The organism is Enterobacter sp. 200527-13, assembly GCF_027924865.1.
Lineage (GTDB): Bacteria > Pseudomonadota > Gammaproteobacteria > Enterobacterales > Enterobacteriaceae > Enterobacter > Enterobacter ludwigii.
Genome location: NZ_BSCM01000005.1, coordinates 115,344 through 173,014 on the forward strand (window position 1 = coordinate 115,344; position 57,671 = coordinate 173,014).

51 protein-coding genes, 1 tRNA gene and 1 pseudogene (1 of these 53 only partly in view) are annotated in these 57,671 nt (G+C 53.5%); 31 read left to right on the forward strand and 22 right to left on the reverse strand.

Annotation, left to right across the window (positions count from 1 at the left end; genetic code table 11):
* The first annotated feature begins 219 nt into the window (after positions 1-219).
* The gene (locus QMG44_RS17075) at positions 220-423 is read left to right on the forward strand and encodes an AlpA family transcriptional regulator (RefSeq protein ID WP_086533085.1); all 204 of its coding nucleotides are present in this window, start codon (positions 220-222) and stop codon (positions 421-423) included.
* Positions 424-571: 148 nt separating this feature from the next.
* On the forward strand, positions 572-1,390 hold the full coding sequence (locus QMG44_RS17080) for a hypothetical protein (protein WP_281853210.1): 819 nt from the start codon (positions 572-574) through the stop codon (positions 1,388-1,390).
* 738 nt (positions 1,391-2,128) lie between these two features.
* On the opposite strand, the gene QMG44_RS17085 is transcribed toward QMG44_RS17080, so the two are convergent.
* From QMG44_RS17085 to QMG44_RS17100, 4 genes are all read right to left on the reverse strand, one after another.
* Complete coding sequence (locus QMG44_RS17085) at positions 2,129-3,001, reverse strand: hypothetical protein (RefSeq protein WP_228176223.1); 873 nt, start codon at positions 2,999-3,001, stop codon at positions 2,129-2,131.
* A gap of 75 nt (positions 3,002-3,076) precedes the next feature.
* Positions 3,077-4,777 carry an ADP-ribosylglycohydrolase family protein gene (locus QMG44_RS17090; RefSeq protein WP_086533082.1) on the reverse strand — a complete coding sequence of 567 codons (1,701 nt, stop codon included), beginning with the start codon at positions 4,775-4,777 and terminating at the stop codon, positions 3,077-3,079.
* On the reverse strand, positions 4,777-5,448 hold the full coding sequence (locus tag QMG44_RS17095) for a DarT ssDNA thymidine ADP-ribosyltransferase family protein (protein WP_086533081.1): 672 nt from the start codon (positions 5,446-5,448) through the stop codon (positions 4,777-4,779). Before QMG44_RS17095 ends, QMG44_RS17090 begins: the two co-directional genes overlap by 1 nt.
* Complete coding sequence (locus tag QMG44_RS17100; RefSeq protein WP_086533080.1) at positions 5,448-6,848, reverse strand: UvrD-helicase domain-containing protein; 1,401 nt, start codon at positions 6,846-6,848, stop codon at positions 5,448-5,450. The genes QMG44_RS17095 and QMG44_RS17100 overlap by 1 nt, the downstream gene beginning before the upstream one ends.
* Before the next feature lie 578 nt (positions 6,849-7,426).
* Here QMG44_RS17100 and QMG44_RS17105 point away from each other — a divergent pair.
* On the forward strand, positions 7,427-8,044 hold the full coding sequence (locus tag QMG44_RS17105; RefSeq protein ID WP_020882694.1) for a trimeric intracellular cation channel family protein: 618 nt from the start codon (positions 7,427-7,429) through the stop codon (positions 8,042-8,044).
* Positions 8,045-8,112: 68 nt separating this feature from the next.
* On the opposite strand, the gene ligB is transcribed toward QMG44_RS17105, so the two are convergent.
* Positions 8,113-9,783: an NAD-dependent DNA ligase LigB gene (gene ligB, locus QMG44_RS17110; protein ID WP_086533079.1), complete on the reverse strand. Its 1,671-nt coding sequence runs from the start codon at positions 9,781-9,783 to the stop codon at positions 8,113-8,115.
* A gap of 251 nt (positions 9,784-10,034) precedes the next feature.
* On the opposite strand from ligB, the gene gmk reads away from it, so the two are divergent.
* From gmk to recG, 5 genes are read left to right on the forward strand one after another with little or no spacing between them, the layout of a single operon-like run.
* Entirely contained in the window at positions 10,035-10,658 is a 624-nt protein-coding gene (gmk, locus tag QMG44_RS17115; protein ID WP_014168044.1) for a guanylate kinase, read from the forward strand.
* A 54-nt stretch (positions 10,659-10,712) separates the two neighbouring features.
* On the forward strand, positions 10,713-10,988 hold the full coding sequence (rpoZ, locus tag QMG44_RS17120) for a DNA-directed RNA polymerase subunit omega (RefSeq protein ID WP_000135058.1): 276 nt from the start codon (positions 10,713-10,715) through the stop codon (positions 10,986-10,988).
* Between the two features lie 19 nt (positions 10,989-11,007).
* Positions 11,008-13,122, forward strand: coding sequence for a bifunctional GTP diphosphokinase/guanosine-3',5'-bis pyrophosphate 3'-pyrophosphohydrolase (gene spoT / locus QMG44_RS17125; RefSeq protein WP_014168043.1), 2,115 nt, complete (start codon positions 11,008-11,010; stop codon positions 13,120-13,122).
* Positions 13,123-13,126: 4 nt separating this feature from the next.
* Positions 13,127-13,816, forward strand: a complete 690-nt coding sequence (gene trmH, locus QMG44_RS17130; protein WP_014168042.1) for a tRNA (guanosine(18)-2'-O)-methyltransferase TrmH — start codon at positions 13,127-13,129, stop codon at positions 13,814-13,816.
* 3 nt (positions 13,817-13,819) lie between these two features.
* Entirely contained in the window at positions 13,820-15,901 is a 2,082-nt protein-coding gene (recG, locus tag QMG44_RS17135) for an ATP-dependent DNA helicase RecG (protein WP_086533078.1), read from the forward strand.
* A gap of 2 nt (positions 15,902-15,903) precedes the next feature.
* Here recG and gltS read toward each other — a convergent pair whose 3' ends face one another.
* Positions 15,904-17,106 (reverse strand): sodium/glutamate symporter, encoded by a 1,203-nt coding sequence (gltS, locus tag QMG44_RS17140; protein ID WP_086533077.1) that lies wholly within the window; start codon positions 17,104-17,106, stop codon positions 15,904-15,906.
* Positions 17,107-17,331: 225 nt separating this feature from the next.
* On the opposite strand from gltS, the gene xanP reads away from it, so the two are divergent.
* Positions 17,332-18,723: a xanthine/proton symporter XanP gene (gene xanP / locus QMG44_RS17145; RefSeq protein WP_032679316.1), complete on the forward strand. Its 1,392-nt coding sequence runs from the start codon at positions 17,332-17,334 to the stop codon at positions 18,721-18,723.
* 119 nt (positions 18,724-18,842) lie between these two features.
* Positions 18,843-20,546 carry an AsmA family protein gene (locus tag QMG44_RS17150; RefSeq protein ID WP_086533076.1) on the forward strand — a complete coding sequence of 568 codons (1,704 nt, stop codon included), beginning with the start codon at positions 18,843-18,845 and terminating at the stop codon, positions 20,544-20,546.
* Between the two features lie 60 nt (positions 20,547-20,606).
* Here the strand turns inward: QMG44_RS17150 and yicI are convergent, their stop codons facing one another.
* A complete protein-coding gene (yicI, locus tag QMG44_RS17155; RefSeq protein WP_086533075.1) occupies positions 20,607-22,925 on the reverse strand; it encodes an alpha-xylosidase in 2,319 nt (772 codons plus the stop codon).
* A gap of 12 nt (positions 22,926-22,937) precedes the next feature.
* Positions 22,938-24,329, reverse strand: coding sequence for a glycoside-pentoside-hexuronide family transporter (locus QMG44_RS17160; protein ID WP_020882700.1), 1,392 nt, complete (start codon positions 24,327-24,329; stop codon positions 22,938-22,940).
* A 287-nt stretch (positions 24,330-24,616) separates the two neighbouring features.
* On the opposite strand from QMG44_RS17160, the gene QMG44_RS17165 reads away from it, so the two are divergent.
* Positions 24,617-24,711, forward strand: a tRNA-Sec gene (locus QMG44_RS17165).
* A 321-nt stretch (positions 24,712-25,032) separates the two neighbouring features.
* Here QMG44_RS17165 and QMG44_RS17170 read toward each other — a convergent pair.
* A complete protein-coding gene (locus tag QMG44_RS17170) occupies positions 25,033-25,470 on the reverse strand; it encodes a GNAT family N-acetyltransferase (protein WP_047355965.1) in 438 nt (145 codons plus the stop codon).
* Between the two features lie 62 nt (positions 25,471-25,532).
* Here QMG44_RS17170 and QMG44_RS17175 point away from each other — a divergent pair, with 62 nt between their 5' ends.
* On the forward strand, positions 25,533-25,688 hold the full coding sequence (locus QMG44_RS17175) for a hypothetical protein (RefSeq protein ID WP_153852750.1): 156 nt from the start codon (positions 25,533-25,535) through the stop codon (positions 25,686-25,688).
* Positions 25,689-25,764: 76 nt separating this feature from the next.
* On the opposite strand, the gene QMG44_RS17180 is transcribed toward QMG44_RS17175, so the two are convergent.
* Complete coding sequence (locus QMG44_RS17180) at positions 25,765-26,817, reverse strand: class I SAM-dependent methyltransferase (protein WP_086533074.1); 1,053 nt, start codon at positions 26,815-26,817, stop codon at positions 25,765-25,767.
* A 77-nt stretch (positions 26,818-26,894) separates the two neighbouring features.
* Positions 26,895-27,419, reverse strand: a complete 525-nt coding sequence (locus QMG44_RS17185) for a lipocalin family protein (protein WP_020882704.1) — start codon at positions 27,417-27,419, stop codon at positions 26,895-26,897.
* A gap of 117 nt (positions 27,420-27,536) precedes the next feature.
* Here QMG44_RS17185 and QMG44_RS17190 point away from each other — a divergent pair, with 117 nt between their 5' ends.
* The 4 genes from QMG44_RS17190 (at position 27,537) to QMG44_RS17205 (ending at position 31,071) form a co-directional block, all read left to right on the forward strand.
* Positions 27,537-28,262: a MerR family transcriptional regulator gene (locus QMG44_RS17190; RefSeq protein ID WP_014168030.1), complete on the forward strand. Its 726-nt coding sequence runs from the start codon at positions 27,537-27,539 to the stop codon at positions 28,260-28,262.
* A 99-nt stretch (positions 28,263-28,361) separates the two neighbouring features.
* Positions 28,362-28,772: a hydroxyisourate hydrolase gene (gene uraH, locus QMG44_RS17195; RefSeq protein WP_014168029.1), complete on the forward strand. Its 411-nt coding sequence runs from the start codon at positions 28,362-28,364 to the stop codon at positions 28,770-28,772.
* Between the two features lie 102 nt (positions 28,773-28,874).
* Positions 28,875-29,834 (forward strand): DUF523 and DUF1722 domain-containing protein, encoded by a 960-nt coding sequence (locus QMG44_RS17200; protein WP_086533073.1) that lies wholly within the window; start codon positions 28,875-28,877, stop codon positions 29,832-29,834.
* A 148-nt stretch (positions 29,835-29,982) separates the two neighbouring features.
* Positions 29,983-31,071 carry an AAA family ATPase gene (locus QMG44_RS17205; protein ID WP_086533072.1) on the forward strand — a complete coding sequence of 363 codons (1,089 nt, stop codon included), beginning with the start codon at positions 29,983-29,985 and terminating at the stop codon, positions 31,069-31,071.
* A 106-nt stretch (positions 31,072-31,177) separates the two neighbouring features.
* Here the strand turns inward: QMG44_RS17205 and QMG44_RS17210 are convergent, their stop codons facing one another.
* The 3 genes from QMG44_RS17210 to QMG44_RS17220 form a co-directional block, all read right to left on the reverse strand.
* Positions 31,178-32,131 carry a GlxA family transcriptional regulator gene (locus tag QMG44_RS17210; RefSeq protein ID WP_086533071.1) on the reverse strand — a complete coding sequence of 318 codons (954 nt, stop codon included), beginning with the start codon at positions 32,129-32,131 and terminating at the stop codon, positions 31,178-31,180.
* Positions 32,132-32,157: 26 nt separating this feature from the next.
* Positions 32,158-32,937, reverse strand: coding sequence for an MBL fold metallo-hydrolase (locus QMG44_RS17215; protein WP_086533070.1), 780 nt, complete (start codon positions 32,935-32,937; stop codon positions 32,158-32,160).
* Between the two features lie 94 nt (positions 32,938-33,031).
* Positions 33,032-33,919, reverse strand: a complete 888-nt coding sequence (locus tag QMG44_RS17220) for a LysR family transcriptional regulator (protein ID WP_020882709.1) — start codon at positions 33,917-33,919, stop codon at positions 33,032-33,034.
* A 198-nt stretch (positions 33,920-34,117) separates the two neighbouring features.
* Between QMG44_RS17220 and QMG44_RS17225 the strand changes: the two genes are divergently transcribed.
* Positions 34,118-35,314 (forward strand): MFS transporter, encoded by a 1,197-nt coding sequence (locus QMG44_RS17225; protein ID WP_032679307.1) that lies wholly within the window; start codon positions 34,118-34,120, stop codon positions 35,312-35,314.
* 2 nt (positions 35,315-35,316) lie between these two features.
* On the forward strand, positions 35,317-36,345 hold the full coding sequence (locus QMG44_RS17230; RefSeq protein WP_086533069.1) for an alpha/beta hydrolase: 1,029 nt from the start codon (positions 35,317-35,319) through the stop codon (positions 36,343-36,345).
* 41 nt (positions 36,346-36,386) lie between these two features.
* Here the strand turns inward: QMG44_RS17230 and nlpA are convergent, their stop codons facing one another.
* Both nlpA and QMG44_RS17240 read right to left on the reverse strand, forming a co-directional pair.
* A complete protein-coding gene (nlpA, locus tag QMG44_RS17235) occupies positions 36,387-37,187 on the reverse strand; it encodes a lipoprotein NlpA (RefSeq protein WP_020882712.1) in 801 nt (266 codons plus the stop codon).
* Positions 37,188-37,315: 128 nt separating this feature from the next.
* Entirely contained in the window at positions 37,316-38,833 is a 1,518-nt protein-coding gene (locus QMG44_RS17240) for an MDR family MFS transporter (protein WP_086533068.1), read from the reverse strand.
* A 78-nt stretch (positions 38,834-38,911) separates the two neighbouring features.
* Between QMG44_RS17240 and QMG44_RS17245 the strand changes: the two genes are divergently transcribed.
* Positions 38,912-39,559: a TetR/AcrR family transcriptional regulator gene (locus QMG44_RS17245; protein WP_078775087.1), complete on the forward strand. Its 648-nt coding sequence runs from the start codon at positions 38,912-38,914 to the stop codon at positions 39,557-39,559.
* Here the strand turns inward: QMG44_RS17245 and QMG44_RS17250 are convergent.
* Positions 39,556-39,975 carry a GNAT family N-acetyltransferase gene (locus QMG44_RS17250; RefSeq protein WP_014168016.1) on the reverse strand — a complete coding sequence of 140 codons (420 nt, stop codon included), beginning with the start codon at positions 39,973-39,975 and terminating at the stop codon, positions 39,556-39,558. The genes QMG44_RS17245 and QMG44_RS17250 overlap by 4 nt on opposite strands.
* A 186-nt stretch (positions 39,976-40,161) precedes the next feature.
* Here QMG44_RS17250 and QMG44_RS17255 point away from each other — a divergent pair, with 186 nt between their 5' ends.
* From QMG44_RS17255 to QMG44_RS17275, 5 genes are all read left to right on the forward strand, one after another.
* A complete protein-coding gene (locus tag QMG44_RS17255) occupies positions 40,162-40,731 on the forward strand; it encodes a TetR/AcrR family transcriptional regulator (RefSeq protein ID WP_014168015.1) in 570 nt (189 codons plus the stop codon).
* Positions 40,732-40,877: 146 nt separating this feature from the next.
* Positions 40,878-41,999 (forward strand): efflux RND transporter periplasmic adaptor subunit, encoded by a 1,122-nt coding sequence (locus QMG44_RS17260; protein WP_032679304.1) that lies wholly within the window; start codon positions 40,878-40,880, stop codon positions 41,997-41,999.
* Complete coding sequence (locus QMG44_RS17265; RefSeq protein WP_047954863.1) at positions 41,999-45,109, forward strand: efflux RND transporter permease subunit; 3,111 nt, start codon at positions 41,999-42,001, stop codon at positions 45,107-45,109. The genes QMG44_RS17260 and QMG44_RS17265 overlap by 1 nt, the downstream gene beginning before the upstream one ends.
* Positions 45,109-46,473 (forward strand): efflux transporter outer membrane subunit, encoded by a 1,365-nt coding sequence (locus QMG44_RS17270; RefSeq protein ID WP_086533067.1) that lies wholly within the window; start codon positions 45,109-45,111, stop codon positions 46,471-46,473. The genes QMG44_RS17265 and QMG44_RS17270 overlap by 1 nt, the downstream gene beginning before the upstream one ends.
* A 125-nt stretch (positions 46,474-46,598) precedes the next feature.
* On the forward strand, positions 46,599-46,895 hold the full coding sequence (locus tag QMG44_RS17275) for a YicS family protein (protein ID WP_020882719.1): 297 nt from the start codon (positions 46,599-46,601) through the stop codon (positions 46,893-46,895).
* A 27-nt stretch (positions 46,896-46,922) separates the two neighbouring features.
* On the opposite strand, the gene QMG44_RS17280 is transcribed toward QMG44_RS17275, so the two are convergent.
* Complete coding sequence (locus QMG44_RS17280; RefSeq protein ID WP_014168010.1) at positions 46,923-47,873, reverse strand: LacI family DNA-binding transcriptional regulator; 951 nt, start codon at positions 47,871-47,873, stop codon at positions 46,923-46,925.
* 293 nt (positions 47,874-48,166) lie between these two features.
* Here QMG44_RS17280 and QMG44_RS17285 point away from each other — a divergent pair, with 293 nt between their 5' ends.
* The 6 genes from QMG44_RS17285 (at position 48,167) to QMG44_RS17310 (ending at position 54,096) form a co-directional block, all read left to right on the forward strand.
* Positions 48,167-48,481, forward strand: a complete 315-nt coding sequence (locus QMG44_RS17285; protein WP_078775090.1) for a PTS sugar transporter subunit IIB — start codon at positions 48,167-48,169, stop codon at positions 48,479-48,481.
* Between the two features lie 11 nt (positions 48,482-48,492).
* Positions 48,493-49,818, forward strand: a complete 1,326-nt coding sequence (locus tag QMG44_RS17290; RefSeq protein ID WP_086533066.1) for a PTS sugar transporter subunit IIC — start codon at positions 48,493-48,495, stop codon at positions 49,816-49,818.
* 17 nt (positions 49,819-49,835) lie between these two features.
* On the forward strand, positions 49,836-51,218 hold the full coding sequence (locus tag QMG44_RS17295; RefSeq protein WP_020882721.1) for a glycoside hydrolase family 1 protein: 1,383 nt from the start codon (positions 49,836-49,838) through the stop codon (positions 51,216-51,218).
* Entirely contained in the window at positions 51,218-51,520 is a 303-nt protein-coding gene (locus QMG44_RS17300) for a PTS lactose/cellobiose transporter subunit IIA (protein WP_014168006.1), read from the forward strand. The genes QMG44_RS17295 and QMG44_RS17300 overlap by 1 nt, the downstream gene beginning before the upstream one ends.
* A gap of 138 nt (positions 51,521-51,658) precedes the next feature.
* Positions 51,659-53,038, forward strand: coding sequence for a carbohydrate porin (locus QMG44_RS17305; RefSeq protein ID WP_086533065.1), 1,380 nt, complete (start codon positions 51,659-51,661; stop codon positions 53,036-53,038).
* A 152-nt stretch (positions 53,039-53,190) separates the two neighbouring features.
* On the forward strand, positions 53,191-54,096 hold the full coding sequence (locus tag QMG44_RS17310) for a DMT family transporter (RefSeq protein WP_032679300.1): 906 nt from the start codon (positions 53,191-53,193) through the stop codon (positions 54,094-54,096).
* 48 nt (positions 54,097-54,144) lie between these two features.
* On the opposite strand, the gene nepI is transcribed toward QMG44_RS17310, so the two are convergent.
* Positions 54,145-55,335, reverse strand: a complete 1,191-nt coding sequence (gene nepI / locus QMG44_RS17315) for a purine ribonucleoside efflux pump NepI (RefSeq protein WP_044865934.1) — start codon at positions 55,333-55,335, stop codon at positions 54,145-54,147.
* A gap of 207 nt (positions 55,336-55,542) precedes the next feature.
* Between nepI and QMG44_RS17320 the strand changes: the two genes are divergently transcribed.
* On the forward strand, positions 55,543-56,541 hold the full coding sequence (locus tag QMG44_RS17320) for an aldo/keto reductase (protein ID WP_020882725.1): 999 nt from the start codon (positions 55,543-55,545) through the stop codon (positions 56,539-56,541).
* A gap of 160 nt (positions 56,542-56,701) precedes the next feature.
* On the opposite strand, the pseudogene QMG44_RS17325 reads toward QMG44_RS17320, so the two are convergent.
* From QMG44_RS17325 to QMG44_RS17335, 3 genes and pseudogenes are all read right to left on the reverse strand, one after another.
* Positions 56,702-56,881 (reverse strand): annotated as a pseudogene (locus QMG44_RS17325) (acetyl-CoA acetyltransferase); the annotation flags it as partial.
* The gene (locus QMG44_RS17330) at positions 56,878-57,291 is read right to left on the reverse strand and encodes a carboxymuconolactone decarboxylase family protein (RefSeq protein WP_014167999.1); all 414 of its coding nucleotides are present in this window, start codon (positions 57,289-57,291) and stop codon (positions 56,878-56,880) included. The pseudogene QMG44_RS17325 and the gene QMG44_RS17330, both read right to left, overlap by 4 nt.
* A protein-coding gene (locus QMG44_RS17335) for an MFS transporter (RefSeq protein ID WP_025206519.1) crosses the window boundary here: on the reverse strand, positions 57,278-57,671 show its 3' end. It continues 827 nt past the right edge of the window; 394 of the gene's 1,221 nt are visible here — the last part of the coding sequence; the start codon falls outside the window, past its right edge — the gene reads right to left on this strand; its stop codon occupies positions 57,278-57,280. The genes QMG44_RS17330 and QMG44_RS17335 overlap by 14 nt, the downstream gene beginning before the upstream one ends.

Sequence of the window (57,671 nt, forward strand, 5' to 3'; positions counted from 1 at the left end):
TCACATGGAAATCTGAAATTTTCCGCCGCTGAACTTTTGTTTTGAAACCCAGAAATTCCGAAACTTTTCGGTGTTTGAAACTTTCGAAAGTTTCAAACACCTCAAAAATACATAAAAAAACATGAAATTCAATATGTTACAAGTTTTTCACTCATTCAATCTACAAAACTGTAAATCGTAGAGGTATCAATCCGATGCGCTTTCTTGTGGATTCAAACGATGCCGAATCAACGTCTAATCAAGGTGAAAACTGTTCTGGAACTATGCGCAATTTCTCGTGCAACGCTCTACCGACTAATCGAAGCAAATGCATTTCCTCGGCAAGTCAGCCTAACCGGAGCACGCGCAGTTGCATGGCGAGAAGAGGAGGTTTTGGAGTGGATAGCAGAACGTCTCAAAGTACCAGCAAGGTATTCAAATTAAAAACCCCCTCTAATAGCCCGTTATAGACACACATAATACGATCATAAATACTGTATCCATCCAATGTATTTTAGATTATATGTTCTTTGAACATAAGTATCTAAAAACACCATTACCTAATTATTCAAGACTACCTAAAGGATTAATAATGATCATCAATAAACACAATATAGATACATGCTCATCATTACCAATTGGGAGTGATGTTAATGGTAATTTATTAAAAATAAGGATAGATAAACTTACAATCGTAAGTTCATTTATTGAAAAAGAAGAAAAGAGTGAAACTTATAAAAAACTTAAAAAAATGAGAAAAAGGAATCATAGTAAGTATTATATAACCCATATTCAAAATAAAGAAGACATGCCATACAGGACCGCATTATTAATAAAAGAAAAAAATCATTTCTCTCCATTGCTACTGCGAATTGACTATTCACCAATTAACAGAAACACTGGCGGAATAAGGTTAGATTTCTATCCGCAATACCTTTCAGCTAAAAAAAATGATCAACTATTATCTTGGCTTAATATGCAACTAGGAGAAATATTTTATCATTTGCTGACAAGAGCATGGGTTACTCGGATTGATATTGCCTTAGATCTTTACGACCGATATTTAGATAACTACATATGGGAGTTGCAACGGTCGGGAAAACCTAGATATTTTAATGAGGGAAATGGATTACCAGGCATTCAATTAGGTAGTAATCGCTCTGTATTACATGTTCTTTGCTATGAAAAAATAGATGCATTTAGGAATAAAAATGTTAGCCATAAGAATAAAAATAAATTTCTCAAAATTAAGCGTAATGAGCATAAGAACTTCTTACGTATTGAGGCGCGATATAGACCCAACTCTAAGCCAACAAGCAAACATGGTAGCCCGCTAATGCTTCGAAATATACTTGAGATGGAAAATCCATTTAAGCGTTTACAATTTTATTCCAATGAATTAAAAAGTTAATTGTTAATAAAAAAACACATTATTTCAATCCCCTCAGAACCAAGTGTATTCGCATTGAAATGCCGGGTTAAGAAGGAAAATAGCTGTTCTCGTATTCCTGGAAATGTTCAAAGAATCATCAATGAACATAAAATTTCAATTTTTAACAAAAATATAATTTGGGATAATTGGCCAATTTATACTAAACAACTGGGTGGAATATTTACAATAGCCTATTCATATAAAGACAGAGATGAAAATCTCTGTTAACATAATAATACTTGAAGCTGTTATTCTTTTACTCTTTGCATGACAGCTTTTAATATTTATTTTTTATATCTATAGAAAAGGATATTAGATGCTAAGCTATCCTTAAAAAATAAGAAGACAGATATAGAAAACAGTATTATTTGAAAACAACCAAGATAAATATGTGGTTTGAAAACCATTGCGGCATACATGAATAGTGAAAAGAATATTAGAAGAATTCTGATTGCGAGATAAAGAGTAAATCTTCGACCATCAACATTTATACCACATATAGGAATAACTCTAGACATCTTGTAAGCGCATTGCCCGAACACTACAGCAGACATTAGAGACCAATCTGTAGTTAACAGAAGTGAAGATATAATTGATGTTAGCGATGTAGAATTCTTTATTATCGTGATGAATATCAAAGCAAAGAAAGGGATTACTAAGAAAATAGCTTCACCGTATATCTCTGCAAGCATAGATCTCTTTTCTGCAGGATTAACTTTAGAAAAAGTCATCTTGCTTTCCTTTGCTTCTTGCTATATTTATAATCTCGATCACTTTCGCATTCTTTATTTTTGGAATATTCTTTTTTCTGCGATCTTTGTATATAACTTCATCATATTCTATAACTGCTTCCATAAGATCTTTCGGTCCAATCGGATCTATAAGCCCAGATTGATAATTATCTAACCAATCACTATTCACAACTTTTGCTGTAAATCTATTTTCAGTAGTTAATTCTTCTAAACGCCAAACCATATGTCCTTTGTTAACTGGGACATGAACATAAAATTTTGATTTTCTTTTATGATGTTTTACTTCGCTGGTGAACATATCTATTACATTGTCATTAAAAGTAAAATTTTTATTAAGAGTTTTAAAATTTTCTAATTTCACTTCTCCAGGTTGACCTTTTCCTATAGAGGCGCTTTCATCAGAATATAGTTTTAGACTTAGCTCTGAGTATTCAGAAAGAACTTTTCCAAGTTGTTCAATGTCAAGACATGGCTCTATTTTAATTTTTTGATCAGAATTTTTGACAATAGATTCGGATAAAACACTTGAGACAGCATCTAAATCCTCCATTGTTGTGACCTCAGAATTCCGATCTAAATAGTTAGCAAGTACTTCTGCTGAACTAAAGATAAAATCATTCCATTCAGAAAACCTACATCTAATCCATGCTATAGCAGAACCGTCTTGTAGGCTGACTAAATCAAATAAAGCGCAATCCTTTTCATTTATAGAATCTAGCGCTATGAATCCAATATCTCTATAAAACTTTACATACTTACTGAGGATAACGAGTACATCCTCAGGGTTCTTCCGATGCTCGCTATAATCAAACCTAATTGCTATAGAAATATTATCCATCAAAAATTTCCGCAGAATTATACTTAAAAGAGTGGCTCACAGCCACTCTTTTAAGAGATAGTGATGATTAGTACGTTATTCTTTATTTTTACGCTGTCTGACAATTTTTGCCTTTGCTACTATTGCGGAAAAACTAACAGCCATCTGAACTGATTGTGTCTTGTTAATGCATTCATTCAACATTCGACCAAGTACTGCATCATCAAAGTTTGAATTTATTACAACATCTGTAATTTTATCAAGCCAATCTCTTGGATCATCTTCTTTTTCAAAAAGATCCCTCTGCATTGCTATAACGTCGGTTTTAGAAAGAGAGTCATTATTAACATCATTTTCTTTTCTGACTTCACTATTAATAGTTTTAGTCGTAAATGCAAAATCTGGCAACTGACTTTTATGTATTTCTCTAATTCTATCAGACTTTCGCTTTGCAAGAATCGTTTGACCAAAAGGTAATGCAAACCACTGCCAACAAGCATTATTTGCTTCATAATAACGCTCATCAATAGTAGTCAACATACCTAACCCCACAAGGGCAAAATCATTATCAACTCTTACTACGGCGTCGTTCTGCTTATATGGAGGAATCCAACTCTGAATTTTAGGATATTCAAAACTATTTTGATTACTAGCTCTACCAATATTAGCAAGTCGTGTAGATTCAGATATTAAATAATCTCGATCCTGTAAGGGCCATGTAAGCTCATGCTCTGAATAAGCTCCCAGTAAAGCTCCACACATGCTAGCAATAGTATCAGTGTCACTATCAATTTCATTGGCAGCACATATTAAAGCGTCCTCTATATTATCGGACTGATAAATATAAGCTAAGGCTGCTGATACTAAGGCTGTCTTTACTCCTGAACCACGATATCTATCTGTTAGACAACCAGTGAGCTCCAGAATATTTTTATAGGTCTTCTCTTTATTTCCTTGAAAAGCCGCAGTAATTCTATCTAAATCATTCAATATTTCTTCTTGACATTTATATATTGAATTGATTAGAGATAATTCATTGTTCCTTTCCCACTCAGCCAACCAGAAAGAGGATAGTTGAGAATCCATATTTATTAACTGAGGAATAGTAGAGAATGATTCAATATATCTTCTCCAATCCCGAGCATCTGGTATTTTTCTATATAATAAAATATCTAATAATGCTTTCGCATGGAATATTGCGCCACAAAAGCCATGAGGGTGCCCATGTGTAACCAACGAATCCTTAAGCACATCTAGAAGTATTTCATCTTCCGAACGGTTACCACATGAAGACCAAACATGCGGTTGAATACGCATGGCTGCGCCATTGCCACCACTAGAAAAATAAGACTGTCGACCAGTAGAGTAAAAATTATTGAACCAATTTACCGTTCTTTTCGCTAAATTTTGCGCAGCAGTTTTAGTCCCTACACCGCCACCTAAAGCATAACTAGGCCATACAGTAAGTTCTATTTTAGCAAAATTTTCTACATCAAAAAAACCATTGCCTCTGATTGACCGGGATACAGCTAATCTGAGCTGAGTATCATCGGAGTATGTTCCTGCTGGCAAAGCGACTTTTGGGCCGCCTCGACCGCCTACAATCCGGCTCCATGCAACTGGCTTACTAAGTCGCTGTGAACCGATACGCCTTTCCAGCCCCATTCTTCCGTTTACGAGTTCAGAGATCCAACCAAGCGAGTCCCCAGCAGCAGCCCATAATGAAGAGTTAACAATATTTTTCGACGTGGCTTTACGTCGAGTAAAGCTATGATTTTGTTTATATTCTTCACTCATCAATTTGGTATCCCCTCAAATTTAGCTGGTGAAATGCACACTTCAACGCATTGGTCATGAAACTCTGCGAGCCACCCACCTACAATATCATATTCTTCTTCTGTCCTTACATAGATACGTTTTAGATGTTCCACCGGTACACCAGCAGGGTACAAAATCTCGGCCTGCTCACAAGTTGCTAAGTGACTCCCACGACCTAACCTCTTTGCTTTCCAAATGCCATAGTAGCCATCTTTTCGTTTAACCTCGTCAGCAAACAGATTTTCAAATCCTTCTACACCTTTTTTTCGTTCACAATAAAGATAGGCATTATTAGTAGTTGCAAAATATACGTTCTCATGTGTCATTATTATTGGATCAAATGACAATATTACCCAGAAAATATCCTTTCCTTCATGCCATTTATTTTTTGACACATCAAAATATCTTCTATTAATTTCAGATAGTGATAAGTTAACAAAGTCAATCCAGTTCTCTTGTTTGTCAAAATATTCGGAATGCTCAGGTCGAACCTCTGCATTATTAAAAATAATATATTGTAGAAGTTCATTTTCTGGTAAGCGGTGTCGAGATAAGAGGAAACCACATGCAAGTGTACCGAGCAGTCCTTTATTAGTAGTGAAATGTACTACTTCATTAACACCTCTTTTTTCGTATATTTCCTTTTTCATTATAAGATCACCTCAGTGAATGTCCCCGGGGAAAAAAATCTAATTAAATCTGATTCCTCTCCTGATTTATAACCTATAATTACATCTTTCTTAGCTCTCGCAATAGCTACAGCAAGCAATCGCCTTAAAACAAGTAATTGATCATCGATCAACTCTTCAGGATACGCCGTGCTCTCGTCACTTAATCCAAGAATAAAGACATAATCAAATTCAAGCCCTTTAGCTGAATGGAATGTTGAAATAGCAACGTTAACCTCTTCATCATCAGGCCAATAATCAGCCCTTGTAATATCAACAAAGGGAATTCCACTTTTCATCAAATTTGGCTTTAGATAGCCAAACCAACCTTTAGGATGTAAAAAAGCTACTGTTTCGGATGTCAGATCCACAGTTTTATTTATGTAATCCAAAGCATATTGGACTTGATTGTTATAAAATCCAACAATCACTTTAGGTAGGTTTCCAGATGAATTTGCTTCATTTAAATTTGGTAATGCTCCATCAGCCTCAACATTAATTCCTGAGATAACCGATGCTGCGAACGCAGCTATTTCTCTTGTGTTTCTATAGTTCGCTCTGAGAATATGAGACCGTTCAGGCCTTACGTCATAACCAGCTTCTGACCATGTATACCCTCTTGCATAAATTCGTTGAACTGTATCAGTTACAAAGGTAGCCGTATGATGTTCACCTAAATGATGTTTAATAGCTCGTAGTTGATTCGCTGTAAAATCCTGACATTCATCAACAACTACGATTTCATAACCCAAGGAATCCACTTCCTCTCTCATTGCTATAGCAACGTCATTCCAGTCAACGGCATTGTTTTGTTGTAGCTTTAATTTATATGGGGTCACTACCTCATCTAAAATTCTCTGTCGAACTGTTCTTTCTACTCTCGGGCTAATACCTCTCCCAGTTCTCTCGGCTGTAATATAATCAGATAAATTCTCTGGTTTAAATCTTCCAAGAAGATACTCAACTTCATTCACAACATAATCATGAGATAGGGAATCGATAGCCCGGGCGTAAGAATATAGAAGACCACTTGAATAACTTACTATTTTTTCCTTTGGTCTAACATTTTGATATGCCCACTTACTAAAGGTGCTTATTTCCAATTCAACATTAATGGTATTAGGTAGTTGACTATGAACAAGCTCTTTTATATATCCAGCTAGTGTTTTATTGAAAGTTAATACTAGTATTTTTACAGGATCGGTATTCCCTTCTCTCTGATGCCTGACATTAAACATGTAGCATAAGGATTTTAGCCTCAATAAGGCAGTTGTGGTTTTCCCACTACCTGCGGCTCCACAAATAACTTCTACCCCCTCTCTATTCTGTCCAACCAATGAAAGTTGTTCAGGGGTAGGTCTTATGTTACTCAGTACCTTCATGCAATCTCCTTATTGGCTAACAACGGTTTTTTAAGAAAAAACTCATTGCACTCATTAAGGATATTTCTCTTTTTTTACCTTTTAGGTCAAGTATTTTTATCTCGCATGTTCAATCACATTTAAAATACTGATTATTATACATTTATTATATAAAATTTATTGCGCTATACCATTGGAAGATGCACTCTCCGAGAAGGTTAGAACTTAATCGCACCACACTTAGTTGATATCAGTGACTGATATCATGTACATAAGCATGTACTTAATAGAAAACAGATAAAACAAAAATCAATTAAAAACAATCTGTTAAGCAAAAACTCAACATTCAGATCCATTCAAGCCGCTTTCTCATCATGGCCCCGTTCAGGGGCCATTTTTTTATCGGAACAGGCTATCGGCGGCAAACGCCTATAACATGAATAATTATAATGTGAAAATTACCGTTTAACGCCATCACTCCCAGCCAAACAACGTTCAATCATTACCAAAAATAAGGCTAACGTCCTCACACAAGAAAAACTAAATCGTGACAGACCGCACAAAACGCTACCCTGTTGCCCTCACTATCGGGGGAACACATGCTGCTACATATCCTTTATCTCGTCGGGATCACTGCCGAAGCCATGACCGGTGCACTCGCTGCCGGACGCCGTCGTATGGATACGTTTGGGGTCATCATTATTGCTACCGCCACCGCGCTGGGAGGCGGATCGGTACGCGATATCCTGCTGGGGCATTACCCTCTCGGCTGGGTTAAGCACCCCGAGTACATCATCATTGTGGCTGTCGCCGCAGTGCTGACCACTATCCTTGCTCCTGTAATGCCCCATCTTCGACGTCTGTTTTTAGTGCTTGATGCTCTGGGCCTGGTCGTGTTCTCCATCATCGGGGCACAAATTGCGCTGGATATGGGCGAAAGCCCGGTGATTGCCACTATTGCCGCAGTCGTGACGGGCGTATTTGGCGGCGTACTGCGCGATATGTTCTGCAAACGCATTCCCCTGGTCTTTCAAAAGGAGCTCTACGCCGGGATATCCTTTGCATCAGCCGTTCTGTATATCGCTTTACAGCATTATGTTTCCAGCCATGACGTCGTGGTCATCGCCACCTTGTTATTTGGCTTCACGGCTCGCTTGCTTGCGCTGCGCTTGAAACTGGGACTGCCCGTGTTTCATTACACTCAGGACACCCACTGACTGGCCGCCATCTATTCTCCCCGATAAAGTGGCGGCATTTATCCGCGATAAGCGACAGCAAGCTCATGTCAGAATCCTTGCACTCCCTGTTTGCCGAGCCAGGCAACCAGGCCGGCAATGCCAGGATCATGAATAAACGCAACAAGCTGCCGGGCTTTCTCCTTTCCTGTGCCGGGAAGCGCCTGCCAGTCTGCTGCGTTACGCTCACGCATTTTCTGCCACGTCAGGTCTCCCATAGCGTTTAGCGAGGCCTGCGTCAGCGGAACACCCAATGCCATGATCCAACGAATAAAGGGTCGCTCACGTACCAGATTAAAGCGATGCCAGAGCGCCAGCCCACGTGCTGCGGAAAACCCCGGGGTAGACTCCAGCTGCGCCTGCGTTAATGTCAGCCATGAGAAGATATGTTCAAAATGATGCGCCTGATGCAGCGCCCGCCAGCCTGACTCACCGACTCCTTCAATATTCAGCACGTGCTTTGAACTAAGCCACGTCAGGCGGGCAAAGAACTGCTCCATACACGCCGGCGAGGCGTAAAAACAGCTCTGCGCATGATAATGCGAGGCCGGAGGTGTGGGCTTTTGTCTCTCTTCCCCCCGCCAGACCACCTTATCGAACCGCGGGATACCCTGCCCGGCCAGACTGACCTGTATCTGATCACCCGTCGCAATATCCAGCCTTTGCCAGCGTTCAACGGACCCAAGACTGACCCGCTGTACCTGCTTATCATCCAGCAGGACAGGGACCAGCGCCGCCACGACCGAGATTTTTCCCGTGCGCCCCACGGCAAAATGAATATCTCTTACTTCGGCAATCTGTGCGACCGGGGGGTATTTCCATGCGACGACCCAGCTGCCTTCTCCGGGCAACCAGTTTTCGCCGGGAGGAGCATCCGCGGACCGCACCACAATGCCGTCCGTGGCAAAGGGTAATGCCGTGTTGTGCCACGTCGAGCGCTGTTTCTCGACTGCATCAACAGTCTGTACAGGCAGGGTATAACGCGCCGTCAGGGAAAAGCCGGCTTGAGATAACTCAGACAGCGCACTCGACATCACTTTCGGCCCATCCGGCCAGGCCCAGATAAATATCCCTGTCTGGCTCAGAAGCGGATTGTCCTTTTGCCGCATCATCGCGCCCGCCACTTTTGCCCGTGCGTTCATTCCCCCCATCTGTCGCTGAAGATGGTTGTCACGTAACCAAAAAAGCTCCCCCTGTAAGACGCTGTTGGCCAGCGCACCGGTCACTTTTTTGGGCACTGCGGGAATTAAATACACTTGTGCAGTCCAGTCCTCACCTTTTAGCCCATCACCACGACTGATAGCCTGGGTTAACTTTCCGTCGCGATACACCAGCGTCACGGCCACCCCGTCGACTTTTGGCTGCATCCAGAGAGTGTCACGACCACGCATCCACTGGCGTAGCTCTTCTTTACTGCCCGCTTTATGCACTCCCGTATGGGCAACAGGATGTCTTACGCTCCCCGTTAGAACCGGTAAGGCCTCCTCAGAAGGTATATCGCCGAAGCAGCGCTGCCACTGCTTTAAACGGCCATTGAGCTGGTCATAGACGTCGTCATTCACCTCGCTCACGCCCTGCTTCCAGTAGGCATCATCCCAGCGTTTGACTTGCGCACTCAACGTCGCAATCTCTTTCTCTGCTTTTGCCTGAGACCACACGGGACACACCGCCGCACCGTAGCCGCACCACAACAGCATTAATCCGCTCATCCATCGCCACATCGCCACCCCTCCTTTGCGTTGGTGGAGGTATAACCCGACGCGGAAAACCGTGCTAATGGCAATCTTTCACTCTGCGAGGCGTTGTCAGACGTTTATTTTTATTGCTGCAAAACAGCTGTAAAACCTGAAAACGGCGCGCAAAATTCAATAATGCAGGGGAAAAAGTGTGACAAAGGCTACGTCACACAGCGGCGACGTGTATAATAAGCCCGTATGTAGGACTTCTTCGTTAACACATACAAAAGACTCTCATGGCTCAAGGCACGCTTTATATTGTTTCTGCCCCTAGTGGCGCGGGTAAATCCAGCCTTATTCAGGCACTGTTAAAAACCCAACCGTTGTACGACACACAGGTTTCTGTTTCTCACACCACGCGTAAACCGCGTCCGGGTGAAGTGCACGGTGAACACTATTTCTTTGTTGATCACGATGAATTCAGAGCGATGATTGGCAGAGACGCGTTTCTTGAACACGCAGAAGTTTTCGGTAACTACTACGGCACTTCGCGTGAAACCATTGAGCAGGTTCTGGCCACGGGCGTAAATGTGTTCCTGGATATCGACTGGCAGGGTGCACAGCAGATTCGCAAGAAAATGCCTGATTCACGCAGTATCTTTATTTTACCGCCATCGAAAGATGAGCTGGATCGCCGACTGCGTGGCCGCGGTCAGGACAGCGAGGAAGTGATCGCCCGGCGTATGGAGCAGGCAGTTGCAGAAATGAGCCATTACGCGGAATATGATTACCTTATTGTGAATGATGATTTTGATGCCGCGCTGAGCGATCTCAAAACCATTCTTCGCGCAGAACGCTTGCGTATGAGCCGCCAGAAGCAGCGACATGACGCATTAATCACCAAACTGTTGGCAGACTGAACCCACTTTCAGTATCATGCCCAGTCATTTCTTCACCTGTGGAGCATTTTAAGTATGGCACGCGTAACTGTTCAGGACGCTGTAGAGAAAATTGGTAACCGTTTTGACCTGGTGCTGGTCGCCGCGCGTCGCGCTCGTCAGATGCAGGTAGGCGGTAAAGATCCGCTGGTACCGGAAGAAAACGATAAAACTACCGTTATTGCACTTCGCGAAATCGAAGAAGGTCTGATCAACAATCAGATCCTCGACGTACGTGAGCGCCAGGAGCAGCAAGAGCAGGAAGCCGCAGAACTGCAGGCCGTAACCGCCATTGCTGAAGGTCGTCGTTAATTAAACCTGCGGGTCGCCCTTGTATCTGTTTGAAAGCCTGAATCAACTGATTCAAACTTACCTGCCTGAAGACCAGATTAAGCGTCTTCAGCAGGCGTATCTCGTTGCACGTGACGCTCACGAGGGCCAGGCACGTTCAAGCGGTGAACCCTATATCACGCACCCGGTAGCGGTGGCCTGTATTCTGGCCGAGATGAAACTCGACTACGAAACGCTGATGGCTGCCCTGCTGCATGATGTGATCGAAGATACCCCTGCCACCTACCAGGATATGGAACAGCTGTTTGGCAAAAGCGTTGCCGAGCTGGTGGAAGGGGTCTCTAAGCTTGATAAGCTGAAATTCCGCGACAAGAAAGAGGCGCAAGCCGAAAACTTTCGCAAGATGATTATGGCGATGGTGCAGGATATCCGCGTCATTCTTATCAAACTTGCTGACCGTACCCACAATATGCGCACGCTGGGCTCACTTCGCCCGGACAAACGTCGCCGCATTGCCCGTGAAACCCTCGAAATCTACAGTCCGCTGGCGCACCGTTTAGGTATCCACCACATTAAAACCGAGCTGGAAGAGCTGGGTTTTGAAGCGTTATACCCGAACCGCTATCGCGTGATTAAAGAGGTGGTGAAAGCCGCACGCGGCAACCGTAAAGAGATGATTCAAAAGATCCTCTCTGAAATTGAAGGGCGTTTACAGGAAGCGGGAATTCCGTGCCGCGTCAGCGGTCGCGAAAAACATCTGTACTCCATCTACTGCAAAATGGTGCTCAAAGAGCAGCGTTTTCATTCGATCATGGATATTTACGCGTTCCGCGTGATCGTCCACGACTCTGATACCTGCTACCGCGTGCTGGGCCAGATGCACAGCCTGTACAAACCGCGTCCAGGACGCATGAAAGATTATATCGCCATTCCAAAAGCGAACGGCTATCAATCTTTGCACACCTCGATGATCGGTCCACACGGCGTGCCTGTTGAAGTGCAGATCCGCACCGAAGACATGGACCAGATGGCGGAGATGGGTGTGGCTGCACACTGGGCTTATAAAGAGCACGGTGGTGAAAGCAGTACAACCGCACAAATCCGCGCCCAGCGCTGGATGCAAAGCCTGCTGGAGCTGCAGCAGAGTGCGGGTAGCTCGTTTGAATTTATCGAGAGCGTTAAATCCGATCTCTTCCCGGATGAGATTTACGTTTTCACCCCAGAAGGCCGCATTGTCGAACTGCCTGCAGGCGCGACGCCGGTCGACTTTGCTTACGCCGTGCATACCGATATCGGCCACGCCTGCGTGGGCGCGCGTGTCGACAGGCAGCCTTATCCGCTCTCTCAGCCGCTTTCCAGCGGCCAGACGGTGGAAATTATTACCGCACCGGGCGCACGTCCGAACGCGGCCTGGCTGAACTTTGTCGTGAGTTCCAAAGCACGCGCCAAAATCCGCCAGTTGCTGAAAAACCTCAAGCGCGATGATTCTGTCAGCCTGGGGCGTCGTCTGCTCAACCATGCGTTGGGTGGTAGCCGTAAGCTGGCTGAGATCCCGAAAGAGAACATTCAGCGTGAGCTGGAGCGCATGAAGCTCGCCTCGCTTGATGACCTGCTGGCAGAAATCGGCCTCGGCAACGCCATGAGCGTGGTCGTGGCGAAGAACCTGCAGCAGGGTGATACCACGGCGATCCCGACGACGACGCAAAGCCACGGTCATCTGCCGATCAAAGGCGCGGACGGCGTACTTATCACCTTCGCGAAATGTTGCCGTCCTATCCCGGGTGACCCGATTATTGCGCACGTCAGTCCGGGTAAAGGGCTGGTTATCCACCACGAATCCTGTCGTAACATCCGCGGCTATCAAAAAGAGGCGGAGAAGTTCATGGCAGTCGAGTGGGATAAAGAGACGGCACAGGAATTTATCACCGAAATTAAGGTGGATATGTTCAACCACCAGGGTGCCCTGGCGAACCTGACGGCAGCAATCAATACGGCCTCTTCCAACATTCAGAGCCTGAACACGGAAGAGAAAGATGGCCGCGTCTACAGCGCCTTTATTCGTCTGACCGCCCGTGACCGCGTGCATCTGGCGAACATTATGCGCAAGATCCGCGTGATGCCGGACGTGATTAAAGTCACCCGTAACCGAAACTAGACTTATGAATTCAAAACGTTACGAGCGTATCTGCGAAATGCTCGCCAGGCGTCAGCCTGACCTTACGGTCTGCATGGAGCAGGTCCACAAACCTCATAACGTCTCTGCAATTGTCCGTACCGCAGACGCCGTAGGCGTGCATGAAGTGCACGCCGTCTGGCCGGGTGCCCGCATGCGAACCATGGCTTCAACTGCCGCAGGCAGTAACAGCTGGGTGTCCGTCAAAACCCATCAGACTATTGGCGAAGCCGTATCGCACCTGAAAGGTCGCGGTATGCAGGTCCTGGCCACTAACCTGTCCGCAAAAGCCGTCGATTTTCGTGAGATCGACTACACCCGCCCGACCTGTATTTTGATGGGTCAGGAGAAAACCGGGATCACCCAGGAAGCGCTGGATCTGGCGGATCAGGATATCATCATCCCCATGATCGGCATGGTGCAGTCTCTCAATGTCTCCGTGGCCTCTGCGCTCATTCTCTATGAAGCGCAGCGCCAGCGTCAGAACGCGGGCATGTACAAGCGCAGCAACAGCATGCTGCCGGAAGAGGAGCAGCAGCGCCTGCTGTTCGAAGGTGGTTACCCGGTGCTGGCTCGCGTCGCGAAACAAAAAAAACTGCCTTACCCCCACGTCAACGCGCAGGGCGAAATTGAAGCCGATGCCGAGTGGTGGGCCACCATGCAGTACGCAGGATAACCGATGAAAGGCCGTCTGCTGGATGCCATACCGCTCAATAGCCTGACGGGCGTAGGTGCGGCGCAAAGCAGTAAACTGGCAAAAATTGGCCTGCATACCGTGCAGGATCTCCTGCTCCATCTCCCCCTGCGTTATGAAGACCGCACCCAACTCTATAAGATTGGCGATCTGCTGCCTGCCATTTACGCCACCGTTGAAGGCGAAGTACTGAACTGCAATATCACCTTTGGCGGACGCCGGATGATGACCTGTCAGATCAGCGACGGCACCGGCATTCTCACTATGCGCTTTTTCAACTTCAATGCGGCCATGAAAAACAGCCTTGCGACCGGTCGCAGGGTGCTGGCCTATGGTGAAGCCAAACGCGGGAAATATGGCGCAGAGATGATCCACCCGGAGTATCGCGTTCAGGGAGATCTGAGCACGCCGGAGCTGCAGGAGACCCTAACCCCGGTTTATCCGACGACCGAAGGCATCAAGCAGGCAACGCTGCGTAAACTCACCGACCAGGCGCTGGAACTGCTGGATACCTGCGCCATTACCGAGCTACTGCCGCCTGAGCTGGCTCAGGGCATGATGAGTCTGCCCGAGGCGCTGCGCACCCTGCACCGCCCGCCGCCAACCCTGCAGCTTAGTGACCTGGAAAGCGGCAAACACCCCGCTCAACGGCGTCTTATCCTTGAGGAATTATTGGCTCATAACCTGAGCATGCTGGCGGTACGGGCGGGCGCGCAGCGTTTTCATGCCCAGCCCTTAAGCCCGCGAGATGAACTCAAAGATAAGCTGCTGGCCTCACTGCCGTTTAAACCCACCGGTGCACAGGCACGCGTCACGGCCGAGATCGAACGCGATATGGCGCTTGATGTGCCCATGATGCGCCTGGTTCAGGGGGATGTGGGGTCCGGTAAAACGCTGGTTGCAGCCCTGGCTGCCCTGCGCGCAATTGCCCACGGCAGGCAGGTGGCGCTAATGGCCCCCACCGAACTGCTGGCTGAACAGCACGCTAATAACTTCCGCGCGTGGTTTGCCCCGCTTGGGATTGAAGTGGGCTGGCTTGCCGGGAAGCAAAAAGGTAAAGCGCGTCAGGCACAACAGGACGCCATTGCCAGCGGTCAGGTACAGATGATTGTCGGCACGCACGCGATTTTCCAGGAGCAGGTACAGTTTAATGGTCTTGCCCTGGTGATTATCGACGAACAACACCGCTTCGGTGTACACCAGCGTCTGGCGCTGTGGGAGAAAGGGCTGCAGCAGGGCTTCCACCCGCATCAGCTGATCATGACTGCCACACCTATCCCGCGCACCCTGGCAATGACCGCCTACGCCGATCTCGATACATCGACCATCGACGAACTGCCGCCGGGCCGTACACCGGTCACCACGGTCGCCATTCCGGACACACGCCGCAGCGATATCATCGACCGCGTGCGCAACGCCTGCACTCACGAAGGCCGTCAGGCCTACTGGGTCTGCACGTTAATTGAAGAGTCTGAACTGCTTGAAGCGCAGGCCGCGGAAGCGACGTGGGAAGAGCTGAAGCTGGCGCTGCCCGAGCTGAACGTGGGTCTGGTTCACGGGCGGATGAAGCCTACTGAGAAACAGGCGGTGATGCAGTCGTTCAAACAGGGTGAACTGCATTTGCTGGTTGCCACAACGGTGATTGAAGTGGGCGTAGACGTGCCCAATTCCAGCCTGATGATCATCGAAAACCCGGAACGTCTTGGCCTTGCGCAACTCCATCAGCTGCGCGGCCGCGTTGGCCGCGGTGCTGTCGCCTCTCACTGCGTGCTGCTCTACAAAGCACCGCTCTCGAAAACCGCACAGATGCGTTTGCAGGTGCTGCGCGACAGTAACGACGGTTTTGTGATTGCACAAAAAGACCTGGAGATCCGCGGCCCAGGCGAACTGCTGGGCACGCGTCAGACGGGTAATGCCGAATTCAAAGTGGCGGATTTACTGCGCGATCAGGCCATGATCCCCGAAGTTCAGCGCCTCGCACGCCATATTCATGAGCGCTACCCCGAAAAGGCGGCAGCGTTAATTGAGCGCTGGATGCCGGAAACCGAACGCTATTCCAACGCCTGATCTCAGGCAAACATCGGCAGCATCAGGTAAAGCTTGATCACCAGCGCGTTGACGATATCAATGAAGAACGCCCCGACCATCGGGACCACCAGAAACGCCATATGCGAAGGCCCAAAACGTTCGGTGATCGCCTGCATGTTGGCGATAGCCGTCGGCGTTGCCCCCAGACCAAACCCACAATGCCCCGCCGCCAGCACTGCTGCATCGTAGTTTTTGCCCATCATGCGCCAGGTCACAAACATGGCGTAGAACGCCATAAACAGCGCCTGAACGGCCAGAATAGCCACCATCGGCAGCGCCAGTGAGGCCAGCTCCCAGAGCTTGAGGCTCATCAGGGCCATCGCCAGGAACAGCGACAGGCAGACGTTACCAAGCACCGATACGGCACGTTCAAATACGCGGTAGAAACCCATCAGCGCCAGACCGTTACTCAGCAGCACCCCAACAAACAGCACGCACACAAACGTCGGGAGCTCGAACGCTGAACCTGCCAGCCATTGCGCAACCACTTTGCCCACCGTCAGGCAGATGGCAATCATCGCGATAGTTTCAATCAACACCAGCGAAGTGATGGTGCGTCCGACGTCGGGTTTTTCAAAGGCAGTGGGCACCAGCTCATCGTCCGGTCTTCCGTCTGGCGTACCAGAGTGCTTCACCAGATACCGCGCCACCGGCCCGCCGATCAGGCCGCCCAGCACCAGACCGAAGGTGGCGCAGGCCATCGCCACTTCGGTGGCGTTTTCAAAGCCGTAGCGCTCAGTGAACAGCTTGCTCCATGCCGCCCCGGTACCGTGGCCACCAGAGAGGGTGATTGATCCGGCCAGCAGCCCCATCAGCGGATCCAGCCCCAGCAGCGTGGCCATCCCGATACCAATGGCGTTTTGCATCACTAGCAGCCCTACCACCACGATCAGAAATACGCCGAGCACTTTGCCACCCATCCGCAGGCTCGCCAGGTTGGCATTCAGGCCAATGGTGGCAAAGAAGGCCAGCATCAGCGGATCTTTCAGGGACATATCAAAATCAATTTCCCAGCCCATGCTTTTCTTCAGCACCAGCAGGGCCAGCGCCACCAGCAGTCCGCCGGCAACAGGTTCAGGAATGGTGTATTTCTTCAGAAGGGAAACGCTGTGTACGAGCTTACGGCCAAGCAGTAAGACCAGCGTTGCGGCAACAAGGGTCGACAACGTATCGAGATGAATCATAAAAGGCTCCTGTTATGCGCGTGTTCCATACACACGCGGCGTTATCCTGGGCCGGCTTGCGCTCGTCATGAGCCGCCGGCGCAAAAAGTGTAATTTTTTTTCCCCATGGGTTGTAGAAAACCTGCTCACAGCGGCAGATTTTCTTGTCTTTTTTTGTTGGCAATCGTTTGCTTTTACCAGGTGGTCAGATAAAATGCCCGCTTTTCCACCGTGGGATTGCCGCCGATGTCCGTTAACACCCTTGAGTCTCCCGATGCGCAACCGATTGCTCAGAAGCAAAATAGCGAACTGATTTACCGCCTTGAAGACCGTCCGCCTCTTCCTCAGACGCTCTTTGCCGCCTGCCAACACCTGCTGGCTATGTTCGTTGCGGTGATCACCCCGGCGCTGCTGATCTGCCAGGCGCTTGGTTTACCGGCTCAGGATACACAGCACATCATCAGTATGTCCCTCTTTGCCTCCGGCGTGGCGTCCATTATTCAAATTAAAGCGTGGGGGCCGGTGGGGTCTGGATTGTTGTCGATCCAGGGCACCAGTTTTAACTTCGTCGCACCGCTGATCATGGGCGGTACAGCCCTCAAAACCGGCGGCGCGGATGTTCCGACCATGATGGCGGCGCTGTTTGGCACGCTGATGCTGGCCAGCTGCACCGAGATGGTGATCTCCCGGGTACTGCACCTGGCGCGTCGCGTGATCACACCGCTGGTATCCGGCGTGGTGGTGATGATCATTGGCCTGTCGCTGATTCAGGTTGGCCTGACCTCCATCGGTGGCGGTTATGCGGCAATGAGCGACCACACTTTTGGTGCACCGAAAAACCTGCTGCTGGCCGGCGTGGTGCTGGCAATCATTATTCTGCTTAACCGTCAGCGTAACCCGTATCTGCGTGTGGCATCGCTGGTGATCGCCATGGCGGCCGGTTATCTGCTGGCCTGGGCGCTGGGTATGCTACCGGAGAACACCCCGCAGACCAACAGTGCGCTGATCACCATTCCAACGCCGCTGTACTACGGCCTGGGCATTGACTGGGGTCTGCTGCTGCCGCTGATGCTGGTCTTTATGATCACCTCGCTGGAGACGATTGGCGATATCACCGCCACGTCTGATGTCTCCGAGCAGCCGGTCTCCGGCCCGCTGTATATGAAACGCCTGAAAGGCGGCGTACTGGCGAACGGCCTGAACTCGTTTGTCTCTGCGGTCTTCAACACCTTCCCGAACTCCTGCTTCGGCCAGAACAACGGCGTGATCCAGCTGACTGGCGTTGCCAGCCGCTACGTCGGTTTTGTGGTGGCGCTTATGCTGATCGTCCTCGGCCTGTTCCCGGCGGTAAGCGGTTTTGTGCAGCATATACCTGAACCGGTGCTGGGCGGCGCAACGCTGGTGATGTTCGGGACCATCGCGGCTTCCGGTGTACGTATCGTCTCTCGCGAACCGCTGAACCGCCGCGCCATCATGATCATTGCCCTGTCGCTGGCCGTGGGTCTGGGTGTTTCACAGCAACCGCTGATCCTGCAGTTTGCCCCGGACTGGGTGAAAAACCTGCTCTCTTCCGGCATTGCGGCAGGCGGTATCACCGCGATTGTTCTGAACCTCGTTTTCCCGCCTGAGAAAAATTGATCGCCCTCACGGCAGGCTGTCAACGCCTGCCGTGACATCTCTTTACACCATTCCCGCCTTGAGCATTGCGCATAAATCGTGCATAACTCCCTTATGTGCGTTTCGCGGGATGGAAGACCATGAAATTTATTGGAAAGGTACTCGTCTATCTTCTGGTGGCCCTGCTCATTGTGGTGCTGGCGCTCTATATTCTGCTCCAGACCCGCTGGGGAGCATCTCAGGCCAGCAACTGGATAACGGTGAATACCGATTACGAACTCAATTTCGACCTGATGGATCACCGCTTTTCGTCACCTTCCCACATCATTCTGGAAAACGTCACGTTTGGCCGCGACGGTAAACCCGCCACGCTGGTGGCCAAGAAAGTCGATATTGGTCTGAGTAGCCGACAGGTCACCGATCCGCTGCACATGGACACCATTACCCTGTTCGATGGCACGCTTAATCTTTCTCCTCAGACGGCACCGCTCCCGTTCCAGGCGGACCGTTTGCAGTTGAACAACATGGCCTTTAACAGCCCCAATACGGAATGGGATCTTAGCGCACAGAAAGTGACGGGCGGCGTCAGCCCGTGGCAGCCAGAAGCAGGCAATGTGCTGGGTAAAAACGCACAGATCCAGGTGAGCGCAGGCTCGCTTACCCTGAATGGCGTGCCGGCCACCAACGTGCTGATCCAGGGACAACTCAACGGCAAAGAGGTGGTGCTGAACACCATTGGTGCCGATATGGCGCGCGGTTCGCTCACCGGGTCCGCCCTGCGCAACGCTGACGGCAGCTGGATTATCGACACCATGCGTCTGAATGAGATCCGCCTGCAAAGCGATAAGTCACTGGTGGATTTCTTCGCGCCTCTGACCACCATTCCCTCGCTGCAGATTGGCCGTCTGGAAGTGACTGACGCACGCCTGCAGGGGCCGGACTGGGCGGTGACCGATCTCGATTTAAGCCTGCGCAACCTGACACTCAGCAAAGGCGACTGGCAAAGCCAGGAGGGGCGTTTGTCCATGAACGCCAGCGAGTTTATTTATGGCTCTCTGCATCTGTTCGACCCGATCATGAATGCGGAGTTCTCCCCGCAAGGCGTGGCGCTGCGCCAGTTTACCTCCCGCTGGGAGGGCGGCATGGTACGTGCTTCCGGCAACTGGCTGCGCGAGGGTAACGCGCTGGTGCTGGATGATGTTGCCATCGCCGGGCTGGAATACACCCTGCCACAGAACTGGAAAAAGCTGTGGATGGAGCCGTTACCGGAATGGCTTAACAGCCTGACGCTGAAAAAATTCGGCCTGAGCCGCAACCTGGTTATCGATATCGACCCGGCCTTCCCGTGGCAAATCACCTCTCTTGATGGCTATGGTGCGAACCTGCAGCTGGCGAAAGATCGCCAGTGGGGCGTATGGGGTGGCAGTGCAACGCTGAACGGCGCGGCGGCGACCTTTAACCGCGTGGACGTGCGTCGTCCGTCGCTGGCGCTGAACGCTAACGCCTCAACGGTAAACATTACCGACCTGAGTGCTTTCACCGAAAAAGGCATTCTGGAAGCCACGGCGACGGTTTCACAGCTTCCGCCACGGCAGACCACAATCAGCCTGAACGGACGCGGCGTGCCGCTCAACGTGCTGCAGGCGTGGGGCTGGCCGGCGCTACCCATTGGCGGTGATGGCAATATCCAGCTAACCGCCAGCGGCAGCGTGCAGGCCAACGCACCGCTGAAACCGACGGTTAACGGGAAACTGAACGCGGTAAATATGGATAAACAGCAGGTGCAACAGACGATGACGGGGGGAGAGGTGTCGACACTATCCTCGCCCCAGCCCTCTCCCTGAAAGGAAGAAGAAGCAAACCCTTCCCTCCCCCCGTTGGGGAGAGGGTTAGGGTGAGGAAAATTAAAGGTGTACCACCACCTCATTACCCTCCGCTTTCACCACCACGCCCCACTCGCTCCCGGCCTCTGAGCCGCCTTTTACACCACTCAGTTTCTGCACGTTGCGCAAGCAGACCGACCAGGTTCGCGCGTCACCTGTGCCGGTAATGGTCACGGTGTCGCCACTGCGTGTGGCTTTCAGCGTAAATGCCACAGAACCGTCCGCCGCAGGCACTTCGCTCACCGCCATCGCGCCATCGCCCAGGTTAAACAGCTGGAAAGCTGTTCCCTCGTTCCAGGCGTAGTCCGGTTTCTGTTGATTGTTGCCCAACGCCAGCAGGGTGTTATCGCGCACATAGACCGGCAGGCTGCGGAAATCATGCTGCTGTTTATGCCAGCGGCTGCCCTTGATTTCATCGTTATGCCAGAGATGGGTCCAGCGCCCTTCCGGCAGATAAAACTGCACGTCACCGGCCTCAGAAAACACCGGGGCTACCATCACCGACTCCCCCAGCATGTACTGACGGTCGAGGTAATCGCATGCCGGATCGTCCGGGAACTCCAGCATCATCGCCCGCAGCATCGGTGTGCCATACTCGCGAGCCAGGGCAGCCTGGCGATAGAGATACGGCATCATCTGACATTTCAGCTGAGTGAAGTGACGCACCACATCACAGGACTCATCATCGTACGCCCACGGTACGCGGTAAGATTTGCTGCCATGCAGGCGGCTGTGGCTGGATAACAGCCCAAACGCGCACCAGCGTTTGTAGACGTGTGCCGGCGCGGTGTTCTCAAACCCACCGATGTCATGGCTCCAGAAGCCAAAGCCGGACAGACCAATCGACAGCCCGCCGCGCAGGCTTTCCGCCATCGACTCGTAGTTGGCGTAACAGTCGCCACCCCAGTGCACCGGGAACTGTTGCGCACCTACCGACGCCGAGCGGGCAAACAGCACCGCCTCATCCGCGCCCACCGTTTCTTTCAGTACGTTCCACACCAGTTCGTTATAAAGGTATGCGTAGTGGTTGTGCATCTTCTGCGGATCGGAACCGTCAAACCACTGGACGTCCGTCGGGATGCGCTCGCCAAAGTCGGTCTTAAAGCAGTCGACGCCAATATCCACCAGGCCCTTCAGCTTGTCGGCATACCACCGGCACGCGTCCGGGTTAGTGAAGTCATAAATCGCCAGGCCCGGCTGCCATTTGTCCCACTGCCACAGGGAACCGTCCGGGCGCTTGAGCAGGTAGCCCTTCTCTTTCAGTTCGCGAAATACCGGCGACTTCTGGCCGATGTACGGGTTAATCCACACGCAAACCTTCAGCCCTTTCTCCTTCAGGCGGCGGATCATCCCTTCCGGATCCGGGAAGGTCACCGGGTCCCACTCAAAATCACACCACTGGAAGGCCTTCATCCAGAAGCAGTCGAAGTGGAAGACATGCAGCGGCAGGTCGCGCTCCGCCATGCCATCAATAAAGCTGTTCACCGTGGCTTCATCGTAGTTAGTGGTAAACGAAGTCGTGAGCCACAGGCCGAAGGACCATGCCGGGGGCAGTGCCGGGCGCCCGGTGAAGCGCGTATAACGGTTCAGGACCTCTTTTGGCGTCGGGCCGTCGATCACAAAGTACTCGAGATATTCACCTTCTACGCTGAACTGCACTTTGGAGACCTTCTCGGAGCCAATTTCAAACGACACGTTTTCCGGGTGGTTCACCAGTACCCCGTAGCCGCGGTTGGTCAGATAGAACGGGATATTTTTGTATGACTGCTCGGTACTGGTGCCGCCGTCGCGGTTCCAGGTCTCGACCGTCTGGCCGTTACGCACCAGCGCGGTAAAGCGCTCGCCGAGGCCGTAGACCGTTTCACCTACGCCCAGATCCAGACGCTCAAAAACATAATGACGATCGGTACGGGTATCCTGCACGTAACCGTTGTTTTTCAGCTGACTGCCGGTAATACGCTGTCCGTTGCGCAGAAAATCCAGCGCCCAGCACTCTCCTTTGGTGACGCGCACGCTGAGGTGACCGCTTTTCAGCTCAGCAAATTCGGCATTGTTTTCAATCTCAACGTTCATCTCTTTGATGACATTCAGAGGATAGTGCGGACCGTTGTTCAGCGCGCCCTGGAAGTGCTCGATACGCACGCCGACAATCCCTTCCTGCGGGGAGAAAAGACGGACAGTGAACATCAGGGTATCAAGCTGCCAGGTACGTTCTCGTACATCACGCGGCGCCACGTACACCACAAGGTCATTGCCCTGCTGCTCTACATCGAACACCTGAACCGGGCAGGTGACGTTCAGGCCCGGTTGAATGAGCCAGTTTCCATCACTGATTTTCATACTCTCGTCCTCTTAGTTCTGTAATTCTTTACTCACCGGCAGGTTGTCAAACTCCTGCTGATTGCGGCGCGCGCCGTGTGCCAGCTCGCTCATGATTTTGGTCAGGAAAGGCGTTTTCAGGGTGTAGTAGCGTTTGGCGATGATGGCGCTCAGCACGTAGCAGACCGCCGGGGCCAGGGTGAACAGGCCGATAATGATGCTGATGGTCGCGCTGTTCTGGGTTTTAGCTGCGGCGTCATAACCCCCCCCTGCCAGCATCCAGCCGATCATCGCCCCACCCAGCGCCAGGCCGAGTTTCAACACAAACAGCGTGCCCGCGAAGCTGATGCCGGTAAGACGTTTGCCGTTGGTCCATTCGCCGTAGTCGACGGTATCGGACATCATGACCCACTGGATCGGCGTCACCAGCTGATGCAGCACCCCAATCACAAAGATGAAGGTGAACATCACCACCGTGGCATGCATGGGAACGAAGAACATCGCCACGCTGACCACCGCCAGGGCGGCGTTGGTCCACCAGAAGATGCTGACCTTGCATTTCCAGTCGGTGAGCGGTTTCGCCAGCGCAGAGCCAATCAGGTTGCCGACACAGTAGGTGGTGAGGAACGCGACAAAGATTTCCGGCGAGCCCATGATCCAGGTGCAGTAGTACATCATCGCGCCACCACGCACGCAGACGGCGAGGATATTGAGAATGGTCAGCACACCAACAATACGCCACTGGTCGTTATGCCAGATATCTCGCAGGTCTTCGCGCATGGAGGTGGTGCTCGGCGGCACCTGGATGCGCTCTTTGGTGGTGAAGAAGCAGAACGCCAGCATCAGGAACGCGACCACCGACAGCACGGCGATCCCGCCCTGGAAACCGAACGCTTTGTCATCGCCACCAATCAGGTTAACCAGCGGCATCATCAGTACCGTCGAGAGCATGCCGCCCGCGGTCGCCAGCACAAAGCGCCAGGACTGCAGGGAGATACGCTGCGTCGGGTCGTTGGTGATCACCCCGCCCAGTGCACAATAAGGGATGTTAACCACGGTATAGAGCAGCGTCAGCAGCGTGTAGGTAATGGCGGCATAGATCATTTTGCCGTTGAGGCTGAGGTCCGGTGTGGTGTAGGCCAGCACGCAGACAATGCCGAACGGGATAGCTCCGAACAGTATCCACGGCCGGAATTTACCCCAGCGGCTGCGGGTGCGGTCAGCGATCAGGCCCATGCACGGGTCCGAAATCGCATCCAGCGCACGTGCCAGCAGGAACATCGTGCCGACAAACCCGGCAGGAATGCCGAAGATATCGGTATAGAAAAACATCATGTACAACATAACGTTATCGAAAATGATGTGGCTGGCGGCGTCACCCATGCCGTAACCAATCTTCTCTTTTACTGACAATACGTCGCTCATTTTTTTATCCTTCACGCTGTAGGGGGCGCTGAGACCGGTTACAGATTTTTAAACCATTGTTTCAGGAGCGGGTATTGCGTTTTCTGGTTAGCTGGTTACGTTTCTTGTTTTTTGTGATCGCGGTAAATATTGACGAGCACGAAATGCTAACCTGAGGATTTTCTTAGGAATTAACTGAAACAGGGGTGTTAAGGTCAAAAGAGAGGTGAAAAAAGTGTGCCGGGGTATGTGGTAAATGCCTGAAAGTAGCTATAATGCGCCCCGCCTCCATGTAGCAATGCAGGCGCGGAAGATCGTCATCTCCGGTGAGGTGGCTGGACTTCAAATCCAGTTGGGGACGCCAGCGTTCCCGGGCAGGTTCGACTCCTGTGATCTTCCGCCAAAATTCTTTGAAGAGATTTTTCTCATATTTGTTCCACCATTAAACTCAAATAATAATTAAATCTATTCACTAAAATTTTTATGTGACTCTTCTGCTTTTCAGTAATTTTTAAGTCATCCTTTTTCGTTTTTTCACCCACAAATATTCAGGCATTAAACTTTACCCATGTGTTTCAAATAATTAATTACGTTGATGTTTATTTGTTCGGTTATATTACGAATATCATAATAGCCAAACTTTAATCGTGAGGTATAATTCCTGAACGACAAAACGCGTTGCATTTCATATCTAACGAGTAGGATATCTGCGTTAAGTTAGCATTCACTCACCCAACCGCATATGCAGCAACGGAAACGCATTCCCCTGTCCGTCCCGTTCTGAGCGCCCCACCTGCACAAACCCCATATGCTGATAAAACGCAACGCCCTGCGGGTTTTGCTCGTTTACATCCACTTCATTCGCACCAAAATGCGCAATGGCATAGTTCAGCAGTAATTTCCCCACACCTTTTCCCCGGCTCGCATCATCCACAAACAGCATTTCAATGCGGTTTTCATCGACGCCTAAAAAGCCATGAATAACACCCGCTTCATCGCGGGCAATCATAACCTTGAGATTGGGCAGATAGGCATTGAGCAATAACGGGCGCAGGGCCGCAATATCGCTTTCCTGTAAAAAGTGGTGGGTGGCACGAACGGAAGACTCCCAGATCGCGACCAGGCGTTCGAAGTGTGAGGGGTGTGCAGTATCTATTTTCATGAGGGGGATCATTATAGAGCGCAGCGATTAAATCAAGTATCCAGAAGCATGGAGGCAATAAAATGAAGACCTTAAATGAAGTAATAAACTCTCGAACCTGTGAAAGTCGAGAGCGTATCAAGGAAATGGCCCGGAAGTTGGTTCAGGAGACTGGTCAGCAGATAGAGCATGAAAAGCAAGAATCCCCAACAGACATTGAGAATAAAGAAACCAGCTAATCCTTCATGGTAGTTGTTCGGGTAAACCGAACAACTGAGGAAGGGTAAATATTCTAGCGCCCTGTCCCCCCTCACCCTAGCCCTCCCCCTCCCCCTCCGGGAGAGGGAACTGACCGTGCGGTTTGTCATCCCCCACCTTAATCTCCATCACCGCATACACCCCGTCTTTCGGGACGACCACAGTGACGTTTTCCACCGGCACGCCTGCCGCGATATGAATATCCTGCAGCTGCCGGAGCGTCCGCGGGTAAATATCCTCCCAGCCGATACAGCGCAAAATAAAATCGATTTGTGGGCTACTGGCCAGCATATTCGAGACAATCACCGCCCCGCCGGGCTTTATCAGCCGCAGCGCACGCTGGAGAAAAATCACCGCATCGGCATCGTTGAAATAGTCGAAAATCCCCAGCGCATCCACCAGTTCGGCCTGATGCTCGCCCAGCTCATGCAGTAAATCTTCGTTACGCACCAGCGTATGGAGCAAGTTGCGCCTGAGCAGGGTCAGCTGTTCACCCACGATAATGCCTTCCTGCGCCGCCATGGTTTCGGCCCAACTGAGCGCCACAGGGTCTTTATCCACCAGCGTCAGATACACCTGCTGGCCGTCGAGCTTCGCCTCGCGCAGCGCCTCCAGCACGGGAATTGCAGCCCCGCTCGCCAGGCTCACCCAATTGTTATCGTTCCCGTTGCGGATGTATTTATCCACCATCGCAGCCAGTACTTTTGCACGGGAGCGCACACCAATGGCATCGTTCGCATGGATAAACCACTGGCGGCTGTCGCTGTCCATTCGGGTTCCGTCTGGCAGGCGCTCCTCCAGCGGGTTTTGCACCACAAAAAGCGCCAGCGCAGAGGGAACCAGCCGGGTACGCCACGCGGTGAGCGCCGGACGATTGCGGTAGGCTTGCCCGGAATAACGGTTCTGTGGGACAAGCACGGCCTGTCCCCCCTCTTCGTATTCAATCAACGGAGGACGAAGCGCCGGGTCGGCTTTCAACGCCCGGTTAATCGAATTGATCTCACGGGCAGTGTCGTCCTTCATCGGCCACTGGTCGCTAATATCCGGAAATGACGCACTGAAAATGGTCATATTTTCCGGTGCGTCGCCGCGAAAAGGCTGCCAGTTCATGTCGTCGTCTCCCGTTGAGCTTCTAACGGAAGTCTATCCAGGCGAGCCAGTAAAACCCTACGAAGAAAGCACGATCTTCACTGCTTAACCCACACCAGCTGATCAACCTTGAAGCCCAGACTGCGTGCGGTATTCAGGTAGTCCTGTTTCACGGCATCCGGAATCGTCGGCGTACGAGACAGGATCCACAGATAGTCGCGGTTCGGCCCGCTCACCAGCGCATACTGGTACTTATCGTCCAGCTTGATCACGTTATAGCCGCCGTAGAAGGGGCCGAAGAACGACACCTTCAGCGCTGCCGTCGTCGGTTCGCCGGTAAAGTACGCTTTGCCTTCACTCTCATTCCACTTGTTTTTAACCGGGTCGAAACCCCGGTTAAGCACGCTGATGCCACCGTCGCTGCGCTCGCCATAGGTGGCGGTCACCTGCTCCAGACCCCGTTCGAAGCGGTTTTCCAGGCGGGCGACTTCATACCACTTGCCGAGATAGCGGCTGGCTTCAAAATTTGAAATGGGCTTTACGCCTTTCGGTGGCGTAGGGGATTTGCAGGCCACCAGAGTCAGGGCAATGGCGACACCCGTCACAACAGGCCATAGTTTCATGAGAATTCCTTTCATTTGCACGGTTGGAAGTAAAGTGTAGTGCACCGTTACGGCGCTTCATCCCGTGAGGGAAAATTCGTAGTATATTGAGAGTATTCCTCCACTCTGGACACGGACATGGCTTACTCCATCGGCGAATTCGCCAGACTCAGCGGGATCACCGCCACGACGCTGCGGGCATGGCAGCGTCGCTATGGTTTACTCAAGCCACAGCGCACGGAGGGCGGCCATCGCCAGTACAGTGATGAGGACGTCCAGCAGGCACTGAAAATCCTCGACTGGGTGAAAAAAGGCGTACCCATTGGCCAGGTCAAACCGCTACTGGAACGCCCCGTCCCGCGCCGGACCAACAACTGGCAAACGTTGCTTGAGACCATGCTGCAACGCCTGCAGGACGGGAAAATTGAGTCCCTGCGCCAGATGATTTACGACGCCGGCCGCGAATACCCCAGGCCAGAGCTGGTTGCAAATGTGCTGCGTCCGTTGCGCAGCCAGATGTCAGCCAACATCCCTGCCGCCATGACCCTGCGCGAGATCCTCGACGGCATTATCATCGCCTATGCCTCGTTCTGCCTTGAGGGCGACAAAAAAGCGCCGGGTGATAACATCCTGCTTAGTGGCTGGTACCTGAATGACCCGTGTGAAATCTGGCTCGAGGCCCTGACGCGTACCGGACAAGGTCACCGTATCGATATTTTGCCTACACCCTCCACGTCACTGGCGCCTGAGATTTTCCCCGAGCGCAAATGGCTTCTGGTGACCAGCGGTAAACTGACCGCCGCACGGAAAAAGCAGGTGGCACAGTGGCAGCAGCAGGTATCCCTTGAAGTGATTATCCTCTGATTATTTTCTCCTGCGGTAAACTTCACGAAAAGTTGAATATTTTTCCGTCCCGCAAATGCTAACGTTTTCCTGTGACTGACAACCCCACAGGAAAACACAATGAAAAAAACAACCCCTCTGCTGATGCTGGCCGCCATGGCCTTTACCCCTGCCGCGTTTAGCGCCCCTGCCGGCACCCTGAGCGTACATATTCTCGACCAGCAAACCGGGATGCCGCCATCTGACGTTACCGTCACGCTGGAGAAGCAGCAGCAGAACACATGGACCCAGATTGCCAGCGGCAAAACCGACCACGACGGACGTATCAAATCACTCTATCCGCAGGATCAGGACATGCAGCCAGGCGTGTATAAAGTGACCTTTAAAACCGCTGATTACTTCCACGGCAAAAAGCTGGACACCTTCTTCCCGGAGATCCCAGTGCTATTTACCGTGACCCGAACCAACGAGAAACTTCACATCCCGCTTCTGCTGAGCCAGTACGGCTACTCGACCTACAAGGGCAGCTAAGACACATTGATTTTAAAGGATAATAAAAAATAACTCCGCCAGTACTTGGACAAATTACTCATGTTGTGTAAGTTTTAGATATACGAACTGGAGACACACACCATGACAATGAAACCTGTAATCGGTATTAGCGGATGTTTGACCGGTTCCGCCGTTCGCTTCGACGGCGGACATAAGCGTATGGGCTTTGTCATGGACGAACTGGCCCAGTGGGTGAATTTCAGGCCCGTCTGCCCTGAGATGGCCATCGGCTTGCCGACGCCACGCCCTGCACTGCGTCTTATCGTGACGGACAGCGGTGATACCCAGATGCGTTTTAGCCACGCCCCGCACGAAGACGTTACGCAAAAGATGGCTGACTTTACGGCAGATTATCTGCCTAAAATCGGCGATCTGGCGGGCTTTATCGTCTGTGCGAAATCCCCCAGCTGCGGCATGGAACGCGTGCGGCTGTATGATGAAAACGGCAACCGGGGCCGCAAGGAGGGTGTCGGGCTGTTCACTGCCACCCTCCTTGAAACCCTGCCGTGGTTACCCGTGGAAGAAGATGGCCGCCTGCACGATCCGGTGCTGCGGGAAAACTTTGTTGAGCGTGTTTTCGCGCTTCATGAACTGAACACACTGCGCGCCCAGGGTCTGACGCGCCGTGCGCTATTAGATTTCCACAGCCGCTACAAACTTCAGCTGCTGGCGCACCATCAGGCGGGATATCGTGAAATCGGCCCGTTCGTTGCCACGCTGCACGAGTGGGAAGATTTGGACGCCTTCTTTGTGGCGTACCGCGAAAAGCTGATGACCATCCTGAAAAAACCCGCCTCGCGGAAGAACCACACCAACGTGCTGATGCATATTCAGGGGTATTTCCGTAACCAGCTAAACAGCCGCCAGCGCGGCGAACTTCGCGACGTGATCCTGCACTACCGTAACGGGCAGTTGCCCATCCTCGCGCCGATCACGCTGCTGAAGCACTACCTGGCCGAATACCCTGACCGGTATCTGATGACGCAAAACTACTTTGATCCCTATCCTGATGATTTGGGCCTGCGTCTGGCAGTCAAGTGATCATAAAAATGCGAAGGCCCCATTGACCCTCAGAGGCCCAAAGCAGTACCCCGTTTAGACGACACCCTCACTGTCGTCTCTTTTTTTGCATTTAACCTTAAAGACTGTAATTATATACAGGCCTACAGTGCAAAAAAGGAGCCTGCCTGTGATCAAAAGCCTGCACATCCAAAACTACCGCTCGATTCGCGACATGTCGCTGGAGCTGGAAGCGCTCAATATCGTCTTCGGCCCCAACGGTACCGGGAAATCGAATATCTACAAGGCGATACACCTGATGCACAGCGCGGCGCAGGGGCAGTTCTCCCAGGCGCTGGCAAATGAAGGCGGTATTCTGAAGGTGTTCTGGGCAGGTAAGACCCGTAGCGACCAGCTCCGACGGATGAATCTTGCGGTGGAAACGGACACTTACGAGTACGAGCTGCAGGTGGGCTTTGTCGAGCAACTGCCCTATCCCTCCCAGTTTCAGCTCGATCCGGTCATTAAAGAAGAGTCCATCTGGCTTACCGGTCAGCGCCGTCGCCCTTCATCACAGCTGATGAAGCGCAGGAATCAGGCGGTATTTCTCAACAACGTGCACCACGAAAAAGTGACTCACAGCGGCACGCTGTATGAAAACGAATCGGTGTTCGGGCAGCTCGGTGAACCGCATCTCTACCCGGAAGTGTCGCAGATGCGTGAGTCCCTGCGTAACTGGCGCTTTTATCATGAATTTTCCGTCTCGTCCGGCTCGGCGATGCGTGCCCCGCAGGTCGGTTTCCGCTCCCCGGTACTGGCCAGCGACGGCGCCAACCTGGCGGCCGCATTTCAGACCATTGTCGAGATTGGTGATGAAATGTTGCTGATGCGCATTCTCGACCAGGCCTTCCCCGGCTGCGAGTTTTACAGCGACAACACCGGCGGCCGCTTTCGCATGATGATGCAGCGCGAGGGGCTGAACAGGCCGCTGGAACCCGCAGAGTTTTCCGACGGGACGCTGCGCTTCCTGTGCCTGGCGGTAGCGCTGTTAAGCCCACGCCCACCGGCCTTTATCGCGTTGAACGAACCGGAAAACAGCCTGCACCCGCAGATGCTGCCCGCGCTGGCGAGCTTAATCGCCGAGGCCAGCCGCTACTCGCAGATCTGGCTCACCAGCCACTCGCCGGAGCTGGCGAAGTTGATTGAGAAGCAGCGGTCGTTTTCATTGTATGAGCTGTCGATGGCGGAGGGAGAGACGCGGGTGGAGAGGCTGGGGTAAGCCCGGTGCGAAAGCATGCGCTGCCACCGCCTGCGTGATACCTTCCGTTAAGATAAAATATAAAGGCCTTTATTTGCCTCTTAACTCTTGAGTTAGCAGTAATAAATTAATGACGAAGCCGAAAAGTCTTACGCCACTCTGCCGGACTCACGCCAAAACGCGTCTTAAATTGCTGGCGCCAGGTCACCGCAGAGTTAAACCCTACCAGCTCTGCCACGTTTTCAATGGGCATATTTCCGGCTTCTAACAATATCTGGCTGCGCCGCAGGCGCTCGGTGGTCAGCCAGTCGGCCACGCTCATCCCGGTGGCTTTTACAAAATGGCGGGTAAGCGTGCGGCGGCTCATCGATACCACCTCTGCCAGCGAGTCCAGATTATGCGGTTCGGCAATGTGCTGCTGGAGATAGTCAATCAGGGAGTTAATTCGTCCGTCACGGGTATCTTTTGGTACCGGCTGGGCAATAAACTGTGCCTGCCCCCCCTCGCGGTGTGGCGGCACGATCATACGGCGGGCAATCTGGTTAGCGACCACGCTGCCAAAGCGCTGGCGGATGATGTACAGGCAGCAGTCAAGCGCGGCAGCGGTACCCGCAGAGGTGATGATATTGCCGTCATCGACGTAGAGCGCATTGATATCCAGCTTTACATCCGGGAAAAGCGTCTGAAACTGATGTTCAAACTCCCAGTGCGTGGCCGCGCGTTTACCGTCGAGAATGCCCGCATAACCCAGCACAAACGACCCCAGACAAAGCCCGACGATCTCCGCCCCGTTGTCTCTGGCCTGGACCAGGCTGTCGAGAAGCGTCTGGGGCGGGCGTTGCTGGACATACTGCCAGTAAGGCACCACGACGATATCTGCCTGGCCGATGGCGGAGAAATCGTGAGTCGCGTTAAGCGCAAACCCGTCTGTGGATGTCAGTAATCCGGGTTTTTCGGCGCAGATCAACACACTAAAGCGCTTTTCGCCGGATACCGTATCACCAAACAAAATGCAGGGAACGGAGTAGTGGAACGGGCTGAACCCGTCTACCGCAACAATCGCGACGTTGATCAGCGCCATGTATCTCTCCTTTCCCCTGGTGATGCTCAGAATATAACGGTTTCACCATCCTCGGGAATGCTCACCGCATCACCAATCAGGTTCGCGTCAACGTACTCACGCAGCGCATGGCGGGTCAACAGACAGTGGTTGATGGCCTCCATATGGGTCGCCACAATTTTCGCCTGCGGCAGCAGGAAGTGGACGTTGAGCACATCTTCCTGGCCCATGATAATCGGCCCAAACCCGATGACGTGAGCATAGCCCGCGTTAAGCACCACCACATCCGGCTGATGCTTTTGCAGATCGGCTGCCACTTCATCACGCCAGATGGTATCCCCGACTATGTAGAGCGTCTTCTCATCAGGATGACGTAAAACCACGCCACAGGCTTCACCCAGCCGTTCCGCCAGCTCCGGTACGGCGTAAGCACGATCGGTACCGTGCTGGCCGCCGCGGGTTTTCGCGATCCGGATATCGCCAAACCCCGTCTCCTCGGTCATCACCGTCAGGTGGGTAAATCCCTGGCTGCGCAGCAGCGCGGCGTCGCTGTCGTTCTGCACAAAGACAGGTTTATCTTTGCCGATCAGTTCGACTGCGGCGCGATCCCAGTGATCGTCATGGGTATGGGTGACGATCACCGCATCCGCCTCCAGCAACGTGTTGACGTCAACGGGAAGCTCCACCATCGGGTTGCGGATCTCCGCATGCGCCGTGCCGGGGAAGCCCGGATAAGCGTCCTTCGGGGCCAGCATTGGGTCGATTAAAAAGCGTTTCCCGGCGTAGGTAATCAGCTGAGTGGCATTACGAATCTGAGTGATGTTCATGGGTATTCTCCTTATAGTGTGAAGAGGAGAATAGCCCGATGCCGCGCGTAACAATGTGGGCCACAGGGCGATGATCGATGAAATCGGGTCAACGTTATCGCATCCGCAACGCATCCACCACCAGCGAAAAGGCCGGCGACGGCTGCTTTCGGCTCGGGTAGTAGAGATAATACCCCGGGAAGGGCAGACACCAGGGTTCCAGCACGCGAATTAACCGGCCTTCAGCAATATGATCGCCAAACTCGTCTTCGGGCAGGAAAGCAATCCCGAATCCCGCCAGGGCAGCTTCGACAATATGCCAGGAAGTATTAAAGGTCAGCTGGCCATTCACGCGCACGTTCAGATCGCCACCGTCCTGATCAAAATCCCAGACGTAAATCCCGCCGGATTTTATCATCCTCTGGTTAATGCACTGGTGCTGCGTCAGTTCATGCGGCGTTTGCGGAACAGGATGACGGGCGAAGTAGTCCGGCGAGGCGACCGCGGCCATACGCAACTGCGGGCCTATCGGCAACGCGATCATGTCCTTATCGATGGTATCTCCCATACGAACGCCCGCATCGAAGCGGTCGGCAACGATATCGCGAAAACCGTGATTGGCGTCGAACTCAATGTGAATATCGGGGTATTGCCGCAAAAGCGGCGTCAACTTAGGCAACAGGGTGCGCGATAACACATCGGGTCCACAGGTGATCCTCACCGTGCCGGCAGGCTTGTCGCGAAGCTCCGTCAACATGTCCAGCTCCGCTTCGATTTCATCGAAACGGTTGCCAATCGCGTTAAGCAAGCGTTCGCCGGCTGCGGTGGGGGAAACGCTGCGGGTGGTGCGGGTCAGCAGGCGGATCTGCATCCGGTTCTCCAGCCCGGTTATGGCCTGGCTTAACGCGGGCTGGGTCACGCCCAACTGTGCCGCGGCACGGGTAAAACTGCCCTCACGCGCCACGGTGACAAAAGCAAAAAGATCGTTCAGGTTACGCTTCATCGCACCCTCATTTATAAGCCAAACTTATAAGCTCATTAAGCATTGATTAGCTAGTCAGAATACACCCGCCGTGTAAAATTTTCACTGTGACCTGACGTCAACCACATTCCAACCTTTCATCTGCATGCGTTATTCCCGTGAATAGCGCCCGGCCCCGGCTTGTCCGAATCTGGCCGAACGAATAACAAGGTAAACACGATGTCCGCTATGGTGAACGAAACATCAGCGCGCCAGTCCCGTGCCTGCTGGAGCGGCGTGCTGGCAATGACCCTCTGCGCTTTTACGCTGGTCGCCTCAGAATTTATGCCTGTAAGTCTGCTGACGCCCGTCTCGCGGGATCTCGCCGTCAGTGAAGGCCTGGCGGGCCTCGGGATCGCGATATCCGGCGCGCTGGCCGTATTGACCAGCCTGTTTCTCTCTTCTCTTGCGGGAGGCATTAACCGCAAATCGCTGCTGCTGGGCCTGACGGCGTTGATGGCCGTCTCCGGTCTGATTATCGCCGTGGCTGAGAGCTATCCCCTTTATATGCTGGGACGCGCACTGCTTGGCGTGGCCATTGGCGGCTTCTGGTCGCTCTCCGCGGCGACCGCAATTCGCCTTGTGCCACCGCATCAGGTTCAACGTGCGCTGGCCATTTTTAACGGTGGCAACGCCCTGGCGACCGTCGTTGCGGCTCCGCTCGGCAGCTGGCTGGGGGCGACAATCGGCTGGCGCGGTGCCTTTTACTGCCTGGTGCCCGTCAGCCTGCTCGCGTTTATCTGGCAGTGGTTCAGCCTGCCTTCCATGTCCGTGGAAAAGCGCACCGCGTCGTCCACCAGCGCCTTCGGCCTGCTGAAAAACCCTCTGGTGGCAAAAGGAATGGTCGCGTGCGGCGTCTTTTTCATGGGGCAGTTCGCCCTGTTTACCTACGTGCGTCCGTTCCTGGAAACCGTGACTTTCGCCAGCGCGACGCAGTTATCGTTAATCCTGCTGGTGATTGGCGTGGCGGGTTTTATCGGCACCCTGCTGATCGGCACGTTTCTGCGCCGCGGGTTTTACACCACGCTGGTCGCCATTCCCGTGGTGATGGCGCTGATTGCCGCGGCACTGATGGCCTTCGGCCATCACCTTGCCGCCGTCACCGCCCTGCTCGGCCTCTGGGGACTGGTCGCGACGGCCGCCCCCGTCGGCTGGTGGACCTGGGTTGCCAGAACGCTTCCTGAAAATGCCGAAGCGGGTGGCGGACTGATGGTGGCAATGGTGCAGCTCTCCATTGCGCTCGGCTCCACGCTCGGTGGCCTGGCCTTTGACCACAGCGGCTGGCAAAGCACCTTTGCACTCAGCGGTGTACTGCTTATCGCCGCTGCCATGTTCACGTTTTACACCTCACACAACGACACACTTCACAGGAGTTAATCATGAGAAGATTCACCATGGCGCTCGGGCTGTTAGTCAGCGCCTTCGCCGCCAGCGCTGCCGATATGTCCCGGGGCGCAGATAATTTCTATAAAAGCGATAAGGTTACGCAGCAGAAGGTGACCTTTAAAAACCAGTATCAGATGAACGTCGTCGGCAATCTGTATCGGCCAAAAGAGGCGGATAAAAACGCCAGACTGCCGGCGATCGTGGTCGGCCATCCGATGGGCGCGGTGAAAGAGCAAAGCGCCAGTCTCTATGCGCAAAAGCTCGCGGAACAGGGCTTTGTCACCCTGGCGATTGATCTCTCATTCTGGGGGGAAAGCGAAGGTAAACCGGGGCATCTGATCTCACCAGAAATCTATTCCGATGATTTCAGCGCGGCCGTGGATTATCTGAGCACCCAAGCCTTTGTCGATCCGCAGCGCATCGGGGTGCTGGGCATTTGCGGCAGCGGCAGCTTCGTTATTAGCGCGGCGAAAATTGACCCGCGCATGAAAGCGATCGCCACCGTCAGCATGTATGACATGGGCTCCGCCTTCCGCAACGGCCTCAACCATTCCGTGACGGTTGAACAGCGTAAAGCGATGATTGCCTCTGCCGCTGAGCAGCGTCTGAAAGAGTATCAGGGTGCAGAGACAGCCTACATTCCCGGGACGGTAAATAAGCTGGATGATTCTACGCCGGCTATCCAGCGTGAGTTCTTCGATTTCTATCGCACCAAACGCGGCGGGTACACGCCACAGGGCGAGAAAGAGGCGCTGACGACGAAACCGATGATGAGCAGCATCGGCAAGTTTATGAACTTCTACCCGTTCAACGATATCGAAACCATTTCACCGCGTCCGATGCTGTTTATCACGGGTGATAAAGCGCATTCGAAAGAGTTTAGCGAAGACGCCTATAAACGCGCCGGTGAACCGAAAGAGCTGTATATCGTGCCGAATGCAGGCCACGTTGACCTGTATGACCGCACGGATCTGATCCCGTTTGCAAAACTGGCCTCGTTCTTTAAAGCCAACCTGAAATAACCCGGTAAGGCGTATAACACTGTTATACGCCTTTGTCCTGACTACCAGCCCGGCACCGCGCCACCGTTAAAGAGGGTCTCTGCGGCCTTCGCCACTTCCGGCGACTGATACGACTGGATAAATTCCTTCACGTTTTCCGCGTCTTTGTTGTCTTCCCGCGTCACCACGATATTCACATACGGCGAGTTTTTATCTTCAATAAACACGCTGTCATGCACCGGCGACAGCCCGGTTTGCTGGAGATAGGTGGTGCTGATAATGGCAACATCCACTTTCGGATCATCCAGCACGCGCGGCAGTTGCGCCCCTTCCAGCTCCATAATGTTCAAATGCTTCGGATTGGCGGTGATATCCAGCGCCGTCGGCAGCAGGCCAACGTCAGGCTTCAGGGTAATCAGCTTCTCTTTTTGCAACAGCAGCAGTGCGCGGCCAAGGTTGGTCGGATCGTTTGGAATGGCGATGGTCGCGCCGTCCTTCAGCTCAGACACGGATTTTATCTTGCGGGAGTAGCCGGCCATCGGGAAAACAAAAGTGTTCGCCACAGCAACCAGCTTGTAGTGATGCGCCTTGTTATCTTCTGCCAGGAACGGGCGATGCTGGAAGACATTGGCATCAAGATCGCCCTGACTGGTGGCATCATTGGGCAACAGCGAGCCGCTGAACCCCACCAGTTCCACATCCAGACCGTATTTCTCTTTCGCCACTTTTTTAGCGACTTCCGCGACATCCTGCTCAGCGCCGTTAATCACGCCGACTTTGATGTGTTTGGCATCGCTGCCGCCTTGATCGCAACCTGCCAGCAGCAGGCCCGCGAGAACCAGAGCACCCAATCGAAGTTTCACGAGACATATCCTTTTGATAAACGTTTCAGTGACTATATCGACAACGGTACGGCTGGATCGACAACGGTACGGCTGGCTAAAAAACGAAAAAGCATCAATAAGACGGATAAGTTATATGTGCGGGGGCGCTATTGATCCGACCTGAGCATGCCCGCACGGCGTAACGGCGTTTCACGTAAAAACCACGACAGTACAAACGCCAGCACCATAATGCTTGCCGCCAGCAGGAACACCGCGTGAATGGCTGAGCCAAACGCATCAAGGTAATCGAGCCGCAGGGCCTCTGGCAGCCGGTGAATGGCCGCAGGATTGAGCTCATGCGGTAACTCCGCCCCTTGCGGTAAACGGTCCATCAGACCCGATTGCAAAACGTGGGTGAAGACCGCGCCAAACAGCGCGACGCCGATGGCCCCGCCAATGGAACGAAACAGCGTGACCCCGGAAGTCGCTACCCCGTATTGATCGGCAGAGACGCTGTTCTGCACGGCCAGCACCAGTACCTGCATGACCAGCCCCAGACCCATCCCCAGCACGCCGGTAAAAATGTACAGCTGCCAGGTCGGCGAGTGGATCGAGATACGCGTCAGCAGCACCATGCCCACCACGCCAAGCAGCGTACCGGCGATCGGAAACAGACGGTATTTTCCGGTACGGCTGATAATCCGCCCGCTGATGATCGAGGTTAGCAGCAGTCCGCCCATCAGCGGGATCAGCTGCAGACCGGCCTGAGTCGGCGTGGCGTCTTTCACAACCTGCAGATAGAGCGGCAGGAAGGTGACCGAGCCAAAGAGCGACATCCCGATAATAAAGCCAATCAGGCTGCAGAGCAGAAAACTGCGATCGCGGAACAGCGAGAGCGGAATGATCGGCTCCCAGGCCAGACGCTCCTCATAGATAAACCCGGCGATACCCGTCAGGCCAAAGGCCAGAATGCACCACAGCTGCGGGTCGTTCCACTGGCGTATCGTCCCGCCTTCAGTGGTAAACAGGATGATACACAGCAGCGCCATGCTGAGGTAAATCGCCCCCAGATAATCAATCTCGTGCTTGTTGCGCCGTGCGCTGCCGTGGAACACCGCGCCTATCACCAGCAGGGCAAAGAGACCGAGCGGCAGATTGATATAAAAAATCCAGCGCCAGGAGGCGTGCTGCACGATAAACCCGCCGATAAGCGGCCCGATCACCGTCGCCAGACCAAACACGCCGCCAAACAGCCCCTGATAGCGGCCACGCTCCGCAGGCGGAATAACGTCCGCCACGGCGGCCATACTGATGACCATCAGACCGCCGCCGCCCAGCCCTTGCAGGCCGCGCATCAGCACCAGTTGGGTCATGTTTTGCGCCAGACCGCAGAGCACCGACCCCGCCAGAAACAGCACAATAGCGATTTGAAGGACGATTTTACGCCCAAACAGATCGCCGAATTTTCCGTACAGCGGCACCACAATGGTCGAGCTGAGGATATAGGCCGTCACCACCCAGGAGAGCTTATCCAGGCCACCCAGTTCCCCAACGATGGTGGGCAACGCCGTGGAAACAATCGTCTGGTCCAGCGCCGAAAGCAGCATCACCAGCAGCAACGCGCTGAACAACAGCTTTATCGACGGCGCGTTATGCGCAGGTTGAGTCATTACGTCGGACTCCATAAGAGATCGCTTGAAATTAATTAACTGGATAATTAATATTTAAGTAAGTGATGAATAAGATCAAGAGATCCTGCGACTATGCCAGCACATAAGGACAATTCTGAACCGCGCCGCCCCGGTCGACCACGCGGCGGAAAGCGGGCAACCGCCAGCCGCGAACAGCTGCTGGATATTGCGTTGAGCCTCTTTTCCCGCCAGGGGATCGCTCAAACCTCGCTGAACGCTATCGCCAAAGAAGCGGGCGTAACGCCAGCGATGCTGCATTACTACTTCAATTCACGAGAACAATTGCTCGACGCGATGATTGAGGAGCGCTTCCTGCCCTTACGTAATCGGATCGGCGCAATTTTTGCCGAACACCCCGACTCGCCGGTCAACGCATTAACGCAAATGGTGAAAGTACTGGCCGAGCTGGCGGAGCAGCACCGCTGGTTTGCCCCGCTGTGGATGCAGGAGGTCATCGGGGAGATGCCTGTACTGCGCACGCATCTGCACGCGCGGTTCGGTGACGACAAATACCAGGCAACGCTCGCCACCCTTAAACGCTGGCAGCAGGAAGGGCAACTGAACCGGGCACTCGCGCCAGAACTGCTGTTCACCACGCTGCTAAGCCTGGTGCTGGTGCCGTTCTCAAGAATGCGCAACGACGAGAGGCTACACGCCCTCTCGCCAGAGATCATTGTGCGTCATGCGCTGGCCGTGATGGGCAACGGCATCGGCGGTTAAAGGGATTTGGTCAGATAATGCCTTTGCATACCCGGGTACGGGTAATCCGGCAACGACATCTGCAGCTGATAACCCTGCTTTTCATAGAATGGACGTGCCTGGAAGCTGACCGTATCCACCAGCGCATGGGTGCAGCCTTTGCGTCGGGCTTCGTCTTCTGCCGTTTTGATAAGCTGGCTGCCGACGCCCGATCCCCGCACGGTGTCGCTGACCCACAGAAAATCGATGTTTAGCCAGTCGCCTTTGCGCACGCCAATTAACCCACCCAGCATCACGCCCTTATCGTCTCGCACATAAACGCCAATGTCGCCGCTAAAGTTTGAGAGATCTAAAAATTGTCCGTTGTAGGCACGAAGCCCTGTTAATAATTCTTCTTTTTCATCGTGTGTGACGTTATCCGTCGTGCTCAGATGCATATTTTTCTCCTTATTTTCTGTGCAATCTTAATATTGCACAGCCTTTCCTTCATCAAAACTCCTTTTTTTCTCCATTCTTTAAACATTGAAATATTCATTCAATAAGTACTTAAAAAAAGTCTTTCCAATACGCACCTGAAACGTATAATGAGAACGATCATTCTCACTTTTATAGGGTAACCGACAATGAGCACAAAACTGGAAGAACGCCAAAAGCAGCGTCAGGACGACATCATCGCTGCCGCGCGTCAGTGCTTTCGCGCCAGCGGTTTTCATGCGGCCAGCATGTCGCAGATCGCCAGCGAGGCAAAGCTCAGCGTCGGGCAAATCTACCGTTATTTCAGTAACAAAGATGCGATTATTGAAGAGATGATTCGCCGTATCATCGACTCACGCATCGAAGAGATTCAGGGTAAAACGCTGGTCGAGGGGATGCCTCAGGCGCTCGCCTGGCGACAGACCCTGAATGAAGATGACGATGCGCTGATGCTTGAGATGTCGGCTGAAGCCACGCGTAATCCCCAGGTGGCGGCCATGCTGGTCGAAGCGGAAAAGCGGATGTTTGCTAATGCCTGCGCACACCTGAAAAAACAGTTTCCCCACCTGAGTGATGATCATATTCGCTGCTGCGTGGAGATTACTGCGGTAATGATTGAGGGGTCTATTTACCGCCGACTCACCCCCTTAAACGTACCCTCTGAACAATTAGAGCCTCTTTATCAAAATATTTTAAATATGCTTTTCTCTGCGAAGTAATCGCATGTGAATAATTAGCGGGAAGACGTTATTCCCTTATTAACATTTCCGGCTCTGCCGGAGATGCGGTATCGCTGTGCCTTTAAATAGCCCCCTTCCTTGTTAAGCCATTAACAGGGCAGGCATCGTTCACCCTGGAAAAAATTATGAAAGCCATAACAACCTCCATCGCAGCATTATTCCTCCTGACGGGGTGCGATAATGCACAAACATCTGCTCCTCAACATCCCCTCCCGCAAGTGGGGATTGTTACGCTCCTGAGCCAACCCGTTTCCGTTGTCAGTGAACTGACCGGACGCACCACGGCCGCCATGAGCGCGGAAGTGCGTCCTCAGGTGGGCGGCATTATTCAGAAACGGCTCTTTACCGAAGGCGATACCGTGCAAGCCGGACAGGCGCTGTATCAAATTGACCCCTCCAGCTACCGCGCCGCCTACGATGAAGCCGCCGCGGCCCTGAAACAGGCGCAGGCGCTGGTGCAGGCCGATTGCCAGAAAGCTCAACGCTATACACAACTGGTGAAAGACGACGGCGTATCGCGTCAGGATGCCGAAGATGCAAAGTCCACCTGCGCGCAGGACAAGGCCAGCGTGGAGTCGAAAAAAGCAGCCCAGGAAAGCGCGCGCATTAACCTCAACTGGACCACGGTGACCGCCCCGATTGCCGGACGTATTGGCATCTCTTCGGTCACCCCCGGCGCACTGGTCACTGCCCAGCAAGAGACCGCGCTCGCCACCATTCGCGGTCTGGACAATATGTACGTCGATTTAACCCGCTCCAGCGCCGATCTTCTGCGATTACGCAAACAAACGCTTGCCAGCAACAGCGAGACATTGAGCGTGTCGTTGATCCTTGAAGATGGCAGCACCTATCAGGAAAAAGGCCGTCTGGCCCTGACTGAAGTGGCAGTGGACGAATCCACCGGGTCGGTCACATTGCGCGCCGTCTTCCCCAACCCGCAGCATCAGCTTCTGCCCGGGATGTTTGTTCGCGCCAGAGTGGATGAAGGGGTAATGAGCGAGGCCATCCTCGCCCCGCAGCAGGGAATTACCCGTGATGCCAAAGGCAACGCCACCGCGCTGGTGGTGGGGGCCGGCAATAAGGTGGAACAACGTCAGCTGGAAACGGGTGACACCTACGGCGACAAATGGCTGGTGCTGAGTGGACTGAAGGCTGGCGATAAGCTGATTGTGGAAGGCACCGATAAAGTGACCGCCGGTCAGCAAGTTAACGCCGAAGAGATGAAAACCGCGGGAGGAAACGCCTGATGTTTTCCCGCTTCTTCGTGCGTCGCCCGGTTTTTGCCTGGGTGATTGCTATTCTGATTATGCTCGCCGGGGTGCTGGCAATCCGTACCCTGCCCGTCGCGCAGTATCCCGACGTCGCTCCGCCGTCGATCAAAATTTCAGCCACCTACACTGGCGCGTCGGCACAGACTCTGGAAAACAGCGTCACCCAGGTCATTGAGCAACAGCTGACCGGGCTGGATAACCTGCTCTATTTTACCTCCACCAGCAGCTCGGACGGCTCGGTAAGCATCACCGTCACGTTCGAACAGGGAACCGACCCGGATACCGCGCAGGTTCAGGTGCAGAACAAAGTTCAGCAGGCCGAGTCGCGCTTGCCGACCGAGGTACAGCAGGCCGGCATTACGGTGCAAAAATCGCAGAGTAACTTCCTGCTGATCATGGGCGTGTACGATAAAACCGACCATGCCAGCAGTTCGGATATCGCCGACTGGCTGGTGAGTAATATGCAGGATCCGCTGGCACGCGTAGAGGGCGTCGGCAGCCTGCAGGTGTTTGGTGCGGAATACGCCATGCGCATCTGGCTTGACCCGGCAAAGCTGGCGTCGTACTCGCTGATGCCATCCGACGTTCAGAGCGCTATTGAAGCGCAGAACGTGCAGGTTTCCGCCGGTAAAATCGGCGCGTTACCCGCGTCCGGTACCCAGCAGTTGACCGCCACCGTGCGTGCCCAGTCGCGCCTGCAGACGGTCGATCAGTTTAAAAATATCATCGTTAAGAGCCAGTCCAGCGGCGCAGTGGTGCGTATCGGCGACGTGGCGCGCGTGGAGATGGGCAGCGAGGATTACACGGCTACCGCCAGGCTGAATGGCCACCCGGCAGCCGGTATGGCGGTGATGCTCTCGCCGGGCGCAAATGCGCTCAATACCGCTACCGCGGTGAAAGATAAAATTGCCGAATTCAAACGGGCAATGCCGGAAGGCTATGATGTGGCCTATCCGAAAGACAGCACCGAGTTCATTAAGATCTCGGTGGAAGATGTGATTCAGACGCTGTTTGAGGCCATTATCCTCGTGGTGGTGGTGATGTATCTGTTTCTGCAGAACATTCGCGCCACGCTCATCCCCGCGCTGGCGGTGCCGGTGGTTCTGTTGGGCACCTTTGGCGTGCTGGCGCTGTTCGGTTATTCCATCAATACCCTGACGCTGTTTGCGATGGTGCTGGCGATAGGTCTGCTGGTCGATGACGCCATCGTGGTAGTGGAAAACGTCGAGCGCATTATGCGCGATGAAGGTCTGCCCGCCCGCGAAGCCACCGAAAAATCGATGGGCGAAATTTCCGGTGCGCTGGTCGCCATTGCGCTGGTGCTTTCCGCCGTGTTTCTGCCGATGGCCTTCTTCGGCGGCTCAACCGGCGTCATCTACCGCCAGTTTTCGGTCACCATTATCTCAGCGATGATCCTCTCGGTGGTGGTGGCGCTGACCCTGACACCCGCGCTCTGCGGCTCGGTACTGCGCCATACGCCTCCTCACAAAAAAGGGTTCTTCGGCGCGTTTAACCGCTTCTACAGTAAGACCGAGCATGGCTACCAGAATAAAGTCCTGCGCGCGCTGCGCCGCTCTGCGGGCATGCTGGTGGTCTACGCCCTGCTCTGTGGCGCGATGGCCGTGGCAATGCTGAAGCTGCCCGGCAGCTTCCTGCCCACGGAGGACCAGGGTGAAATCATGGTGCAGTACACCCTGCCTGCCGGTGCGACAGCGGTACGTACCGCGGAGATCAGTCGTCAGGTTCGCGAGTGGTTCCTCACTAAAGAGAAAGCCAACACCGATGTGATTTTTACGGTCGAGGGCTTTAGCTTTAGCGGCAGCGGCCAGAATGCCGGGATGGCGTTTGTCTCCCTGAAAAACTGGTCCGAGCGTAAAGGCGACGAGAACACCGCTCAGGCGATTGCCCTGCGCGCCACTCAGGAACTCGGCTCCCTTCGCGATGCCACCGTTTTTGCCATGACGCCCCCGGCCGTAGACGGCCTCGGCCAGAGCAACGGTTTTACCTTCGAGCTCATGGCCAGCGGTAGCACCGATCGCGACACGTTGCTGAAGATGCGTAATCAGCTGATCGGCCAGGCGAATCAGGACACCTCCCTGCATGCCGTTCGCGCCAATGATTTGCCGCAGATGCCGCAGCTGCAGGTGGATATCGACAACAACAAAGCCGTATCGCTGGGGCTTTCCCTGAGCGACGTCACCGATACCCTCTCCAGCGCCTGGGGCGGAACCTACGTGAATGACTTTATCGATCGGGGCCGCGTGAAAAAGGTCTACATCCAGGGAGACAGCGATTACCGCGCCGTGCCTTCCGATCTCAACAAATGGTACGTGCGCGGCAGCGACAGCACCATGACGCCGTTCTCCGCTTTCGCCACTACGCGCTGGGAGTATGGCCCGGAGAGTCTGGTGCGCTACAACGGCTCGGCGGCCTATGAAATTCAGGGCGAGAACGCCAGTGGTGCCAGCTCCGGTACGGCGATGACCCGGATGGAACAGCTGGCGAACAACCTGCCGGCCGGCACAACCTGGGCGTGGAGCGGGTTGTCGTTACAGGAGAAACTGGCGAGCGGCCAGGCAATGAGCTTGTATGCCCTCTCCATCCTGGTGGTATTCCTGTGCCTGGCCGCGCTGTATGAGAGCTGGTCGGTGCCGATTTCAGTCATTCTGGTGATCCCGCTTGGGGTGCTGGGTGCGGCGCTGGCCGCCTCGCTGCGCGGGCTGAGCAACGACGTCTATTTTCAGGTGGCATTGCTGACCACCATCGGCCTGTCGTCGAAAAACGCCATTTTGATCGTTGAGTTTGCGGAGGCGAAAGTCGCGGAAGGTTACTCCCTGACGCGTGCCGCGCTGCGTGCGGCTCAGACGCGACTGCGTCCGATCATCATGACGTCGCTGGCGTTTATCGCCGGGGTAACACCGCTGGCCGTCGCCACCGGTGCAGGCGCCAACAGCCGCGTGGCGATTGGGACCGGCATCATCGGCGGGACGCTCGCGGCAACGCTGCTGGCCATCTTCTTTGTTCCATTATTCTTCGTACTGGTGAAACGTCTCTTCTCCGGTAAGCACGCAAACCGGAGGTCATAATGTTTCGTGTATCTGTTTTAGTGTTAGCGCTGCTGAGCGCAGGCTGTGTTTCGTTAGACCCTACCTATCAGCGTCCTGACGCGCCCGTCCCGGCCACGTTGCCGGGCGCCCACGGCGAAGCCACCGCCGTGGTCAGCCAGTGGCAGCAGGTGATGAACGATCACCGCCTGAACAAGGTGGTAACAATGGCACTCACCGGCAACCGCGATGTGCAAAAAGCGATTGCTGATATCGACGCCGCCCGCGCCCAGTATGGTGAGACGCGCTCGTCTCTGTTCCCGTCGGTGGATGCCAGCCTGAGCCATACCCGCAGCCGCACGCTGGCCAGCGGCGTGAGCACCAGCGATGAGGCTAACGGCGCCGTCTCCAGCTTCGAGCTGGATCTGTTTGGTCGTAACCAGAGCCTCTCGCGCGCCGCGCGTGAAACCTGGCTTGCCAGCGAGTTCACGGCGCAGAACACGCGCCTGACAATGGTCAGCGAGCTGACCACCGCCTGGATTACTCTGGCGGCAGATAACAGCAATCTGGCGCTGGCAAAATCCACTCAGGAGAGCGCAGCGAACTCGCTCAAGATTGTGCAGCGTCAGCAGGACGTCGGGGTCGCCGCCGCAACGGATGTCAGCGAAGCGATGGCGGTTTATCAGCAGGCCCGCGCCAGCGTCGCCAGCTATCAGACGCTGGTGATGCAGGACAAAAACGCCCTGAATTTGCTGGCGGGCGAGACGGTACCGGAAAACCTGCTACCCGGTACGCTGGAGAGCCTGAGCGATAACGCCATCACCCTGATCCCGGCGGGCGTTAGCTCCGCCACGCTGCTGCGTCGCCCGGATATTCAGGAGGCTGAACATAACCTGTTGAGCGCGAATGCCAACATCGGTGCTGCGCGCGCCAACTTCTTCCCGACGATTTCGCTTACCGCCAGCGCCGGGGTCGGCAGCGATTCGCTCTCGTCATTGTTCAGCCACGGCATGAAGGTCTGGTCGTTCGCGCCGTCCATCTCCCTGCCGCTGTTCAGCGGCGGCAATAACATGGCGCAACTGCGCTATGCCGAAGCGGAGAAAAAAGGGCTGATTGCCACCTATGAGAAAACCATCCAGAGCGCGTTCAAAGATGTAGCCGATGCGCTGGCGCGCCGCGAAACCCTGAGTGAAGAGCTTGACGCGCAACGTGAATACGTGGCGGCAGAGCAAAAAACGCTGGATGTGGCAACGCGCAGCTATCAGGTGGGGGCGGGTGATTACCTGACCGTTCTCACCGCGCAGCGCGCCCTGTGGTCGGCACGGGCATCATTGATTGCCCTGCAGCAGACCGACTTTGAAAACCGTATTACGCTGTGGCAGTCGCTGGGCGGAGGGATTCAATAACCGCCGGTGCAGGTGCAGGATTCTCATACGCAGGAAGACAAAAATTCATACTTTCGGCTGGCGTCGCTACACTGAATGTAACGATATATTTCATGGGAAGCCTGTGACGTCTAAAGGGGATTTTGATGAAAGCTGCACACCTGGTTTGCCTGCTCGTTTGTCTGCTCTTCGCCGCGTTTGTCCATGCCCAGGAAAAAGATGATCCCGTGAAAGAGGCCCAGATAAAGCAGCAGATCCTTAAAGATGTGAAGAAGGCCTGCACGCCCCAGAAAAAGCAGAGCGATAAAGCCTGGCAGGCGATGATTTTGTCGTCTGAGGCCAATCAACTGTTGATCAAAAACGCCATCACGGCCGTGAAGCGCGACAATCTGGATGCTTACTGGGACGCGGTCAGTCAGGTAGATTGTATGGAAGATTATTAAGCGTGAAGCCAAGCTTCACGCTTTTTTTTAGCGCTTTCGTACATCCGGAATAATCAAATCCCCGCGCAGAACATAGGACCCCAGCATCTGCGTTTTCTCCGTCAGCCAGCCCACAATACGTGCCGCCATAGCATCCATCGAGTATTCGATGGCCGGGATCACCGGGATACCTGGCAGATGCAGCGATCCGGCAAGGCTAAAGACCATAATGTCGTCCGGAACGGATTTATTAAACGCCTGCAGCTGCGGGATCACCCGCTGAGCTTCCTGTTCGTCCGCCACCAGCAGCGCGTTAAAATTCAGCGTGCTCGCATTGTTAAGCAACTCCTGCAGCGCAACGGATGAGGAGGTGGCATCCATAAAGACGAGGTTGCGATTAAAGGGCAGGAAATTTTTCTCCAGCGCGTGTTTATAGCCCAGCAACACCTGGTCGGCGAAACCGCTGCCTTGCGGATGGATCAGGGCTATCTGGCGTCGCCCCTGGCTGGTCAGATAGTTACAGGCGGTTTCGGCGGCAAAGGCGTGATCGAACTGGATGCTGTTGGAATTATCGGACTCCATGCAGTCAACGAGGATGACATTGTCCATCTCGACGTCCAGCGGGAAACGCGCGCCAATCACCAGGATGTCATCACATAACCCACAGGAAAGTTCTTCCAGGGCGTGCATCACTTCCGCTTTGGTATGCGCGAAGCGCAACAGCAGATGTTTTTGATGCTGGCTGAGGTGCTTTTCCAGCGCGTAAAGATAACCGGTGGTCTGGTTAATATTCTCCTGCGCGCAAATCACCCCAATACACCCCGTCGACTGGCTCAGCAGCGACTGCGCAATCACATTGGGCCGGTAGTTCAGTTCATCAACCGCTTTTAAAACGGCCTGGCGGCTGGCTTCCTTTACGCCACGCGACCCACTCAACACTCGCGATACCGTGGCTTTAGACACCCCGGCAAGACGTGATACATCATTGATTGTCGACATCTCTTTCCCCTGGCAGGCTTACTTCGCACCTGCAAATTCCATCACCGCTACGGCTCATATTATAGCCAGAATGGAGTATATCCTTTTCCGTTTTTCATGGAAACCGATTTTCCATTTCAACTCAAAATGATGTCAAAACACGCAAATTATGTGACTTGCATCTGGTTAATTAGCGTCATAAGTAGTGGATCTTGATGGTTGTCACACTTCTGTCTTTTATAAATGGAAACCGGTTTCCGTATAATGTCCAATCATCCTCGCAATAACTTTTTACATTTAGAGGATGGTTGTCGATGTTCAAGATTATGCTGTGTTGCTCTGCCGGGATGTCCACCAGCCTGCTGGTCAGCAAAATGGTCGATGTCGCGAAAGAGCGCGGGTTGCCGGTAAAAATAGACGCGTATGGCGTTTCCGAATTTGATACGCAGTTTCCGCAGTACCAGGTTGTCCTTCTCGGACCCCAGGTGAAGTACATGTTACAGACACTCTCAGACAAGGCGGCCACAAAGGGCATCCCGGTCCAACCCATCGACATGATGGATTACGGTATGCAACGTGGCGATAAAGTACTGGACTATGCTCTGTCGCTCATCGACGCGGCACACTAAAAGGTGTTCACATGAGTTCGTTATATCAATCAATGGTCGCGGTTATTGAGCAGTCAATTACCCCGCTGGCCGCGAAGCTCGGCCAGCAAAAGTATGTGATTGCCATCCGCGACGGCTTTACCGCCGCGCTGCCGTTTATGATCATCGGCTCGTTTATGCTGGTGTTCATCTTCCCGCCCTTCTCCGCGGATACGACAAACAGCTTTGCCCGCGGCTGGCTGGATTTCTCCCAGACTTACCGTGAACAGCTGATGCTGCCGTTCAACCTCAGCATGGGCGTGATGACGTTCTTCATTTCGGTGGGGATTGGTGCAAGCCTGGGGCGTCAGTTTAACCTCGATCCGGTGATGTCCGGTCTGCTGGCCTTTATGGCCTTCCTGCTGGTGGCGGCTCCGTATGCCGACGGCAAGATCTCGACCCAGTACCTCTCCGGCCAGGGGATTTTCACCGCGCTGATCACCGCCATCTACTCCACCCGCGTGTATGCGTGGCTGAAGCAGAACAACGTGACCATCCGTCTGCCGAAAGAAGTGCCGACCGGTGTGGCGCGTTCGTTTGAGATCCTGATCCCGGTCATGGTGGTGATCGGTACCCTGCACCCGCTGAACCTGTTTATCGAAGCACAAACCGGGATGATTATCCCGCAGGCGATTATGCACCTGCTGGAACCGCTGGTCTCTGCGTCTGACTCCCTGCCTGCCATTCTGCTCTCCGTGCTGCTGTGCCAGATCTTCTGGTTTGCCGGTATCCACGGCTCGCTGATTGTCACCGGCATCATGAACCCGTTCTGGATGGCCAACCTGTCCGCAAACCAGGCGGCACTGGCGGCTGGCGCGGCGCTGCCACACGTTTACCTGCAGGGTTTCTGGGACCACTACCTGCTGATTGGCGGCGTCGGCTCCACGCTTCCGCTGGCCTTCCTGCTGCTGCGCAGCCGCGTCACACACCTGCGCACCATCGGCAAAATGGGCGTTGTGCCCAGCTTCTTTAACATCAACGAACCGATTCTGTTCGGCGCGCCAATCATCATGAACCCGATGCTGTTTATCCCGTTCGTGTTTGTTCCGCTGGTGAACGCCTGCCTGGCGTACGGCGCCACCAAAATGGGCTGGCTGGCACAGGTGGTGTCGTTAACCCCGTGGACGACCCCGGCCCCTATTGGCGCATCGTGGGCGGCAAACTGGGCGTTGAGCCCGGTGGTGATGTGTCTGGTGTGTATGGTGATGTCAGCGCTGATGTACCTGCCGTTCCTGCGTGCTTACGAGCGTACGTTGATAAAAAACGAAGAGCAGAAAGCCCAGGCAACCGTCGGTGCCGCTGAAACAGCAAGTCATTAAGTCAAAGAGGAAAGGTCATGAAATACGCATTTCCCGATAATTTCTGGTGGGGCAGCGCAAGCTCCGCCCTCCAGACCGAAGGGACACGAGAGGGTGAAACCACCTGGGATTACTGGTTTGCCCGCGAGCCAAACCGTTTTCATAATGGCGTGGGACCGCAGCACACCTCCACGTTTTATCAACACTGGAAAACGGACATTCAGCTGTTAAAGCAGCTGAACCACAACAGCTTTCGCACCTCGATTAGCTGGGCGCGCCTGATCCCCGACGGTATCGGTGAAGTGAACCCGGAAGCGGTCGATTTTTATCATCAGGTCATTGATGAGCTGATTGAACAGGGTATTACCCCGTTTATCACCCTGTTCCACTTCGACATGCCGATGGCGATGCAGGAGATTGGCGGCTGGGAAAACCGCAACGTGGTGGACGCTTACGCCCGTTATGCGCAGATTTGCTTCGATCTGTTTGGCGATCGCGTGCTGCACTGGTTTACCTTCAACGAGCCGATTGTGCCGGTGGAAGGCGGCTATCTGTACGATTTCCACTATCCCAACGTGGTGGATTTTCGTCGTGCGGCCACCGTGGCATATCACACCGTGCTGGCGCATGCGCAGGCGGTACGCGCTTACCGTGCCGGGCACTACGCTGGGGAGATCGGTATCGTACTGAACCTGACGCCGTCCTATCCGCGCTCGCAAAACCCGGCTGACGTCAAAGCGGCACACATTGCGGACCTGATGTTTAACCGCAGCTTCCTTGACCCCGTCCTGCGCGGCGAATACCCGGCGGATCTGGTGGCGTTGCTGAAATCTTACGATCAGCTCCCCGCCTGCAAACCGGAAGACAGTTTCCTGATTGCGGAAGGAAAAATCGACCTGCTCGGCATTAACTATTATCAGCCGCGTCGCGTGAAATGCCGTGACAGTGCGGTGAACCCACAGGCACCGTTTATGCCGGAGTGGTTCTTTGATAATTACGAAATGCCTGGCCGCAAGATGAATCCATACCGTGGCTGGGAAATTTATGAGCCGGGTATTTACGATATTCTGATTAACCTGCGCGACAATTACGGTAACCCACGCTGCTTTATTTCTGAGAACGGTATGGGTGTCGAAAATGAACAGCGCTTTATTGAGAATGGTCAGATAAACGATCAATACCGCATCGATTTTATTTCCGAACATTTGGCCTGGCTGCATAAAGGTATTAGCGAAGGGTGCCAGTGTCTTGGCTACCATATGTGGACCTTTATTGATAACTGGTCGTGGTGTAATGCGTATAAAAATCGCTACGGATTTATCCAGCTCGATTTAACTACCCAGCAGCGCACCATCAAGAAAAGCGGCGAGTGGTTTGCCGCCACCGCATTAAATAACAGTTTTGACAGAGAGTCAGTGTAATGATCGCATTAGAAGAAGCCGTAATGGAAATTATCGTCAACGCCGGTCAGTCGCGTAGCCTGTGCTTTGAAGCCCTGCACGCGGCGCGTCAGGGCAACCTTGACGAAGCCAAAAGCCTGCTGCGCGAAGCCGATGGCTACGCGCGCCAGGCGCACAAAATGCAGACCAAACTGATCGAACAGGATGCGGGCGAAGCCCGCCAGCCGATGACCTTAATAATGGTTCACGCGCAGGATCATTTAATGAATTCCCTGCTGGCACGTGAATTATCCGAAGAAATAATCCATTTATATCAGAGATAATGTATGGCGAAAAAACGTTAATGTAATCACTCTGTACCTAAAATAGAAATCCACTTGTTCTGATGATAGCGACAAACTCTGTCAGATCGGAGCGGGATGGTTATTGTCTGAATAAAATTAAACTATATTGAGATAACCATGAATTATATTAAAAAACTTCCATTAACCATGGCGGTTGTCGCCGCGCTTTGCCCAATTTCTGTACTCGCACAAGAATTTACGCAAGAGCAAATCGACGCCATCGTGGCGAAAGCGGTAGATAAAGCGCTGGCCGAACGGCAGGCCAAAATGGACGCTGCCGTCGCGAAAAAAGCGGACGTGGTCACCGAACCACAAAGCGCGGCGCAATCACCGGACCTCGCGATTCCGTTTGGGGCTAAATTTACCGGCTATGCCCGCTACGGCGCGCACTTCCAGGCAGCCGATCAGAAATACGTGGCGGTAGACGGTTCCTATAACGGCGCATCCGCGATTGGTCGTCTGGGTAACGAAGGCAACGGCGGTGAATTCCAGCTCTCCAAAGCCTTCAAGGGGGACAACGGTGCCATCTGGGACATCAACGTGATGATCGACCACTGGGGCGACGAGGTTAACCTGAAAAAAGCCTATGCCGGTGTGACCAACATTATGGCCTCCAACCCGAACGCCTATTTCTGGGCCGGCCGTGACTTCCACCAGCGTCCACAGCAGGGTATCAACGATTACTTCTGGATGAACCACGACGGCCAGGGTGCCGGGGTGAAGAACTTCGACATCGGCGGCGTGCAGTTTGACGTTGCCGCGGTGGCCGCGGTGGAATCCTGTAGCCCGGAAGTGATGGAAGATGAGGCGAACCCGTCGCGCATTACCTGTACCGGCGGTTCCGGCACGGGCGACAAAGGTAACTACGCTGCGACCTCAAAAATCCACGGCATGAAAGTCGGCCCGCTGGATCTGGAGCTGTACGCGAACTACGGTTTTGACTCCAAAGCCATTGAGAGTGAAGAGCGTCTGAAGGCCTGGCAGGGCGGCGTGGTGCTGAGCCACACCAACGACAGCGGCGTGAATAAGGTGATTGCCCGTTATTCTGATAACGCGGACAACAGCGTATTCAACAAAACCGAGGATCTGACCACGGTCTACGCCAGCTTCGAAGGGCTGTACAAATTCACCCAGGCCACGCAGGTGGAGTACATCCTCGCCTTCCACGACTACGACAACAGCCGCGATAAAACCGACAACCGTAAGAACTACAACGCCATCGTGCGTCCGATGCACTGGTGGAACGACGTTCACTCCACCTGGCTGGAAGCAGGCTGGCAGCACGTGGATTACGACAATGGCGGTGATAACAAAGGCTGGAAGCTGACCCTGTCGCAGAACATGTCTATCGCCATGGGGCCAGAGTTCCGCCCAATGCTGCGCTTCTACGTGACCGGCGGCAAAGTGGATAACGAACGCACCGCCCGTGTGAACGGTACAAAAGATGAGACGCTGGATGATTTCAACGTCGGCGCGATGTGGGAAGCGTGGTTCTAAGCAAGATAAAAGCAAAACGGCAACGCACGTTGCCGTTTTTCGTGTTTGCACCCTCTCCCCGTGGGAGAGGGCCGGGGTGAGGGCATCAGGCCACACCGCACCCGGCAAGACCCATGTTATGCTACACAAAAACCAACATAACAGGGGAGAACATGGGTTCCACACGTAAAGGAATGCTCAACGTTCTGATCGCCGCCGTTTTATGGGGCAGCTCAGGGGTTTGCGCGCAGTACATCATGGAGAAAAGCCAGATCTCGTCCCCTTACCTGACGATGATTCGCCTGCTGTTTACCGGCGTCATCTTGCTGACCCTCTCCTTCGTGCATGGCGACAAGATTTTCTCGGTCATCAGACATCGTAAAGACGCCCTCAGCCTGCTGTTTTTCTCGCTGGTTGGTGCGCTCACCGTCCAGCTCACCTTCCTGCTGACGATTGAAAAATCCAACGCGGCGACGGCCACCGTGCTGCAGTTTCTCTCGCCAACGATCATCGTCGCGTGGTTCGCGCTGGCGAGGAAAAAACGTCCCGGCGTGTTTGTTTTATCCGCCATTTTGACGTCACTTGTCGGCACCTTCCTGCTGGTCACCCACGGCGATCCGACCTCGCTCTCCATCTCCCCTGCCGCCCTGTTCTTCGGTATCGCCTCGGCCTTTGCCGCCGCGTTTTATACAACCTACCCGTCGACGCTTATCGCCCGCTACGGCACGCTGCCGATTGTTGGCTGGAGTATGTTAATCGCGGGGGTCGTGCTGACGCCGTTCTACGCCGGACGCGGGACCACCTTCGTGATTGATGGCAGCCTGCTGCTGGCGTTTTTCTATCTGGTGGTGATTGGCACGGCGCTGACGTTCAGCCTGTATCTGAAAGGCGCGCAGATGATTGGCGGGCCGAAGGCGAGCATTCTGAGCTGTGCCGAGCCGCTGAGCAGCGCCCTGCTGTCGGTGATTTTGCTTGGGGTGGCGTTTACGCTGCCGGACTGGCTGGGCACGCTGTTGATTGTGTCGTCGGTGGTGCTGATTTCGATGGATTCGAGAAGACGGGTTCAGACATCGGCGTAGCCTGATGCCCTCACCCCATCCCTCTCCCACGGGAGAGGGAGAAAAGCATTACTTCGCCTTAACCTTCCCCGCCACCAGCAGCGCGGTCAGCAGCATCAGCGTACCGGAAATCACCAGCGGTGACGTCAGCCCCAAATGGTCTAGCGCAACGCCGCCGATCGCCGCACCGCAGGTGTTCGCCAGCTGGATCACCGCGACCTGAATCGACCCGGCTTTTTCCGCCTGATCGGCGAGCGAGCGGGTGATCCACGTCGACCAGCCCACCGGCACCAGCGCAAAAGCAAAGCCCCAGATAATCGCAATCGCCGACGCAACCCACTTATCGCTGCCCCACAGCACCAGCACCGCAGCGCTAATTGCCAGCACCAGCGGCGCGCCCGCCAGCGCCACTTTCAGGGAACGCTTCAGGAACGCGGACGACAGCGAGGTACCGACAAAGCTGGCGATACCGAAGCTCAGGAGTACCAGCGTCAGGCCATCCACATCAAACCCGGCCATGTTCATGAATACCGGGCGGATATAGGTGAAGAAGGCAAACTGTCCGGCAAATGCCATAAAGATGGCGGTCATCCCCGCCAGCACGCCCGGGCGCTTCAGCAGGCTGAACATATTCTGTTTATGGTGTGCCGCTTCCCCCGGTAAGGACGGCAGCGCTTTCCAGACCCAGAGAATGCAAAGCACCCCCATCACCGCGGCAGCGTTAAAGACGTTACGCCAGCCGATGATCCCGCCAAGGAAACTGCCCAACGGCGCAGCAATGACCAGCGCAATCGAAACAGCACCAAAGATCACGGAGAGGGCTTTCGGCACGGTGCGCGCGGGAACCAGACGCATGGTGAGCGAGGCCGACATTGCCCAGAAGCCGCCTAATCCCAGCCCCAGACAGGCGCGACCCAGCAGCAACAGGGTGAAGTTATTGGCAAAAGAGACCAGCAGGCAGGAGAGCGTCAGCAGCACGCTGAACAGAATGACCACTTTACGGCGGTCGATGGTGCCGATCACCTGGGTAATAAACAGGCTCGCGAACATCGCCACAAAGGCGGTCACAGTGACGGACTGCCCCGCCACCCCTTCGGAAATGCCCAGATCCTGCGCCATCGGCGTCAGCAGGCTCACCGGCAGAAACTCAACGGTAATCAGGCAGGCAACGCAAAATGCCACGGAGAAAACCGCCGACCAGTTGGGGCGAGTGACCTCCTGGGTCTGCGGTCTGGGTGTGGGCTGAATGTGTTCTGTCATGGCGTCACCTGAAGATAAAAACGTGCGGAAAAGTCGCGCAGTTTATCATCAAAAGTGTGACGGATTTAACGATTTGACAACTTTTGTCGTTTTTAATGAGCCTGAAGAGAGCACGTCGTCGACTGATACCTTTTCTGCATAACGAAAATGAAAATTCAGTATCCACATTTGAGGTGAAACAATCATAGCGTCTGAAAAGGAGAAACTATGAAAACACGTAATTTATCTCAAAATCTTACCGTCAGTGCCGTCGGCTACGGTGCCATGGGTCTGAGTGAATTTTATGGCCAGACTGATGACAACGCCTCGCTGCGGGTATTGCATAGCCTCATCGATCTGAACGTGACGTTTATTGATACCGCAAATTTATATGGCCGTGGTCATAATGAAAGACTAATCGGTCATTTTCTTGCCGGGCTGGATAAAAGCACTCGCGAGCAGTTCAAAATAGCCACGAAATGCGGCATCGATCGCTCTCCCGACGAGTCTTATGCCCGCACCATCAACAATACGCCTGACTATATCATCCGCTGCTGTAATGAGTCCCTCAAGCGGCTTGGCGTGGAGCGAATCGACCTCTTTTATCTACACAGACTGAGTAACACCACCCCGGTCGAAGAGAGTATGGATTGTCTGCGCACCCTTGTGAAAGAGGGCAAGATCAACCACATCGGCCTTTGCGAAGTGTCGGCGTCAACGCTGCAACGGGCCCATGCGGTACATCCGGTCACCGCGCTGCAAACGGAATATTCTCTGTGGACACGCGATATCGAGGAAAGCATTCTGCCGGTCGTGAAAGCGTTAGGCATTGGTCTGGTGCCCTACTCGCCTCTTGGCAGAGGTTTCCTGACGGGAAAATACCTGAACAATAGCGAATTTGCAGAGGGTGATTTCCGTAAAAATAACGAGCGCTTTATGCAGTCCAGCCTCGATCATAATCGCCAGCTGCTCGATGTCATCCACCCGCTGGCGGCGAAATACGGCTGTACCGCGGGTCAGATTGCCCTTGCCTGGCTGTTAGCGCAATACGATCGGCTGGTTCCCATCCCGGGCACTAAGCACACTGGCTATCTGGCCGAGAACGCGCGCGCTGCCAACATTGAGCTTGAGAAGAGCGATATTGAATCATTGAACAACCTGCATCGCCGGATAGCGATTAAAGGCGATCGCTATTCTGCCGAGGGTATGAAGGGCGTGAACGCCTGATACCTCATCAAGAAAATAAAAAAACCGGGTTTTCCCGGTTTTTTTATATCGGATACGCCGTGCCGTTAGCGATAAACGCTCAGCGCGGCGACGCCACACTTGCCGTCATTACGGACCAGGGCATGAACCAGCGTCACCAAAATCCGGCAAAGCGCGATTGCCCCGCCGTAAGAACCTGACCCATAATGACCTGAGAGATATTACTGGCCTCTACGCCAGATTCTTTCAGGAGCGCCTGAATGACCCGGCTTCCCAGGTCAGCGGCGGAATGCTCAGCAAGCGCGCCCAGAAATGCGCCCGTCGCCGTGCGGCGGGCTGCAATAATGACAACCTCGCTCATGCATGACTCCCTTTCAGTCCCGGCAACGTATGACCCGTCGCAGCGATTGCCGCGCGGTAGGCGGTAAGACCGTTCATACAGGCGGGAACGCCGGCATACACCGCCATCTGTATCACAATTTCAAGCAGCTCTTCCGGCGTCACGCCGGTGTTGAGCGCGCCTCTCATGTGCAGTTCCAGCTGCGGCATAGCATTACCCAGCGTCACAAGCGAGGCGACAGTCAGCATTTCGCGCGTTTTGAGTTCCAGTCCCGGACGTCCCACCACATCCCCGAACGCATAGTCGGTTATCAGGGCGGGCAGGCCCGGGTCCAGTTCGCTCAGGCGGCGGGTGACTTTATCCGCGAGCCCTGCTTCAAGACGGTCCATGATCTCTCTGCCATAGCGCGTGCGGTCATTAATTTGACTCATAAGATTTCTCCATACGGGATTGTTTTGCGGTCAAGGTTGCAGGAATAACCGCGACAAGCAGAACGGACAGGCCGATAGCCGTGCCGGCGACGATATACAGGAGCGGCATTGAAAATGATGAAACCATCCAGGCACCGACCGACGCGCCGATACCAATGGCGGTATTGAAAAACGAAACGTAGATTGCGGAGGCCGGGAAGGCTTTATCTTCAGCCATACGTAAAACCCACGTCTGGAAGCCGACAAATATTCCTGACACGGCAACGCCCCAGATAATCATGCTGGTGAATATCAGCGCAGCAGAGAGCGAGGAACCTGACAGGCCCAGAAACAGCAGCACTGCACAGATCAGCAGTACAGACAGCGAAACCGTCAGCTTG

Excerpts from the sequence above, each read along its gene's own strand:
- QMG44_RS17075 (WP_086533085.1), top strand. The coding sequence starts at position 220 with ATGCCGAATCAACGTCTAATCAAGGTGAAAACTGTTCTGGAACTATGC.
- QMG44_RS17080 (WP_281853210.1), top strand. The coding sequence starts at position 572 with ATGATCATCAATAAACACAATATAGATACATGCTCATCATTACCAATT.
- QMG44_RS17085 (WP_228176223.1), bottom strand. The coding sequence starts at position 3,001 with ATGGATAATATTTCTATAGCAATTAGGTTTGATTATAGCGAGCATCGG.
- QMG44_RS17090 (WP_086533082.1), bottom strand. The coding sequence starts at position 4,777 with ATGAGTGAAGAATATAAACAAAATCATAGCTTTACTCGACGTAAAGCC.
- QMG44_RS17095 (WP_086533081.1), bottom strand. The coding sequence starts at position 5,448 with ATGAAAAAGGAAATATACGAAAAAAGAGGTGTTAATGAAGTAGTACAT.
- QMG44_RS17100 (WP_086533080.1), bottom strand. The coding sequence starts at position 6,848 with ATGAAGGTACTGAGTAACATAAGACCTACCCCTGAACAACTTTCATTG.
- QMG44_RS17105 (WP_020882694.1), top strand. The coding sequence starts at position 7,427 with ATGCTGCTACATATCCTTTATCTCGTCGGGATCACTGCCGAAGCCATG.
- ligB (WP_086533079.1), bottom strand. The coding sequence starts at position 9,783 with ATGTGGCGATGGATGAGCGGATTAATGCTGTTGTGGTGCGGCTACGGT.
- gmk (WP_014168044.1), top strand. The coding sequence starts at position 10,035 with ATGGCTCAAGGCACGCTTTATATTGTTTCTGCCCCTAGTGGCGCGGGT.
- rpoZ (WP_000135058.1), top strand. The coding sequence starts at position 10,713 with ATGGCACGCGTAACTGTTCAGGACGCTGTAGAGAAAATTGGTAACCGT.
- trmH (WP_014168042.1), top strand. The coding sequence starts at position 13,127 with ATGAATTCAAAACGTTACGAGCGTATCTGCGAAATGCTCGCCAGGCGT.
- recG (WP_086533078.1), top strand. The coding sequence starts at position 13,820 with ATGAAAGGCCGTCTGCTGGATGCCATACCGCTCAATAGCCTGACGGGC.
- gltS (WP_086533077.1), bottom strand. The coding sequence starts at position 17,106 with ATGATTCATCTCGATACGTTGTCGACCCTTGTTGCCGCAACGCTGGTC.
- xanP (WP_032679316.1), top strand. The coding sequence starts at position 17,332 with ATGTCCGTTAACACCCTTGAGTCTCCCGATGCGCAACCGATTGCTCAG.
- QMG44_RS17150 (WP_086533076.1), top strand. The coding sequence starts at position 18,843 with ATGAAATTTATTGGAAAGGTACTCGTCTATCTTCTGGTGGCCCTGCTC.
- yicI (WP_086533075.1), bottom strand. The coding sequence starts at position 22,925 with ATGAAAATCAGTGATGGAAACTGGCTCATTCAACCGGGCCTGAACGTC.
- QMG44_RS17160 (WP_020882700.1), bottom strand. The coding sequence starts at position 24,329 with ATGAGCGACGTATTGTCAGTAAAAGAGAAGATTGGTTACGGCATGGGT.
- QMG44_RS17170 (WP_047355965.1), bottom strand. The coding sequence starts at position 25,470 with ATGAAAATAGATACTGCACACCCCTCACACTTCGAACGCCTGGTCGCG.
- QMG44_RS17175 (WP_153852750.1), top strand. The coding sequence starts at position 25,533 with ATGAAGACCTTAAATGAAGTAATAAACTCTCGAACCTGTGAAAGTCGA.
- QMG44_RS17180 (WP_086533074.1), bottom strand. The coding sequence starts at position 26,817 with ATGAACTGGCAGCCTTTTCGCGGCGACGCACCGGAAAATATGACCATT.
- QMG44_RS17185 (WP_020882704.1), bottom strand. The coding sequence starts at position 27,419 with ATGAAACTATGGCCTGTTGTGACGGGTGTCGCCATTGCCCTGACTCTG.
- QMG44_RS17190 (WP_014168030.1), top strand. The coding sequence starts at position 27,537 with ATGGCTTACTCCATCGGCGAATTCGCCAGACTCAGCGGGATCACCGCC.
- uraH (WP_014168029.1), top strand. The coding sequence starts at position 28,362 with ATGAAAAAAACAACCCCTCTGCTGATGCTGGCCGCCATGGCCTTTACC.
- QMG44_RS17200 (WP_086533073.1), top strand. The coding sequence starts at position 28,875 with ATGACAATGAAACCTGTAATCGGTATTAGCGGATGTTTGACCGGTTCC.
- QMG44_RS17210 (WP_086533071.1), bottom strand. The coding sequence starts at position 32,131 with ATGGCGCTGATCAACGTCGCGATTGTTGCGGTAGACGGGTTCAGCCCG.
- QMG44_RS17215 (WP_086533070.1), bottom strand. The coding sequence starts at position 32,937 with ATGAACATCACTCAGATTCGTAATGCCACTCAGCTGATTACCTACGCC.
- QMG44_RS17220 (WP_020882709.1), bottom strand. The coding sequence starts at position 33,919 with ATGAAGCGTAACCTGAACGATCTTTTTGCTTTTGTCACCGTGGCGCGT.
- QMG44_RS17225 (WP_032679307.1), top strand. The coding sequence starts at position 34,118 with ATGTCCGCTATGGTGAACGAAACATCAGCGCGCCAGTCCCGTGCCTGC.
- QMG44_RS17230 (WP_086533069.1), top strand. The coding sequence starts at position 35,317 with ATGAGAAGATTCACCATGGCGCTCGGGCTGTTAGTCAGCGCCTTCGCC.
- QMG44_RS17240 (WP_086533068.1), bottom strand. The coding sequence starts at position 38,833 with ATGGAGTCCGACGTAATGACTCAACCTGCGCATAACGCGCCGTCGATA.
- QMG44_RS17245 (WP_078775087.1), top strand. The coding sequence starts at position 38,912 with ATGCCAGCACATAAGGACAATTCTGAACCGCGCCGCCCCGGTCGACCA.
- QMG44_RS17250 (WP_014168016.1), bottom strand. The coding sequence starts at position 39,975 with ATGCATCTGAGCACGACGGATAACGTCACACACGATGAAAAAGAAGAA.
- QMG44_RS17255 (WP_014168015.1), top strand. The coding sequence starts at position 40,162 with ATGAGCACAAAACTGGAAGAACGCCAAAAGCAGCGTCAGGACGACATC.
- QMG44_RS17260 (WP_032679304.1), top strand. The coding sequence starts at position 40,878 with ATGAAAGCCATAACAACCTCCATCGCAGCATTATTCCTCCTGACGGGG.
- QMG44_RS17265 (WP_047954863.1), top strand. The coding sequence starts at position 41,999 with ATGTTTTCCCGCTTCTTCGTGCGTCGCCCGGTTTTTGCCTGGGTGATT.
- QMG44_RS17270 (WP_086533067.1), top strand. The coding sequence starts at position 45,109 with ATGTTTCGTGTATCTGTTTTAGTGTTAGCGCTGCTGAGCGCAGGCTGT.
- QMG44_RS17275 (WP_020882719.1), top strand. The coding sequence starts at position 46,599 with ATGAAAGCTGCACACCTGGTTTGCCTGCTCGTTTGTCTGCTCTTCGCC.
- QMG44_RS17280 (WP_014168010.1), bottom strand. The coding sequence starts at position 47,873 with ATGTCGACAATCAATGATGTATCACGTCTTGCCGGGGTGTCTAAAGCC.
- QMG44_RS17285 (WP_078775090.1), top strand. The coding sequence starts at position 48,167 with ATGTTCAAGATTATGCTGTGTTGCTCTGCCGGGATGTCCACCAGCCTG.
- QMG44_RS17290 (WP_086533066.1), top strand. The coding sequence starts at position 48,493 with ATGAGTTCGTTATATCAATCAATGGTCGCGGTTATTGAGCAGTCAATT.
- QMG44_RS17295 (WP_020882721.1), top strand. The coding sequence starts at position 49,836 with ATGAAATACGCATTTCCCGATAATTTCTGGTGGGGCAGCGCAAGCTCC.
- QMG44_RS17300 (WP_014168006.1), top strand. The coding sequence starts at position 51,218 with ATGATCGCATTAGAAGAAGCCGTAATGGAAATTATCGTCAACGCCGGT.
- QMG44_RS17305 (WP_086533065.1), top strand. The coding sequence starts at position 51,659 with ATGAATTATATTAAAAAACTTCCATTAACCATGGCGGTTGTCGCCGCG.
- QMG44_RS17310 (WP_032679300.1), top strand. The coding sequence starts at position 53,191 with ATGGGTTCCACACGTAAAGGAATGCTCAACGTTCTGATCGCCGCCGTT.
- nepI (WP_044865934.1), bottom strand. The coding sequence starts at position 55,335 with ATGACAGAACACATTCAGCCCACACCCAGACCGCAGACCCAGGAGGTC.
- QMG44_RS17320 (WP_020882725.1), top strand. The coding sequence starts at position 55,543 with ATGAAAACACGTAATTTATCTCAAAATCTTACCGTCAGTGCCGTCGGC.
- QMG44_RS17330 (WP_014167999.1), bottom strand. The coding sequence starts at position 57,291 with ATGAGTCAAATTAATGACCGCACGCGCTATGGCAGAGAGATCATGGAC.